The organism is Treponema putidum (assembly GCF_024401155.1).
GTDB classification, from domain to species: domain Bacteria; phylum Spirochaetota; class Spirochaetia; order Treponematales; family Treponemataceae; genus Treponema_B; species Treponema_B putidum.
Genome location: NZ_CP038804.1, coordinates 115,344 through 172,354 on the forward strand (window position 1 = coordinate 115,344; position 57,011 = coordinate 172,354).

Here is a 57,011-nt window from a genome sequence, read left to right on the forward strand (position 1 = left end):
ATGGAACAGGAAGCTACCGAAGACTTTCAGAGGATGGCCGGTATGCAGCCTAACGAAGAAACTTACCTTGAGACGGGAATCTTTAAACTTGCAAAACACCGAATAGGCTGGCTTCTTTTGCTGATGGTATCGGAAACCTTTACCGGAACTATAATCGAACGATACACCCATTTACTTGCCTCTATGACCATTTTAACGGCCTTTATTCCTATGCTGATGGATACGGGCGGTAATTCGGGAAGTCAATCTTCGACCTTGATTATCCGAGGTTTGGCTACAGGAGAAATAGAGTTAAAGGATTGGAAAAAAGTTTTTTTTAAGGAGCTGGGCATTTCCGTTTTGGTAGGCTTTACCTTAGGCCTTTTTAGTTTTTTAAAATCGGTCTTTCTTGGAGGAAGAAATCCTATGGTTGCCCTTACTGTAGGTGCCACCCTTGTTGCAACCGTAAGTGTAGCAAAGATTACAGGCGGTATTCTCCCCATTATTGCAAAAAAATTAAAACTTGACCCTGCAATTATGGCCGGCCCTTTGATTACGACAATTGTAGATACGGTAAGTTTGATTATTTACTTTAAGATAGCAACTGTTTTGTGTGCAGGAATGTTTTAGTGCCTATGAGTTTTTTAAGAAACTTGAGGTATAAGAAATTTTCTCAAAATGAAAAGATTGAAGTCCTAATAAAGGAAACCTTCCGAAAGACTATCCATCTTTGTGCAGCCTTTGTTCCCCTTTTTGCAAGGCACTTTTTTTACCCAACTATAATAGCCTTGTCCTTTATAACCTGCTTATATACGGTTTTTGAAGTTTTAAGATTAAGAGGTCATAATATTTTTATGATTTCAAGTATTACAGGCTTTGCAGCAAGGAAACGGGATAAGGGAAAATTTGTCTTAGGGCCTGTAACTCTTTCTTTGGGGGTTATAAGCAGTCTTCTTATTTTTCCATTTAAGGAAGCAAGTATAGGAATTATGGCACTGGCTTTAGGTGACGGGCTTGCAAGCCTTGTCGGGAAACTTTGGGGAAGACAGCACCTAAATATTTCCAAAGATAAAACCTTTGCAGGAAGCATCGCCTGTTTTACTGCCGTTTTTATTTCTAGTTTTGCAATAAGCAGGAGTTTTATAAAAAGTCTTTGTATTGCCGTCATCGCAACCGGAACGGAAGCTCTTCCATTAAAGGACTTTGACAATATACTGATACCTCTGGTGTGTGCAGGAGCAGCCTTTATATTGGGTGTCTGAAGTAGAGGCTAAATTAATCGCCCTTAGTTTAAGGCTATTTTTAGGATTTCTTCAGGTTTTGAGATTATTACATCAGCACCAGCTTTTTCCAGTTCGGGACGCTGCCTAAAACCCCATAAAACGCCGATCGTAAAAAGGCCTGCATTTTTTCCGGTTTGAACGTCCGTTGCAGTATCTCCTATGTAAAGGCAATCTTCTTTTTCGAGCTTGAGAATTTTTAAAATTTCGTAGACACCTGCAGGCTCAGGCTTTAAGGGAACGGAATCCCTGGCACCTAAGATACATGAAAAAGTATTTTCGCCGAAAATTGTCTTAACCACTTTTTCTGTTGTGGAGTGGGGCTTATTTGAAAGCACATTTACCGAAATCCCGTTTTTGATTAAATCCGCTAAAAGTTCTTTAATTCCCGGATAGGCCTCGCATAGATAAACGGGGTCGGCATCATAGGCTGCATTATATTCTGTAAGAATTTTTTCTTCTAAGGCCTTATCGTTTTTTCCGGATCGTTCAAGGACTCTTTGTACAAGTTTTCTTGCACCGTTTCCGGTTAATATTTTAAATTCTTCCGCATCTACAGGCGGTATGCCGTATTTAGCCGTTTCAGCGTTTAAAAAATGAGCTATCGAATAAAGAGAATTGGTTAAAGTTCCGTCTAAATCAAAAATACATGCTTTTTTCATAAGGCCTTTATTCTAACAAAAATCGAAAATCTATTCAAGCTAACCGCTGCATTTGTTATATATTTTTAAGTAAAGAACATAAGCTTTTTCATATCAGATAAATATAACCGCTATCTTGATTAAAATAGAAAAAACTGGTATATTTAAGCGTAGATATTTAGGAGGACTTTATGTCAGAAAAATATGATTTGGTTATAATTGGAGGCGGTCCCGGCGGTATGGCCGCAGGAATTTATGCAGCCCGTTCAAAGTTAAAGACGGTTATTCTTGAAGAAAAATCCAATCAAGGCGGGCAGTGCTATATTACTGAAGAAATCGAAAACTACCCCGGTTTTCCTGAATCTTCAGGTCCTGCTCTGACCGAAGCCTTTAAAAAACATGCCGAAAAATTCGGTGTAGAATTTAAAAGAGCAAAGGCCGAAAAAATCGAACTTGTTCCTAATTCGCCTACACGTATCGTTCACGGAAGTGACGGCGTAAAGTATGAATGTTTGGCTGTTGTTGTTGCAACTGGTGCCAGTGCCCGAGAGCTCGGCTGTAAGGGTGAAAAAGAACACTGGGGAAAGGGCGTTTCGTACTGCGCAACATGTGACGGAGCCTTCTTTGAAGAGTGCGAAATCGTAGTTATCGGCGGCGGAGACTCCGCTGTTGAAGAAGCCATGTATCTTACAAAATTTGCCGACAAAGTAACTATCGTTCACAGACGGGACGAGCTTAGAGCTGCAAAATCCATTCAAGAAAAGGCTTTTGCCAATCCTAAAATGGCCTTTAAATGGAATGCCGTTGTTGAAGAGGTTTGCGGAGACGGCCTTGTAGACAGTGTTATCTTAAAGGATACAAAGACAGGCGAAACTTCCAAATTCGATACCGAAGGCGTATTCGTATTTATCGGACACAATCCTCAAACCGCTTTTATTCAGGGCTTGGTTGATCTTGATGAAAACGGCTACATCCTTACAAACGGAAAAATGGAAACAAACGTACCCGGTATTTACGGCGTAGGCGATGTTATTCAAAAAGAATCAAGGCAGGTTGTTACGGCAGCAGCCGACGGTGCTCTTGCCGGTATCTGGGCAGGCCACTATATTGACGATATCAAAGCCAAAATGGCTATGAAAAAATAAGGAGATACGATAAACAGTTCGGCAGGAATTCAGCCTCACTGTTTATCTATCGAGTTTTGTACCAAAGGTACAAAACATCGCATTATTATATGCGGTTTGTAAACAAACCGCTTGAAAAAACTTTTTTTCGGAAACTGAGGTTTCCTGCAAAAAGTTTTTATAGGAGAAAAAAAATGGTTGAATTGACAAAAGAAAATTTTGAACAAGAAGTTCATCAGTCAAAGGGTGTAACATTTGTAGATTTTTGGTCGGAAGGATGCGTTCCTTGTAAACAATTAATGCCGGATGTTCATGCAATGGCAGAACGCCATGCCGGAAAGGCAAAGTTTTGCTCATTCAATATTGACGGTGCAAGGCGTGTTGCTATGAAAGAGCAGGTCTTAGGTCTTCCTACAATGCTCATCTATATTGATGGAGTGCGCAAAGACGGCGTTACGGGAAACGATTTGACCATTGCTAAAATTGAAGAAATGGTTAAAAAATACATCTAATTTTAAGTTTTAATCTTTTAAGCCGTAAAAAAGACGATAAGTTTTTTTAACGGCTTTTTAAAGATACGGTTTAATAGACCGTGGGGCAGGTTGGTCTGCCTTAAAAAATTTATCCTAGGAGGATGCTATGGTTGATTTAAAAACCAAAAAAGTCATCATCATTGGTGACAGAGACGGCGTTCCCGGGGAGGCTATTAAGCTCTGTGCAGAATCGGCAGGTGCTGAGGTTGTATATGCTGCAACCGAATGCTTTGTCTGAACAAGCGCAGGAGCAATGGACTTGGAAAACCAAAAGCGAGTCAAAGATTTAGCTGAAAAATACGGTCCTGAGAACGTAATCGTTCTTTTGGGCGGTGCAGAAGCGGAATCTTCAGGTTTAGCCTGCGAAACTGTTACAGTAGGCGACCCGACTTTTGCAGGTCCGTTGGCTGGAGTCTCGTTGGGACTCTTGTGCTATCACGTGGCAGAACCGGAAATTAAGAGCCAAATAGACCCTGCGGTCTATGAAGCGCAGGTAAGCATGATGGAAATGGTTATGGACGTCGATGCTATCATCGCGGAAGTTTCGGAATACCGAAATAAAGGCTGCAAATTTCTGTAATGCCTTTTGAGGCTTATGAAGCGTAAAGCGCATGAGCTTCTTTCGTGTTAGTCAGCGGTGCGGTAATACAAAAATGACCCCATTCTTTAAAATGGAGCATTTTTGCAGCCCACCGCTTTTTTTATTCGTGCGGATGTTTAAGGCCATTGATAGCGTGTAATAATTGGGAATATGTTTTACAATAAGTATAGCGATTATACTCTTGTCTTTCTTTTAGGCTGATAACAGTTTTATTTAATTCTTCCGCATATTTTACCAACTCCGAATTTTTACTGTTGATACCTGCAAAAGATGCACCGCAATCTATAATCATATCCGATTTTTCAATTAAAAGTTTTGCTTCTTTAAATATTGTATCGTTTATAGGTTCAAAAGATTTTTGGACAAGGTATTCGATACTTAAAGACTTAGCTATAGGTGTGTCTAAGTCATTTTCAAATAGAATACCTGAGTTAAAACTTATTTCATATTTATTGAGAAGACGGTATACTGGAATTCCCCTGCCTTCGCCTCCGACAACAAAAATTTTGCAGGAGGTGTCTCGGCGTGCCAGTTCTATATTTCCTAAGAGGGTATTATATGAACCGTTTTTTATATCAAAGGCCTTACAAATCGACTTGTCGCTTATAATCTCTTCCGGCACTCCGTATAAGTAATTATTCTTGTCTAAAATTAAAAGTATTTTATCTGCAATTTTAGGTATCAAATCCAGTTCATGTAAAGAAAGAATGATAATCTTATTTCTTTCTCTAGCTAGGGTGCGCAAGATTCCCAGAAGATCTATTTTATATCTGATATCCAAAAAAGAAGTCGGCTCATCAAGAATCATTAGATCAGCTTCTTGGCAAATTGCTCTTGCAATCATTATACGCTGTTTTTCACCGTCACTTAACGAAAGAAATTCTTTGTGTTTTAATGCCTCTCCGTCTACGATTTTTATTGCATCATCAACAGCTATGTAATCTGCTTCCGTCATTTTTCCGAATTTATTTGTGTGAGGGTATCTGCCTGTTGCAACGATTTCTTCGGCAGTCATAAGATGAGGGCTTATCCTGTCGGTCAGAACTACACTTATTTTTTTTGCTTGTTCTATATTGTTAAGTTTTTCAATATCTTTTTCGCCTATAAAAACTTTTCCACCTAATTTTTTTATGTGTTGTGTAATTGTTTTGATTATTGTTGATTTTCCTGATCCGTTAGGTCCCATAAGGCAAAGTATTTGCCCTTGCTCTAATTCTACCTCAACGTTACCTATGATAATGGTGCTGCCGTATCCGACATCAAGTTTTTTTAATTTAAATAGTTCCATATTTTTTATTTTTACAGGTCATCAGATAAATGACAATCGGAGCGCCTATAATCGATGTAATTGTGCTTAGACTTAGTTCCGTAGGAGCAAATAATGTTCGTGCAAAATAGTCGCTTAAAAGAGAAAAACTTGCACCCATCAATGTAACTGCCGGTATCAGTATTTTAGGCTGCGAGGTTGAAATAATAAGACGCGTTAAATGAGGAACGGCTATACCTACAAAGGATATAGGCCCTGCAAATCCTGTAACACAGGCAGAAAGAATACTTGATAGAAAAATAAGGGCTAGTCTGAAATTTTTAACATTAACTCCCATGCTCTTTGCATAGTTTTCTCCGAGGAGATAGGCTTGTAAGGGTTTTGATAAACAGAATACTCCGATTACAGCCGGAACAATAATTATTGCAGAAATTTGAATCATCTTCCATGTGATGCCTGAAAAACTGCCCATCGACCACATAGTAAGTCCCGCAATTTTATAATCGGAAGCAAAAGCTATCATAAAATTTGTTCCCGCAGAGGCTATGTAGCCTATCATGATACCTACAACAATCAGTATTGAAATGTCTCTTACCCGTTTTGCAAAGGCTAATACTAAAAGCATCGATAGAATACTTCCTATAGCAGATGCAGAAAAAATCAGAAATAAAGAATTAAAAGAAATATTAAATGTAAAATTGGTTAAAATTATAAATCCGACAAAGAGCCGTGCTCCTGATGAAATACCTAATACATAGGGCCCTGCAATCGGGTTTCTAAAAAAAGTTTGTAATAAAAATCCCGATATCGATAAGGCAATACCGAAAAGAACGGCGGCAAGAATTCTCGGAAACCGTATTTTAAATAAAACATTATATTCCAAGGTACTTGGAGTTCTTTCTCCTATACAGATATCCCAAATATCTTTTAAGCTAAAAGATACGGAACCTGAAACAATATTTATTAATACCGCAACTATAAATAAAATTATCAGGATTATAAAAACTATGGTAATCCGTCTTTTCTTTTCGGTATGCATGTGTTATTTTTTTTCTGCCGGAACCGGTGCACTAAATAAATAGAAGTATTCCGTTTCGGTTAATTCTCCGGGTTTTGAATGAATTATTTTATTTAATTCTTCAATCATATCTGCAACATGATCTGCACTCTGATAGTAGTTGGGTTTAACGCCCCAAACTCGGTTTTCTTTTACGGCTTTTAGATCTTTTAAATATTCGGCAAAGGCGGTTAAATCTGAAGTACTTTTAATGGCACTTCCGTTTACGCTGTCATAAAAGAAGAAGTCTGCCTTTTCTGCTCCCTTATAAAATTCTTCAGCATTCATCTTTGTGTTTCCGTTTTTATCGGGATTTAAGTCTTTGAAAATATAGTTGATTCCAAGTATTTCAAACATCTTTACATTGTAATCTCCTGCATTTCGAATATAGAAGATATCTTTAGACATAAAAGCCGAAGCAAAGGTAGTCTTATTTGCGGATTTTTTGTTCATTTCTTCTACCGCATTTATTCTTGCCAATTCTTTTTCATAGTACCTATTTGCTTCTTTTTCTTTTCCCGTTATTTCTCCGGCAAATTTTACCCATTCAAGACGGGCTCGGGGGTCAGCTTCCTGATGATTTGAAACCCCTATCCACTTAAGTCCCAGTTCATCAAATTTGGAAATTATACCCGGAGTTCTTGCCATATTTTCGTAAGTCAATAAAATGGCATCTGCGTTTAATGCATGAAGCATTTCATAGTCTAAAGCGTTTTTACTACCGATAAATTTTATTTTACCGTCATCCATTCCTTTTTTTATTTCAGGAATTTTCCATGTGGAGGATTGTACGGATGTTCCTGTAACTTTATCCAACTCTCCTATAGGACGAAGAAGGGTTGCATGCACGGTCGATAAAATAATTAAAGACTTGACGGGCGTTTCAATGATATTAAGATTTTCTCCACCCTTTATTGTTTTGCCTCTTGGAACGAACCAAACTTCTCTTCCTTCAACATCGGTATACTTTTTTATTCCCTGTTCATAGTAATCGACAGAAAAAGATTTAGCATACTTTAATTCCAGTTGACCTATTTTTTTAAGGTCGGTTTCACTTTTTGTCTCTTGACTTCCCTTTGCCCACACTGATGTAAAAGAAAGCGTCATCAGTATTGCAGCAAACCAAATGGTAATTCGTTTTTTCATAATAATCCCCTTATGAAATTTGATCTTACTCCGTTTTAAGCGGCGGAGTATTCCGCTTTGCGGCTTCATAAGCTATTTCAATCTGCATTGAAATAAATTAAATGGACTCTGTTTTTTGTCAAGATTTTTACATGATACTCAAAATCAAATGGTTTGTCTATATATCCGTTTTTTTTGTTTTTTTATTCTCCATAAGATTCCAACTCAGCTTCCATATTTAAAAATATGCTTTTTAATTTTTCAAGGCTTTCAGATTTTGCATTCCACATTTTACGCTGATTTGCCTCAAGTAAACGCTCTACTATTTGATAAGCTGCATTTTTATTAACCGATTTTATCCAGTTTAATGTGTTTTTATCAAAAAGAAAGGTCTTCGCAAAATCTTCATACATCCAATCTTCTACATTATCGGCGGCAGCATCCCAACCGAAGAGATTATCCATAACCTTGGATATTTCCTGTGCGCCTTTATAGCCATGCTCCTTTAAACCTTCAAGCCATTTTGGATTAAGAATTCTGGAGCGCATAACACGGGACGTCTCTTGATCTAAGGTCATGGTTTCAGGAATATTAATATCGGCAGTGTTTCCCACCGAAACATAGGGCTTTTTTCCCGACTTGGAAGTTACGGCAGCTATAAGCCCTCCGTGATAATTATAAAAATCATCGCAATCTAAAAGATCTATTTCACGGCTTACTTCGTTTTTGATAGCCATATCGGTTTTGCTTAAAAGGTTTTCAAATGCCCTTGTATCTTTTTCTCCATGAAATTTTTTTGAATATGCATGGCTGCTCCATGTTATATAGGCTTCGGCAAGGTCTTCAAAGTTTTGCCATTTTTTTGATTCGATTAAATTTGCAAGTCCCGCCCCATAAGTTCCTGAAGGAGCGCTAAAAACTCTTACCGAGGCTCTATCCCTTGCCTTGTCGGCCGGTATTCCTTCATCTACAAATTTTTTAATTGTTTCTTGAATGTTTTTTTTAATGGGGTTCATTTCATCATCTTCATCAAGAAATGCTACCGAATTAACTGCCTCATCCATTAAAAAAATTAAATTCGGAAAGGAGTCTCTAAAAAGTCCTGAAATGCGCATTGTAACATCAATACGAGGCCGCCCCAATTCTTCAAGAGAAATTGCTTCCACTCCGCATACCGTCTGTGTGTTCTTTATGTAAAGAGGGCGTACACCCATAAGAAAAAATATTTCACCTATGTCTTCTCCATAGGTTTTCATTGTATTTGTGGAATATACAATGATAGCTATATTTTTCGGATAAGTTTTATGTTCTTTATAATATGCCGCTATTTGCAGAGAACCTAATTTTTTTCCTGTTTCGTATGCAGTCTTACTCGGAATTTCTTCAGGGTTAATTGAATAAAAATTTCTTCCTGTGGGCAGCAGCTTGATATTGCCTCGGCTTGGATTTCCGCCAAGGCCTGGTAAAATAAACTCTCCGTTTAAGCCCTTGATAAGGGAGGTTTTTTCATTATCGGTTTTTATAAGACGGGGATATACTTCCCTGCAAATAAATTTAAGGCTTTGTTTTAATTCGTAATTATTGGATTTATTGTTTTGAAAAAACGGCAGCTTATCAATAGCGGCTTCATTAAATTTTACTTCGTTTAGCTCACTGATTAACTTATCTGCTGTTTTCTTTGATTGTTCTAAAATTTTATAGTCATTAAAATTATTTTTTTCGGTATCGCTTAAATTTTTCCTAATCTCTTTAGGACTATATCCCAAAGAAATTATAATTGCATCCTCTAAGCCCTCCGTATCGTCTTGGCTAATTACAGATAATCCCTTTACTAATTGTAGCAAGCGTTTTTTTTCAGGAGTCTTTCCATATATATGAAGCCCGTCCCTTACGATGGAATTTTTTATTTTGTGAATCCAATTATGAATTAAAATAAGGTTTTGTTCGGGATATTTAATTGCATCCTCATATTTTATTTTAAGATCCTTTAAAATAGAATGTTCATTTGCCAGTTTAAAAATACTTTCCGTTACGTTATTTTGTTGAGAGGGAGCCGACTGTTTAGCATGTTCATATTTTTCTAACATATCCTCTAATTCTTGAAGGTAGTCATAAGTATCCGATTCAGCAAAGCTTGGAATTAAATGACTTAAAATTGCAGCGTGGGATCGCCTTCTTGCCTGCATTCCTTCCCCCAATATACCTAAATTATAGATATAAAAATGAGGAATAGAATAGATATTTATGTCAGGATAACTTTCTTTTGAAAGAGCGATTTCTTTTCCCGGAAGCCATTCTAAAGTACCGTGTGTCCCCACATGGATAATAGCATCCGCCTTAAAAATATTGTCAACCCATTTGTAAAAGGCTAAGTATGAATGAGGGGGCGGATTGTGAGTGTCATGATAAGTTTCTATGATTGCATCTTCCGGGCTTCGTGCAGGCTGAAGTCCGATATAAATATTTCCGTCTATAATTCCCGGAATCACAATATGGTCATCCATAAGCATGGATAGGCCGGGAGAATTGCCCCATTTTTGTTTTAAATCAGTGCGGTTGAATTCGGGAAGATTTTTATACCAGTCTTCATATTTTTTTGAGCTTATGGAATCAGCTTTAAATTTCCAAATTGTTTCAGGTGATGTCCATTTCCATTCATTTGTTCCTCTGCGGATTAACTCATCGATAATTTCTTGTCCGTTTGAAAAATTGAAATCCAAACTATAATTTTCTTCCTTTAAAAATTGAAGTATGTTCCATAAAGAGTTCGGTGTATCCAATCCGTGGGCCGAACCTATTAGGTCATTTCTTGGAGGATAGTTGTGCAAAATAATTGCAATCCGCCTTTCTTGAGGCTTTTTATTTTTTAATTGGGCAAACCTGTGTACAAGTTCACATAGGGCTTTTACTCGTTCGGGCATTGGTACAAAAACCCGCCCTACAATTCCGTTTTTTTCTATTTCTTCGGAAGCAGCTATGGGTATAGTAATAATTTGACCGTCGATTTCAGGTTGATATATATTTAATGAAATCGAGGCTATGTCCAATCCTGAAGGTGATTTTTCAAATTCTTCTTTTGAAAGATAGCTTGTGATAGCTTGAAATACAGGAAGATTAAAATTTTCAAAACATGAATGAATAAAATTTTTAAATTCATTTTGGTAATAAGAAGATATGGTATATCCCGTTGTCAGAATTATTGCATCTATAATTAATTTTCCGTTAAAATAAAAATATTTTTCCATAGCTTGCAGTACCCCATCATTATCTTGCGGACCAAGTCTCCCGATAATGCAGATACATTCGGCTCCCTGTTTTTTTAGCTCCTCAATAACCGCGTCGACATGTCTCATATTTTGATTAAGTAAAAAAGGATAGTGTGCAACAATGCCTATAATGTTTTTTCCGGAAGCGGCAATATCGGATAATAATTTTTCTTCATCTTCATTAAGTAAATTTCCGTTCTTGTATATTCCTATTGTTTTTCTTTTTTTTAAAGGCTCTAAGATATAATTTGTCCCTGTTGTAATGTTTGAAAATAGTTTTATAAACTCTGCAATTTGATCCGATCCGCCTGCCTTAAAATAACTATGCAGTTTTATATATTCTTTCGGTTTAATAGAACTGTAAGACATAATTGAGCTGATTTCTTCAGGGATTGAACAATCAAAGAATATTTTTTTACCTTTTATAATTCGGATTACAGTTTCAAGGTTTTGTAAATGTGCGGATGAACCGTGAAAATGCATAATTATTGCATCAGATATTTTTAGTTTGCTGCACATTTGTTGGAATATACTTTTATCGGAATTTACTTTTATAACATCAAAGCAAAAAATATTTAAATTCATATTTTCAGAATCTTTCACCTGTTTTACAGCTGATTGAAATTCAAAGGCTCTGGTATCCCCATAAAAAATTCCCGTTAAATTCATCTCTTTTCCTCCATAATATCAATACGGGATAGAGAGTATTCCGTATTTTGATGTACAATCTCGGTTAGAATTTCAGGTTTTAAATCTTCTATTTGATAGTATCTTGCATTTAAATTTTTTGCAAGTTCTTCAGCAAGTGCTAATTTTACAAAACCCGATTCGGTATCTATAACAACAGAATAAATATTTTCATGCCTTATTTTTTTAGAAATAAAAAGAGCATCCTTAATGGGCTCATCAAAAAAAACGGAACCGTGATTAGATCTTCCGTCTGTAATTAAAAATAGCAAAGGAATCATATCTTTATTTTTTAGCTTATGTATTTTAAAATATTCCAAGGCTTTGTTTAAGCCTAGAGATAGGGGTGTTTTGCCTATTGTTGGGATTATCTGTAACTCTCTTTTTGCAAGCAAGACGCTTCTTGTAAAGGGTAATATTATCTCCGCCTTTGTTCCGGAAAAGGTAATCATAGAAACTTCGTCATGTTTTTGGTAAGAATCCATCAATAAAGATAGGATCGCATTTTTTGTTTCTTTCATCCGCTTCATTGCGCCCATTGAACCGCTTGCATCTACTAAAAAAATAATAGAGGCACCTATACGGGTTTTCCTTTTTTTGAATTTATAATCATCTTTGTTTATTTTAATAATGCCTTCTTTAGGCTTTATTTGATGCGAAGCGGCCGATTTTATTGTGGGTATAATAGCCAGATTATGAAGATTTTGATTTGACCTTGTGCAGCCGAATGTCTTTCCTTTTAGTTCATCGGTGCGGGTCTTATTTCTTTTGCCTAGCCCTTTTCTAAAAGAATTATCTTCATTAATGTTTAAAAGATTTTTTATTTTAAAAATTTTATCTGCAAGCTCCGTATCCGGATTCTTATAGTTTATTCCTTTTTGATTATTGGTATTATGATCTTTGTCTTCTGTGGAGTTGTTTTTATTATTTGAAATTCGGGATTTTGATTCTATTTTTTTATTAGTTTTTTCTTCTGTTTTATTTTTATCGGAATTCTTTTTATCATCATTGTCTTTGTCCGATTTTATTTTGTTATTGTTTTGTGTTTCGGATAAGTTGTTTTTTCTGTGTTTAAGAACCAGCTCGGCGGCTTCTTGTAAGTTTTTGTCTGTGATATATCTGAGGTTGTCAATGGCTGCAAGAGCTCTTGCCGTGTGTACAAGACAAATGCTCGCTCTGTAACCTAAGCAGTTTGCTTCTTTGCTAAGAGCTTCAGCTTTTGTAATTATCGAGTCCGATATTTTTATTCGGTTTAATATTTTTTTTGCAAGCTGAATTTTATCGGATAAAATTTTATCTTCTTTTTTTAATTTTTCAATCAGGTTTCTATCTCCATTATCAAGGTCTAAATTTATTTTTAATATTTTTAATCTTTCTTCTTTGTTTAAATTTGAATTTGTTTCTACATAGATTGAAAATTTATCAGTAATCGAATTGTTTAAAAATCCTTCTTCAGGATTCATTGTACCTATGAGCTTGGACTCTATTATTCTTTTATCGGAGTATCCGTCACGTTCTATTTGAATAAAACCTGTTTCTATTGCATCCAATATCGTATTGATATACTCATTCGGAAAGAGGTTTATCTCATCAATATATAAAATTTTATTTTCGGCTTTGGTTAAGATTCCTTGTTGAAAATGATTTTTACCAGATTCAAGTGTTTTTTTTATATCCAAACCGCCGAATAAATTTTCCTCTGTTATATTGAGCGGGACATTAACGATAGAAATATCGGAAATGTTTTTTAAGCTTCCTGCTGCAATGCTTTTTCCGGTTCCCTTTCCTCCGGCTATAAGGAGGCTGTTTATTTTATCGCTGACAGCAAGGATAAGGAGTGCCCTTACTAATTTTTTTTGACCTACAAGGATGCTAAAAGGATAATCAAAGCCTTTCATTCAGAATATTCTCAATGTCTGATCGGTTTAATGGGTTTATTTCTTCAAAAGGTTTTTTTCTAAGCCTGTGAGAATAGACCATTTGGGCTAAACGGATAATATCGTCTTTTGTAACTTCATCCCTTTCGCGAAAGGCTGCATAGGCCTTAGCGGCTCTAACTAAGGTTAGGTCTCCTCTGTGCCCGTCCACGTTTAGACCTATGGAAAGGCTTACAACCAAGTTTAAAATCTCATCTCTTACTTTAATATAAGGAAAATGTTTTTGAGCTTCTTTTATTTTTGATACTAATTTTTTTTCTTCTTGATAAGAAGAGTTTATAAATTCTACAGGATCAGTTTCAAAGGCCAGCCTTTTTTTTATAATTTCTTTTCTTAAAGCACCATCCTTTTCGCTTTTTACATCTACCAATAAGCCGAAGCGGTCTAAAAGCTGCGGCCTTAATTCTCCTTCTTCAGGATTCATTGTTCCTATTAAAATAAATTTGGATGAATGACTGTATGAAATTCCATCTCTTTCTATTGTATTTACACCCATGGCAGCCGCATCCAATAAGAGGTCGACTATATAATCCTCCAATAGATTTATCTCATCTGCATATAAAATATTTCCGTCAGCTTCTGCTAAGATTCCTTTTTGAAGAACTTTTTCTCCCGTTTTTAAAACTCTTTCTATATCTATTGAACCGGCGACTCTGTCTTCCGTAGCATTTATAGGAAGCTCCACAACTTTAAGGCTTTCTCCATGCCTTTGCATCAGATCTCCTATTCCCCGCACAATTGTAGATTTTCCGGTTCCCTTTTCTCCTCGTATAAGGACACCCGAAATTTCAGGACATATTAAATTTAAAATTATTGCAAGCTTTATATCTTCCTGTCCCTCAATTTGTACAAATGGAAAAATCTTTTTTTCAGTCATAAAATCTCCGTGATATTTACTCCAGCACCTAAAGGGATATTAACATTACGATAGCTGAAAGTCAAGGAGAGGGGAAATTTCTATCATTTTTTATATTATAAAATAATGTTATTAGATTTAAAAAAATATAACGAAAGAACTACAGTTCCAAGTTCAAGAACTGAAACACTTAATAAATTAAAATTTAATATTCCAAAGTTGGAATAACAAAAAAAGATTTTATCCGTATCAGAACCTATTGATAAAAAAATCAAAAGTCTTATTAAGATAAATGATAATTTAGCGGGTTAAATCACGAATAAAATCAAAACAATCGGATAAAAAAGATTGTTATTTTATTGCAATTGTAAAACCAACTTTTTACCTAATACATTTGCTGCTTTTGTTAGCGTAGCCAAGGTAACCGAATCATTTTTAGGATTAAGAAGTCTATTCAATGCGGCTCTTGATGTATTCATTTTTTTTGCCATCTCTGTTTTGTTAATATTTTGAGCATTCATTTCATTCACCAAATTATATGAAATTAATCTTTTTATAGCTTCATTTCTAACTTCAACCTCAATATTTTCTTCTTCAAGAAAATCTTCAAAAGAGCTTCCTACATATTTTTTATTCATAGTGCCTCCCTAGTACTAAATTCTTTCTTTTTTTACTCAAACCTATATCCTCTTGCGGAGTTTTTTGGCTTTTCTTTATAATTGCATGGAGCAATATCATATTTCTTTCTAATATCGTAAAAAACACTCTGCTGATTCTTTTATCCGAAATATTTGAACGCACCTCTCATAAATTTGAATCAAGCTTTCTTACAGCAGGATATCCGATAGGCCAAGACATTTCTATTGCCATTATATCGGCTCCTATTGTTTTTCGATCATCCGGAGCTAAGTCTTTTAGAAAATCACGAACAGGTTCATTTCCTGTTTCGGTCTTAAAGAATTTAGCTATAACTGCTTTATCCATTTTCATTGAATATATTGTACCAAATTTGATACTTTTTATCAAGTAATAACAATAAATTAGTATAAAAAATAGCTTTAACCTAAGATTGATTATCCTTGAATTCAGTGATTATTAGCTTTGCATTCTATATCTCGATGTTTGAAATATCTATCTCTCCAGAAATGAGCTTTGGTAATAGAGTGTCGCGGAGGGATGTAAGGCGATCAATTTCCATATTATTTTTAAAAGTAATTTCAAACATAGGTTTTACAATTTGGTTAAATTTTATATTTGTAGACCTAGAAGGTATTATTATCGAAGACTCTTTTATCGCTGCAGATGATAAGTTAACCTGAACTCCGCTATTAGCACGACTCCTTAAATCTTGTAAAAAATCCTTACTATTTGTAAGTAAGTATATGTATGGATATGATATTTCATATTTTCCATTGCATCTGAGTAATCCTACTCTTTGATTGAGTAAATATTGATTATCTACAGCCATAACAGCTGTATTACCAAGAATTGCAACATTATCCTTCATGTCTGTCATAGCCATAAGTATATCACCTTTGCAAAGAATATATTTTTGTAAATTTTCAGACTTTTTTTTAGGAAACCAGCTTTTTGTTCCTGTAGGTATAAAACCGCCTCCAGATTTTATGTGTCCTTGTTTAAATACTGCATAACAACTTTTTTTTGTTTATTTAATAATTCTTTGCTTTTAAAAGCATATCCATTATAAAATTTTATAACATCTTCCAAATTCCCAATCTTCCAATCATCAGGCATTACACCGCCAAATGGCTCAAAATCGACGAACCAGGCTTTAAAAATAGCCTGAGCTTGCTGCTCTAAATTATCATTTAGCTTAATACTGCTTTATCTGACTTGGCAATTTATCGATAAAAGGTTATAATCTTAAATCTAAGGTTAATAACTATATGCAGAATTATGATTACGCTTATGAAGCTAAAGAGAAAAATCCTATTTTGGCAATTTGCTATGATTTTGATAAAACTTTGTCACCAGATGATATGCAAGCTCAAGGTTATATCCAATCTATCAATTATCAAGTCCAAGATTTTTGGGAAGAATCCAACAAGCTTGCCGCAGACAATGAAATGGATCAAAATTTAGCCTATATGTATTTAATGTCTAAGAAGTCAAGAGGAAAAGTTTTATTTACAAAGGATAAATTAAAGGACTATGGTTCTAAAGTAACGCTCTTTCCTGGCGTAGATACATGGTTTGATAGAATAAATGACTATGGAAATAAGAAAAATGTTAAAGTTGAGCATTATATAATTTCATCAGGGCTTAAAGAAATGATAGAAGGAACGGTAGTTGCAAATAAATTTAAAAAGATATATGCAAGTTCTTTTTATTATGATTCTGATAATGTTGCTGTTTGGCCGGCTCAAGCTGTAAATTATACCAACAAGACACAATTTTTATTTCGAATCGAAAAAGGTGTTTTAGATGTAAATGATCAAAGAATTAATTCTCATTTTGAACCAAAGGAATATAGAGTACCTTTTAGAAATATTGTTTATATAGGTGATAGCGATACTGATATACCATGTATGAAGCTTGTAAATATAAATGGGGGACATTCAATTGGTGTTTACAATGCCGAAACTAAGGATAAATCAAAAGTATTCCGAATGCTTGATGAAAATAGAATAAAGTACTTTGTTCCTGCCGATTATAGTGAAGATTCAAAATTAGAAATGTTGATTAAAATGATTATTGACCGTACCCAATCTAATGAGCTCCTTCAAGATTTACATTTCGAATGTGTGGATGAAAAAGCTGTAGAAACAAGAAATATTACTCAAGAGGATAAGAATAAGGATGTTTTAATTAATAGCCTTGAAGAAAGTAGAAGTTTTGCTAATACGCATTCAATAATCTCTCAATTGCGTGAAATAAACTCATGGTCACCGGAACAAACAAATAAGCTGTTAGATATAGCTTTGACAAATAGACAGGTAGCATATATTTTGACAGATACTGATGTAAAACAATTTTATGAAAGTGTTGTAAAGGATATAGATAAAGATTATTTTGATGAGATTTTTGATAATGATAATATCAATAAAATAAAACAAATGTTAAATCTATAGAGGAACCGATATGTCGACATCATTTACCGAAAACGATTATGAAAATTCAATTATTGAGCTGTTTAGAAATAATTTAGGATATAATTATGTTTACGGCCCCGATGTCGAGCGTAATTTTTCCAGTCCCCTATATGATTCGGTTTTAGAAGATTGCCTTTACCGCTTAAATAAAAAGCTTCCAAAGGAGGCAATACAGAATGCTCTTTTTAAATTAAAACATTTTGAAAACGGTGAGTTAGCTCATAAAAATGAAATTTTTACCGACTATCTTCAAAACGGCATACCTGTACATTATCTTGATAAAAATGAAACAAGATCGGGAATTGTATATCTAGCTGATTATAAAAACCCTCAAAACAATTCCTTTATAATTGCCAATCAATGGACCTTTACCGAAAACAGCAATAAACGTCCCGATATAATTTTATTTTTAAACGGTCTTCCTATAGTATTGATGGAACTAAAGTCTCCTTCACGGGAAGAAACTGATGCTTCGGATGCGTACCGCCAAATCCGCAATTATATGACCGAAATACCTTCAATGTTTATCTACAACGCAATCTGTGTTATGAGCGATCAGTTGACTTCAAAGGCCGGAACCATAACTTCAGGCGAAGACCGCTTTATGGAATGGAAAACAAAAGACGGCAGTTACGAAAACACTCAATATGCCCAATTTGATACCTTTTTTGAAGGCCTTTTTCAAAAAGAAAGACTGCTTGATATTATAAAAAACTTTATCTGCTTTTCAAACGAAGGTTTACAAACTTTTAAAATTCTTGCAGGCTACCACCAATATTTTGCAGTGCGAAAGGCTGTTTTTTCTACCAAAAAGGCTGCACACAGTAACGGAAAAGGCGGAGTTTTTTGGCATACCCAAGGCAGCGGGAAATCTCTGTCCATGGTGTTTTATGCACACCTATTACAGGAAGCCTTGGAAAGTCCGACAATTGTAGTTATTACGGATAGAAATGATCTTGATGATCAGCTTTATGGTCAATTTCTTAAGTGCAAAGAATTTTTACGTCAAGAACCTATACAGGCTGAAAGCAGGAAGGATTTAAAAAAACTTCTTGCCGGAAGAAAGGCAAACGGAATAATCTTTACAACGATGCAAAAGTTTGAAGAATCTGCCGAGGCTCTTTCAGAAAGGCGGAATATAGTTGTTATGGCTGATGAAGCCCATCGAGGACAATACGGACTTACCGAGCAAATTAAAATAACAAAAAATAAGGCCGGAGAGGAAGTCGCAAAAAGAGTTATAGGCACTGCCCGTATTATTAGGAACAGTCTTCCAAATGCGAGTTATATAGGTTTTACCGGCACTCCTATTTCCGCTGCTGACAGAAGTACCCGAGAAGTATTCGGCGACTACATCGATATTTATGATATGACTCAAGCAGTAGAAGATGGAGCAACCCGCCCTGTGTACTATGAAAGCCGGGTTATCAAACTTAAACTTGATAAAAAAACTTTGCAGCTGATAGATGAAGAATATGACCTCATGGCTAAAAATGCCGATGAAGAAGTTATCGAGAAAAGTAAGCATGAGCTTGGCAAGATGGAGGTGCTCTTGGGCAATGATGAAACTATAGACTCCCTTGTAAACGATATACTCTTTCATTATGAAAATAACAGAGCTCATCTTCTTACGGGTAAGGCCATGATTGTCGCTTATACCCGTTCAATAGCTATGAAAATTTACAAAAAGATCTTGGAGTTTCGTCCCGGATGGAAAGAAAAAGTTGCCGTTGTTATGACCTCTGCAAATACCGATGCCGAAGAGTGGAGAGAGATTATCGGGAACAAAAATCACAGGGATAAATTAGCAAAAGAATTTAAAGATAATAAAAGTCCTTTAAAAATTGCAATCGTAGTAGATATGTGGCTGACAGGGTTCGATGTTCCTTCCCTTGCCACTATGTACATATATAAACTTATGGCCGGACATAATCTTATGCAGGCTATCGCCAGAGTCAACCGCGTATTTCAAGATAAAGAAGGCGGTCTCATTGTCGATTATGTGGGAATAGCAGGTGCCTTAAAGCAGGCTATGAACGATTATACAAACCGAGACAAAAATAATTACGGTAATACCGACATTTTAACCGCTGCCTATCCGACCTTCCTTGAAAAACTTTCTATATGTAAGGATATGTTTCATGGTTATGATTATTCAAGTTTTATGAAAGGAAGCGATCTTGAAAGGGCAAGGTCAATAAGCGGTGCCGTCAACTTTATACTTGCCCAAGAAAAAGAAGAAGAAAAAAATATCTTTATAAAAGAAGCTCTTATGATGAGGCAGGCCTTATCTCTTTGTTCATCCGTAGTTGAAGAAAATTTGCGCTTTGAGGCTGCCTTTTTTGAATCGGTTAGAGTCTTCCTTTCAAGGCTTACAAATGAAGGAAGCGGTAAAAAGATTTCGTTACCTGAAATGAATGAACGCATAAACTCGCTTTTAAAACAGAGCATAAAAAGCGAGGGCGTTATAAACCTCTTTTCGGACATTAAAGAAAAATTCTCTCTTTTTTCTCCCAAGTTTCTTGAAGAAATTTCCAAGATGAAGGAAAGAAATTTAGCCGTTGAATTATTAAAAAGGCTCATTGCAGAACAAGTAAGAATTTATCGAAGAAGCAATGTAGTTAAGTCCGAAAAATTCAGCGAGATAATGCAGAGAACCGTTAACTCATACTTAAACGGGCTTATCACAAATGAAGAAGTTATAGCCGAAATGCTGAAACTTGCCAAGCAAATTATAAGTGCCGAAAAAGAAGGCCAAGACCTGGGCTTAAGTGCCGAAGAGGCAGCCTTCTACGATGCTCTTACAAAACCTCAGGCTATAAAAGATTTCTATCAAAACGAAGAACTGATTGCAATAACAAAGGAGCTTACCGAAACCCTGCGCAAAAATAAAGCCGTAGATTGGCAAATAAGAGAGAGTGCACGGGCTCGTATGCGTATGCTCATTAAAAGACTTCTAAAAAAACATAAATATCCGCCCGAAGGTATGGAAGACGCAGTTCAAACCGTTATGATCCAATGCGAGCTTTGGGCCGACAATCTAATGGATTCTGATGGACCGGAATTTAACAAAACGGATTATGATGAAACAAGTTATTTAGACTCCGGAAATAATAACTATGTAGAAATTGCTGCAGAAAGAGAAGCGGTTTATCTGTAGCCTGACTTAATTCTTCCTGCGGTTTTTAAAGAAAGGTTGATTATCATTATGGATTCAAATTCTTTAGAAAGTATCGGTGCCGGCATATGTGCAAGAATGACAAGCTCTCCGTCAATTTTAAATGAAGCCGAATCATCATCACTTTTTACCGGATTTTTCAAACTGCACTGTGTTTTACCCTCAGTGCAGCTTTTTTGTTTTATCTTACCTTTTCTTCAACCTTACTTTCGGTTCGCTTGCGATGCCGAATTTGGGGAAGATTCTGTCGATACCGAAGAGGGTAAATAACAGAATGGTTATAACCGAAATATGGGCCATAAAGTTATACTTTATTATCTGTGTCTGACTGAATTGATAAAGAGGATATACCGTACCGGCGATGCCTATAAAAAAGCTTAAATAAACATGCCAAGGAATTAGCTGGGAACCGAAGATGCCGAGGGCTGAGGAGAAGGTTGCATTTCTCAATTTTAAAGAATAAAGATCCTTTTCATCGCCTTCTACGTTTTCTTCAGTAATGTCCCTTATAATCGGGCCGACGGTAACTATTTGAGCCATCTCGTCGGCAAGGGCTGCGTTTCCTAATAAAGAAATAATACCGTTCCAGAACATCAGCTGTCTTACGTTTCGGGAAAGTTTTACGGCAAGGTTTGACAGAGGTCTAAAGGCATCCATCTTCGACATAATTCCGCCGAAGGCCGCTACCCACATCATCATTATGATAACCCATGAACCTGCCCCTACAAAGCCGTTATACACTATGTCAAAAAAGGCAAGAAGACCCGAAACCGTTCCTGCAAAGCGGCCTAAGATAAAGCATGAAACGATACCTGCGCCAAGGCAAAGAAGGGTAGAGTAGCCCATTAAAGCAATTCCTATAACCAAAATGAGCGGAATTACCATGTAAATGGGGACTCCGTTTTGTACTTGATAGAGGAGGTCTACTGCAACAGGCTTTTCTTCGGCTAATTTTGCCCAAACATCCTGCGGAATAGCCTCTATGGCCTTTTGAGGGCTTACAGCATCACCGGGAAGGCTTAAGCCGGCAATTAAAAATAAAACTCCTGACAGAATCAAACACATAAGCGACCAAAGCCCTTGATTTTTCATACGGTGGGTAACTTCAACCCTATGAATGCCTGAGCTTACGACTGTTGTGTCTGAAATAAGCCCTAGATTATCGCCGAAACATGAGCCGCCTGCAATTGCTGCAATGCTTAAAACCATGTTTCCGTTTAAAATGTGGGTCATCCACAAGAAAATGGGAGCACATGCTGCAAAGGTTCCCCATGAGGTTCCGGTTGCAACCGACAATACTGAGGAAACCAAAAAAGCAACAAGGGCTACAGTTCTGGCGGAAATTCCTATATGTAGGCTTAAGGTAATAATGGAAGCTCCGACTCCTGTGGACATAAAGGCATCAGCCATAGCATAGGCAAACATAAGGATAAAAAACACCAACTGCATTTCCTTAACATTGTCTATGGCAGAGTTTAAAATATCATTGAATTTGAATTTTTCGGTTATCATAGCGACTATGGAAGCGTAGATTACGGCTATGGGGGCTATGATTAAAATGTCCAGCTTAAATCCTAAAGCAGTTGAAAAAGATTCTATGTTTGAAATCATCATCAAACCTGCAAGCAATAAGACCGGAGAGAGCTTAAAAAAAGCGCGCATAAAGTCTCCTTTTATGTGAAATAGGGATGCTAGTATATCATATTTATAAAAAAAAGTGTATAGGATAATTGCACAGGCAGTTGCTACATACAATACGGAAATTACCTATTGACAAAAAGAGATTAAAGCTACATCATATAGGGTATGAAGCTGTCTAATATTTTTACATCATCGAGGCTGGTGCTGGCTCCCATAATCTATGTTTTATATTTTCTGCCGGATTGGATTCCTTTTATAAGCCCTAAAATTACTATCCTCATTATAATCCCGATTTTTATCTTTATGGAATTTACCGATTTTTTGGACGGCTATTATGCAAGGCTGCATAATCAGGTGGATGAGTTCGGAAAAATATTTGATCCCTTTGCGGATGTGGTTGCAAATGTAACCGTTTTATTTTGTTTTTTAATGGACGGCTTTTTGTTTGCTCCCTTCTTTTTAATTATAGTTTACCGCGAATTCGGTATCATGTTTTTGAGGATGAAGGCCCGCGGAGAAGGCATAACGATAGGAGCCAAGATGGGCGGAAAAACAAAGACCGTTCTTTACATTATAGCAGCAAGTGTTTCAATGTTTTTAAAACTTGAACGGATCTACACATTTTTACCTCCGGCTTTTACCCGATATATTCTTTATTTTAATTGGCTTCTTTATTTTGCAGCGGTTATCTTATCGCTCGCTTCATTTACCGATTATATTACTTCATATTTAAAGACAAGGAGGATTGCCGATGAATAATCAGGACGAATTTAAATTTGAGATTATAAAAAGCTATGGAACTATCTCCGAGGGGAAGGGCGGTTGGAAGACCGAACTCAACGAGGTATCATGGAACGGCCGGGACCCTAAATTCGATATAAGGCCTTGGTCACCCGATCACCAAAAAATGGGGAAGGGTATTACCCTTACAAGGGATGAGCTTACGGCCTTAAAAAAACTTTTGGACGAAGCCGGGATTTAGCTGCCGGCCGGGCACTACTTTACTTTTTGGCAGGCCTCGACCGCAAGCCGGTCGCAGGCTTCGTTTAAGGGATTTCCTGCGTGGCCTCTTACCCAAATCCAGCTCGGCTTAATCAGGGATGAAAGGGCATCCAGCTCTTGCCAAAGGTCTTGGTTTTTTACGGGCTGTTTTGAGGCCGTCTTCCAATTATTTTTTTTCCAGTTAAATATCCACGAGCTTATACCCTGCTGTACGTATTGGGAATCGGTATGTACTGAAATGCTTTCATAGTTCAAGGTTTCGCAGGATTTGCCTGCTAAGAATGCTTTCTCTTTTATCTTTTTTAATGCCCTTATAACAGCCATGAGTTCCATGCGGTTATTGGTGGTAGAGCTTTCGCCTCCATTTTCTCTGCATATTTCTTCTTTTGAATCCTTGTTTACTATTATGTAAGCCCAGCCTCCGGGGCCGGGGTTGTTGGAGCAGGCTCCATCGGTGTATATTTCGATATTCATTTTGTCCTTATTAGAGGTAAAGATGTTTGTGTCTGTAAAACAATTTCGGTATTCTTGATAAATACGGAGTATTTCGGTTTTAGTTTCTTCCCAGCCCAAACAGGGATCGGTTATGGATTTACCGTATTCGGTGCTTTCCCTTGCTTTTTCGATCGATGTTTTTCCTTCTTGGATAAAGCTTTCAATCATGCAGCCCCTGATATAGTCAAGAGGCTCATTTTTATCGAAGCGGAGTTTTAAACTTTCTTCAAAGATGCCTATCTGTTTTTTCGGGTCTTTTCCCGAATTTCCGTGGGAACAGTCTATTATTATGCTCGGTTCAAGCATTTTTTCTTTCATAAGAGATGCGGCTTTTACAACTTCTTCTCTATTGTAATTGGGTTTTGAAATTCCTCCCCTTAAAACCAAGTGAGTGTCGGGATTTCCCGTTGTGTGGATTATTGCCGAAAGTCCGTTCCGGGCAATGCCTACAAAGGCATGGGGCAGGCGGGAAACGATTACTCCGTTGACTGCTGCCGTTATGTCTCCGTAGGTGGTATTTTTAAAGCCGACCGGCATTGAAAGCCCTGAAGCTATTTCTCTGTGGATTTGACTTTCGGCCGAGCGGGCACCTATCGAAGCCCAGCTTACGAGGTCGGCAATGTATTGGGGAATCATAGGGTCTACCGTTTCGGAGGCGGCAGGAATACCCATTTCGGCAAGTTTAATCAAAAATTTTCTGGCCTTTTGAATTCCCCCTTCAATATTGATAAAACCGTCAAGTTCAGGCTCCACGATAAGACCCCTCCAGCCTAAAACGGTTCTGGGTTTTTCAAAGTAGGTGCGCATTATAATATAGAAAGAATCGGAGCATTTCTTTTTTAGCTCTAATAGGCGCATAGCATAATCCTCGGCTGCCTCCGTGTCGTGAATCGAGCAGGGGCCGGCTATGAGTAAAAAACGCTTATCCCTTCCGTTTATTATATCGCTGATTGTTTTGCGGGCTTCGGCTATAAAAGAATAAAGATAATCGGATGCAGGTATTTTTTTTAGCATTTCGGCCGGAGAACTTATACAATGAATTCTCTCGATTCGGAGGTCAACAAGGTTACTTATCATCTTTAAAAACTCATCTTTTTTACTTCTCGTTGAGCATAGGCCTCTTCTAAAAGACTGTCTATTTCCATCCTATCGAAAATCTCGGCTGCATCTTTAAGGTTTGAGTATAAAATCGGATGTTTGGGTGAAAACATAACACAGCAATCTTCGTACGGCAAGATTGAGGTTTCGTAGGTGCCTATTTCCTTGGCTTTTATTGTAATTTCTTCCTTATCGAGTCCGATTAAAGGCCTAAAAACAGGAAATTCGGCATAAGAATTGGTTACGGTCAAGTTTTCTACCGTTTGGCTTGCAACCTGGGCAAGGCTTTCGCCGGTGATAAGGCATTTGGAATTTATACCCCTTGCCGTCATATTTGCTATTTTCATCATGCAGATTCTCATCATCAAAGTTAAATAGGCTTCGGGGCTTTTTTCTCTGATTTGCTGCTGAACCTTTGTAAAGGGAATGATGTTGAGGTATCCGCCGAGGCCGTAATCGGCTAAAATGCCGGCCAGTTTTTCAACCTTAGCTTGGGCTTCGGGCGAAGTATAAGGGTAAGAGTGAAAATAAATATAGTCCAACTTCATTCCGCGGGTAAGCATTTTAAAGCCTGCAACGGGGGAGTCTATTCCTCCCGATAGTAGTAAAAGTCCCCTTCCCGAACAGCCGCAGGGAAGCCCCCTCCGTCCCTTGTGCTCAAGGCCGTAGATAAAGGCCTTTTCTCTTACTTCGATGGAAATTACAATATCGGGATTATGAACGTCTACTTTTAAAATCCCTTCAGTGTGGATTACTCCTCCTACTTCCCGTGAAATTTCGTAGGAGGTTAGGGGAAAGGTCTTTTCGCCGCGGCGGGATTCTATTTTAAAGGTCTTAGCCCCCGCATTGCGGGCTTTTACGGCTTCGGCTTTAGCTGTTTCAGTAATGGATTCAATAGTTTTTTCGGCAGGAATGGCTTCGGCCCAGCCTGTAATGCCTATCAGCTTATTTAGGGCTTCTTCGGTTTTTTCTTTAAATTCGGGCTTGACGCTTACATACATTCTTCCGGCTCGCACGCGTATATTGGGCCTAGCTTCGGGCAAATAGCTGCGTAAATTCTGCGAAAGCCGAATTTCAAAGTCTTTTAAATTCCCTTTTTTTAAGTTAATTTCGCCTATTTTTGCAAGATAGAAAAGTTCCATATTTTTATATTTTATCTTAAAAATGCAAAAAAGTCCATCGGGGAAAATTTTATGCTTAATTTTATATTGACCATTCAGTAAAAAAACTGTATCATTCAAGAGTTGAGGTGTTTATGAAACCGATTAAAATTATTTTTTTGGTTATGTTTGTGTTTGTAAGTTTTTCGGCCTTTGCTTTTGAAGAAGGCTTTACTCTGGGTCTTAGAGCTAATTTTTCCGGTTCTTACACTGATCCACATATAAATGAGGCTGATAAAGAATATCTTGGTGCCGATTTTATGCGAGGTATGGCCGGTTTTATTGTGAACGGAGATGCCGAACTTACCTATATTTTTGATTCGAAAAGATACTTTAATTATACAAATAACAATATTTTCGGAGGTCTTGGGCTCGCCTTTAACCTAGGTGTAGGGCAGGGCTTTTCAGGCCAGATTTCGGGATCAAGTCAGCAGCCATTTACTGGAGCGGATGGAAAATCTTATAAAAAAGATATTGAAGTATATTGCCGTGTCTATATGTCACCCGTTATAACTTTTGGGACGAGCCTTAAAACAATGCTTTTAAAGAACAGACTTGTTTTAGGTTTCGGCATAGGAGGAAAAATTCTGGCAGATCCGCAGCCCACTTATGAGCTTTATACTAATCTAAATGATGAAGAACTTGCCGCTTTAAAGGCGGAAAATATTGATTTTTCCTCTGAGACAGGAACTCTTTATATTTCGGAATCTATGATGAAAAAAATGAATCCTTTAAGCCTTCTTTTAAAGTTATCTATCGAATATAATCAGCCGATAATTTCTACAATGGGTTTGACAATAGGCGGATACTTGTCTTATTCCGTTTATAAGCCTGGATATGTAGCTCTTCCTAAAAAGGTAGAAAAAGCTGCAATTATTAATGGTAACAAAAACGGTGTCGGTGTAAATTTTGAACGGGATCCTATAAAGTCATTTTTTATGAATAACCTTGACTTCGGTATAAGTCTGGGGCTTTTATTTAAGGTGTGAGGTGAAATATGAAAAACATAAGTGTTGTAAAAACTAAATTAACAAAAAGGTTTGCAGGTCTTATATTTGCAGGCTTTGTTTTGACATTGTTCAGCGCGTGTAAACCTGCTTTGGGATCTTCTTGGTATCCTCGTGTAAATGATGATATAGGAATGACAATGTATATAACCGAAATATCTGTTGCAGATAATCCTGTTGTCCCCGTCCTTTCCGAAACACCCATTGATGAAGCCGATAGATTAAATAAATTTTCAAAAGCTAAGACCTATATTGTTACAGTTCCTTCTTCGGTTGAAGAGGTTTCTATCGATAATATAAAGGTTAAGGCTGTAAATTCCTTATCAAAGATGGAACCTGTTTTAGTAGATGTAAAAATAAACGGAGAGGGGGCTCCTCTTGTTTCAGGTCAAACGGTACCTATTACAATAAAGGTTGCGGATAATGAGGGGAAATATGCTTCTATTGAGAAAATTATAAAGATTACACAAAGCGAACCCTATGATTTGGAATTGAAGAGCCTTAAAATTTGCGGTATAGATGCTATGCAGGGGGATATTAGTATCCCATATAAATATAGTACCATTGATCCTTCTAATATTGAGGCAAAATTTAAATATGGGGAAAATGAAACGGTTATACCTGTAGATGTGGAAAACTCGCCTGTCGAATTAAAAGAAAATGATACCGTAAATATAAAAATAATGGTTAAAGGGCAAAAGGGGCAGTATAAGGACTTTGAAAAAGTTATTGCTGTAACAAGAGAAGCAAAATCCGAAGACGAAGATGAGGCCTTGCAGCTTTTAGAAATGTATGTTCTAGGTATAAAGGCTGAGATAGGAAAAACCGCTCTTGTTCCGGAAAATACTCAAAGTCTTAATCCCGAAGATGTGGTCTTATCCTTTAAGAAATTCGGTTATATCCCTGCAGAAATAAGTCCTAAACCCGCAGTGTTTGGAAGTGAAGACATAATATCCTTAAAGCTTTCGGTAGCGGCAAAGGAAGGTAAATATCAAGCATGGGAAATGAACATTACCGTAAAGAAAAGTGCAGGAGTTTTATACAATCCTATAGATAAAAATGGGAATAAAAAATATGTAGTAAAAATAAATAACATAATAGAAAATGTTGACCCCTTCGATTATTATAATGAGAATTATGAATTTCCTGCTTCAAAATTTGATGAGTGGGTATTACATATGCCCAGTATGTCGGGTATTATTGCCTCGTACAAGTTCCAAGACGGAAGCTGGAGCGGGAATCCCGAAATGGTTGAAAACATTCCTTCATCAATCGGTTCCGGGTTTAAAGCAATTTCCAATGTAAAAATTTACCGGTATAAAACTAGAAAAGACCGAGGAAGTGCACACGGTACCGATGCCGAACTTGCACCAAATCCTCATGATAACCGATTCTATTTTTACCGTTTTACCGCAGATGCTTCAATGGGGATAAAAGCCGACAATTCCATGTTCTGTGTGGATCGCTATTCCAAGTTCCTTTTTTATTATAGTGATCCGGCTAAGATAAAAAGTATTGCCGGCAGCAAGCTCCCTACGGAATGGACTGACTATGCTGCTGCTTCTATAGGTGATCACATCCAATTTAAAAAACCGTTTTATATGACCGACCCCGTCGGCTATGTAAAAGAAGATGGTAGTGTTGTAATGTACCAGTGGATTAAAGACAATATAAATGCAAGTAATTATCACGCCCAAGAAAATCCGGCTTTTACAAAGCCTGCCGAAAAAAAAGCAAATGGTGCGGGGTTTTCACCTTATAGAAATCCTATTGAGATAAAAAAGACTGAAGTTTCTACTGAAATAAATCCTAAATACACCGTTGCAGAACCTATGATAATGGGGCAGCCTGCCTCCGTATATGCTCATGTAGGGGATAATGTTTCCTTTGAGGTTAGAGTTCTTCCGTCACCCGAAGGAGAGAATCTTTCATATCAGTGGTATAAGAGACTGAATGCAGACGGTTCTTCTGATGAAAAGATTGATGGAGCTGTAGGAGCTATATATGTACCGGATACTTCTGCCGAGATAGATGCTTATTGTTACTGCATAATAAAGAATGAAAATACGGCTAATGGAAAAGTTACCGAGGTTAAATCGGAAGAGGCTAAATTCCGTTTAGTTCCCGGCAGCGGAGAAATTATAATTGATGCCGAATCTCCTAAGATATTGAAGCAGCCCGAAAGTATTAGTATAGCTATCGGTTCTTCTGAAGAAATAAGTCTATCCGTTCTTGCAGAATCCGTTGATGGAGGAAACCTAACATATCAGTGGTTTAAGGCTGATAATGAAGTTGATGCCGGTTCACCGATAAGTGATGCCGTCACTGAAACTTATACATTTACCCCTGAAACATCTGCCGAGCATAACGACTTTTATTATTGTGAGGTTACAAATACAAATACAGGAGTAAACGGAAATAAGACAGCAATTAAAAAGAGCTCCATAGTAAAGGTTTCCGTTGAAGCTTTATACCGTGTAAGTTTTTCGGTCTCAGGCGATGAAGGCGGTTTCCTTACAGCCCTGCATAACGGAAAATCTATCGAATCGGATACATACATAAAAAAAGGCGAAAAGATTAGATTTATTGCAACACCCAAACCTAGGTATATCATAAATGGTTGGGAATGTGCGGGTGCTGCTTTCGAAGTTCCCTACGCTGATAAAACCCTTGCCGTATTAACGGTTGGAGCGGCAAATGCTGCCGTTTCGGTTTCTTTTGAGCCGAAGATGCGCCTTACCATAAGACCCAAAATTGAAAATGAAAGTTTACAGTCGTGGTCAACGGCAGGTTGGGCAGATCATAAGAATCATAAATATATTGACGGTGCTCATTTTGCTCATGATCTTGCCGTTACGGTAAATGCAAATGGCGATACGGGCAACATACAATGGAAATACGACTTTCCCTTTGAAGGAAGCGGTTCAGGCGGTTGGTTTGACGGCGGATACGGTGAATATGTGAAAGAGAACGATTACATAGAACTAGGGGGGGATAAAGCAGATAATAATTTTGTTCTAGCTAAGGATTTCTCTGATTTTTCAGAAATGGATATTGTATTTAAAACCTATCTGATAAAATCAAACCGGCTTGATTATTGGCGATCGGAATGGACAACGGCTGGCGGTGGACCGGTATACCCCAAGCAGCCCTTAGATAATAACAGCATCATTAAACTTGTCTACAACGAAACTACCGGAACATGGCGTTTAGATGCAGCTGCACTACAACTTAATCAGCCGGAGCGTGTAACGATCTCCTATGATGAAAACTTTACCCTTGCCGATGGCGAAGAAAAAGACTTTGTTATTACGTATACGGTTAATAACAACGGCTATAAACATGACGAAGACAAAAAATATAAAAATATGGACGATGGTGGAGAGAATGAAGCCAGTACACGCTCAAAAGGTACGGTAAAGGTAATTTATACAATCAGTTGGAAATAAATTTTAAAAGCCGAAGCCTCCTCGTGAGCCTTCGGCTTTTTTCAAGTTTAGGAATCTTATGAAAAAATTAAGTTTAAAGTTTTTCGTTTTGTTTCTCTTTTGTTTTGTGAATTTTCTAATGGCCGGGGACTTAGAGGATAATAGTATAAAAGCTGATCCTGAAAATCCCGACTGCATTTACGAAAAAGTAAGGCTGGGTGATTGCCTCATCCACATGGCAAAAATTACCTCGCCCTCAAAGGGGTCGGCACCGGTAGTTGAAATTCTTTTTAGCTCAAAGTTTAAATGGGAACCCTGCCTTCCTCATGAAGGCTGGGGAAAAAAAGGAAAAACTTATAAATACCGTGAAACTGAGGTGCCGGGTTCTTCGGTTTTTTTAGGCATAACAAATAAAATAAACGATGTAGTTTATTACAAGGTAGAAGGCGTCCATCCCTTTGATTTGCCTATTTATGATGAGCTTTCAGAAGCTAAAATCCTTGAACGTTTTATCTTTTTTAAATTTACTGCTTATGCGGCTAAAGGCGGTCTTTTTGAAAACGCTCTTAATAACTTAATGTGCGCACTTGATACCCACACTAAACTTCTTTACACCTACGGAATGCCTAGCGAGTACAAAAAAATAATAGGAAACAATTATATTCCGCAAAAATGGCTGCCTTATGAAATTCATCCTAATACGGCGGAAGCAAAATTAAAATTTTATGAATATGACCCAATCGGCTTCGTTTCACTTGAAAAAACTCACGATTTTTTTGGAGTAAAGACCAATGTTCATTTATACGACTGGTGGAACGAATCTGTAGGCGCCGGATCTTCAATGAAGACCGTAAAAGAAAAACGCTTTATGCCGCGTCTTTCCGGCGAAGCTCTTGAGGACTGGACTATCCGCGATGCCTCTAAGCCCGTGCGTTCCCCGTATAGAAAATTTTAAATAAAGTTGTATTTAAACTATTCAAATTATTTTTATCGGACTGTATTATTACTACCGGCCGTCTCATTCCCGGCCCGCTCCCGGACGGAATGCCGAAATCAAGCATATAAATATCACCACGAGTCATTTTTTATACTCTCCCAAACGGTTTCCAGACTTGATTCTCTAATTTTCTTTAAGGCTTCTCCTTCTGCCAACATAAAAGTTTGTTTATTTACATTATTTGCAATAAAGGTAAGAAGACGAATCTGTTCTGCTAAGGAAAAAGAAAGCACTTGATTTTCAACTTGTGTAAGTGCATCAGACATAATTCACCTCCATAATTAACATTATATACTAAATTACCTTTTTCCGCAACTTCTTGTTTGCTTGTGGTTTATTTTCTACCTTTGTTATGTAGACATCTTATTCCGTTTAGTATGCTTTAAAAAAAAATTTATTCCTATTGTCAATATTAAAACGATGACCGACACTAGGGCTGTAAAGCCGCCGGGAGCGACATTTAGGTGATAGGACAAGACCAGACCGAGCATTATGTCTGCAACGCTTATCAAAATAGAAAAAATCAATGTCTTTTTAAAGCTCATTTTTAATTGAAGGGCTGTTGCGACGGGGAGGGCTATCATCGAGCTTAAAACCAACATTCCCACTATTTTTAATGAAACGGCTATCGTTGCCGCAGTTAGACCTGAAAATAAGTAATTGATAAGTCTTGTCTTAACTCCTATTATTTTTGCAATATCTTCATCGAGGGCTATGTACACCATCTTGTGATACATTAGCCCCAAAGTAAGCAATGACAGAATACTTAAAGCAATCACTGTAATCAAATCCGAATAAGAAACGGTTAAGACGCTTCCGAATAAATAGGTTTCGGCATTTGCTCTAACGGTTCCTGAGCTTATGAGGGTAATGGCTATTCCGACGCTCAATGATAAAACTATCGAAAGGATTAAATCTTGGTATTCTTTAAAAGCATTCCTCAGGGCTTCTATCAGAGCTCCTGCCGCAGTCGTAAAAATAAAGGCCCCAAGTATCGGGTTTATTCCTGAAGCGAGGGCGAGGGTAACGCCTGCAAGAGAACTGTGGGAAAGTGTGTCCCCTATGAGGGAGTATCTTCTGAGTACTAAAAATAAGCCGATTGAAGGGCAAAGGATTCCTATAAAAAAAGAAACGATAAAGGCGTTTTGCATAAAACCGTATTGAAGCATCTTATTTTTCCCCTCTTGGTTTAAATTGAACAAAGCTCGGATTAAAAAATTCCGAAGTATATTGTTTAGGATTACACAAATGGCCTTCTCCGTTTTTTATATGAAATATTTTGGTAGAATTAAAAATAGCCGCATCCAGATTATGGTCAACCGAAATGACGGTCAGCCCCTTTTTAGTGTTTAAAACTTTTACAAAAGAATAAATTTCTTTTTGTCCCTGAACATCTATTCCGGTAGAAGGTTCATCTAAAATTAAAAGGTCGGGATCCCCGATAATGGCACGGGCTATGTAGAGTTTTTGAAGCTGACCTCCCGAAAGCTCTCCGGCAAGGCTGTTTTTGTATTCGATTAAATTCACCCTTTCCAAGGCTTTTAGGGCACAATCGCTTTCGCGTATCTTTAATATTTTTCTATAGGAATTTAAAAGTTCAAAAAGCGTAATCGGAAAATCGTTTAGATTTTCTTTTTTTTGCGGAAGATAGCCGATCCTTTTTGCATTGATAATAATTTCACCTTTTTGTATTTTTAACAGTTTTAAAATCAGCTTTAAAAGGGTGCTTTTTCCGCAGCCGTTTTCTCCCACAATCGAAATATAGTCTCCTTGTTTTACTTCCAAATTTATATTTTTTAAAACTTCTTTTTTTGAATTCGGATATTTAAACTTGAGAGAATTTATTTTTACCATAGAGATGATATTTTACTTCTTTTTTTTAAAGATTGCAAGATGGACTTGTATTAAAGATTGTTTAGTTCATCTTGTTTTAAGCCTGTTGCTTGAATAATGACTTCGCGTGCCACACCTAGATCAAGTAAGTTCTTTGCCATTTCGAGTTTTGTTTGGTATGCGCCTTCTGTATATCCTTCGTGTTTTTCTGATGCCATATCGTGTTCATATTTCATGCGGGATTCGTAGAGCCATTTGTCCCGAGGACTCATTTTCATTATTTCAATAGCCGCATTTGCTTTTCTCATCATTTCGGAATTTTGTGCCAACATCTTTCTTACCTCCCTATCGTCTGTTTCAATAAATTTCAGCCAGCTTAATAGACGTTTTGTTTTACTGTCCGTATAATTTGATTCTTCTAAAAGCTTTGCTGTTTCAAGGTTTATAATATGAATCTCAAGTTTTGAAAATAAAGGCTCTTTTGTATCTTTTTCCATAACAAAATATTTATTGTGAAAACGCTTATTTTTATTAAAGCCTTTTCCTATCAAATTTATTGTAATACATTTCGAAAGATTTGTATAGTCTTGACCTTGTTTTATGCTTTCGTTATACATTTTTGACCAATAATATACACTTCTTTCCGGAAAATCTCCTCTCCACCTATTCTGTATTTCAATATTGATAATTGTTCCGTCTTTTAGCCTTAACTTTATATCCAAGATACCTAGTTTTTCGGTCAAAATTTCTTTATGAAATTCCTTATCCAAAAGTTCTAATCCTGCGATATTTTCAGGTAGAATGTCGAGTATACAGTCAAGCAAATCTTGTAGGATGTCTGTGTTTTCCTCAGTTCCAAAAATACGCTTAAAAGCATAGTCATTTCGTAGGGTTATTTTGAAATTTGCATCATTTTTCATGTGTTTATTTAATGCCTCCTATTCTATTTATATGAAAAAATAAAATTTATGAGTAAAATTTAAAAAAATATTTTGTAATTTCTGATTACAACAGCTTAAAAGTTAGCCCATTGCTATTTTTATTTGTTTACTGTAGAATACAACTTAGAGGTTAGTTATGATTCATAAACGCCTGACAAGGTCGGTGCCGAAAAGTAAAAAATGGATATTACTTTCGGCCCTTTCTTCATGGATTTCTTTATTGTGCAATACGGCTATTACTTTTGTAACCGTACGCTTTATTTTCGGCCTATATAATTCTTCGCTTACTAAGGAAACTCTTTTTGTATTATTAGCCGCAGCTTCGGCGGCTCTGATAATAAGGGTCATTGCCGTACGTAAACGCTCTTACTTTTCGTATAGGGCAGGAACCGAGGTTAAAAGAACATTGCGCTCAATGCTCTACGATAAATTTATTTCGTTAAAGCTTAATTATTCTCAATATATAAGCATGGCCGAGGTTACTCAAATAGGTACTGACGGAATCGAACAGCTCGATTCTTATTTCGGAGCCTATCTGCCTCAGTTTTTTTTCAGTATGGCAGCTCCGGTAACCCTTTTTATAATTCTTGCACCGATAAACTTTTTTGCCGCCCTTGTGCTTTTTATCTGTGTGCCTCTAATTCCCCTGTCTATTGCAGCTATTCAAAAAATCGCAAAGCGTATTTTAAAAAAATATCTTGACGTTTATACGGGACTTGGAGATTCATTTTTGGATAAGCTCCGCGGCCTTATTACATTGAAGGCTTATTCCGATGATGAAGCTCAGCACAGGGAACTAAATGCCGAGGCGGAAAATTTTAGACGGGTAACTATGAGGGTTTTGACCATGCAGCTTAATTCCATCTTTGTGATGGATACCGTTGCCTACGGCGGGACTGCCCTCGGTACCATTGTAAGCCTTTATCAGTTAAGGGCAGGAAATCTTTCGATAGAAGGAGCCCTGCTTTTTATTTTGCTCTGTGCGGAATTCTTTTTACCCCTGCGGGCTCTCGGTTCTTTTTTCCATATAGCGATGAACGGCATAACCGCCGCAAACCGCCTATTTGAATTGATTGACGTAAAAAGCGATACCTCTCCAATTTTAAGCGAAGCAGAACTTGAAGAAACAGCAAAAAAAATTAAAAGGGCTCAGCCCGTGCTCGAAGTAAAAAATTTAAACTTTAATTATAACGAGTCAAAATATGCCCTAAAAAATATCTCTCTTGAATTTTTAAAGCCTGGTTTTTACGGCATCGCAGGAGAAAGCGGGTCGGGTAAATCCACTGCGGCTGCCTTACTGACGGGCTTACAAAAAAACTATTCGGGCGAAATTCTCCTATCGGGAATAGAAGCAAGAAAACTTCCCGACGAATTTAGAGCTAAGTATATGAACCTTGTTTCTACCGAAAGCTTTTTGTTCGGAGCGTCGGTTAGAGAAAACCTTTTAATAGCAAAGCCTTCTGCAAGCGATGAAGAATTGATGAGCGTATTAAAAAAGGTACTCTTAGACGAGTTTATCTTAAACAAAAAATCTTTAAAAGACGGTAATTCAGGTTTGGATTTTTATATTGAATCCGGAGGAAAGAATTTATCGGGCGGACAGGTTCAGCGTTTTGCCCTTGCACGGGCACTCCTCCATGATGCTGACATTTATATCTTTGATGAGGCTGTAAGCAATATCGATGTCGAAAGCGAAGATCTTATTTTAAGCACTCTTTATAAATTAAGTAAAACCAAAATAATTATCTTTATTTCGCACAGGCTTGCAAACATTGAAAATGCGGATCACATCTACGTATTTGAAAAGGGTGAGATAAAAGAGGAAGGTCATCATTCAAGCCTCCTTGAAAAAAACGGAATCTATGCAAGAATGTATTTGCAGCAGCAAGAACTTGAAAAAATACGGATGGGTGTAAAATGAAAAAAAGCGTACTTATAAAAAAATTGATAGTATTTGTAAGACCCCTTACCGGCGTTATGGCTATAACGGTCATCTTAAGAGTTGCAGGGTTTATCATTGCAGCGGCTATCCCTGTTTTGGGCGGAGCAGGCATAGTCTCTCTTTTAGGCCTAAAGGTTTTTAATGCTTCGGTTTCCTTAAATTTTGTAATAATAGGACTCATCGTCTGTGCCCTAAGCAGGGGCATCTTTAGATATGGGGAACAGCTTTCTGGGCATTACATAGCCTTCACCCTTTTGGCCTTGATACGGGATAAAATTTTTACGGCTATGAGAAGGCTCGCCTTTGTTAAATTACAAAAAAAGGATTCAGGCAGCCTTTTGTCTATTATCACCGCCGACATAGAATTGCTCGAAGTTTTTTATGCGCACACAATAGCCCCTGCAACTTCTGCCGTTCTCTACTTTGTTTTTGCATTAATTATCTTTGCTAAAATACACATTGTTTTGAGCCTGACGGTTGCCCTTATCTATATAGTCATCGGTCTCTTCCTTCCTCTCCTTTTTGCTAAAATGGATGACGGGGCAGGTGTAGAATACCGTAAAAAAATGAGCTCCCTTAATTCCTTCTTTTTGGATTCCCTTCTCGGTATAAAAGAAATTATCTTTTTTGACAAGATAAAAGAAAGAAAAGAAAATATAGAAAAAAGAGGCGAGGCCATAAGTGGAACCTTTAAGCTCTTAAAAAACTTTGAGGGTAAAACCTTTGCTCTTACTGAAGCAGCCCTTACTCTTTGCAATTTTTTAATGCTGGGCATTTCCGCTTTCCTCTTGCTAAACGGAAAAATTGACTTTGCCGCTTTTTTAATTTCCAACTTGATGCTTATTTCAGGCTACGGCCCGATAATTGCGGTTTCGGGTCTTGCAGTAAACTTGCAGCAAACCTTTGCTTCCGCAGAGAGGGTTTTTTCCCTGCTTGAAGAAAACTCGGAATTAGGTGAAGTTACAGACGGTAAAAACATAAATTTTGAAAAAGCCGAAGCCTGTAATATCAACTTTAGATATGACGATATGGAAGTCTTAAAAGATGTAAGCGTCTCCATTAGAAAAGATGAGATAGTCGGCCTTTGCGGCAAGAGCGGAAGCGGTAAAAGCACCTTGCTCCGCCTAATCATGCGCTTTTTCGATCCCCTGTCGGGAGAGGTAAAGATGAACGGCATCGATATTAAAAAGATAAACACGGCAAGTTTACGGGAGGCCGTTTCTTACATTACCCAAGAGACCTATATTTTTAAAAAATCCGTTTATGAAAACATCCTCCTTGCAAACAGAAATGCGTCAAAGGAGGAGGTTATCGAAGCTGCAAAAAAAGCCTCAATCCACGATTTTATTATGAGCCTTCCTGAAGGTTATGATACAAAGATGGCAGAGCTCGGAGGCAACCTTTCAAGCGGCGAAAAGCAGCGGCTCGGCCTTGCCCGTGCCTTTTTGCACAATGCCCCGCTTCTTTTACTTGATGAGCCTACCGGAAACTTGGACAGCTTAAACGAAGCCGTCATTTTAAATTCGATATACCAAGAAAAAAAAGACAAGGGCGTTTTAATAGTAAGCCACCGCAAATCCACTGTGAACGCCGCCGATAAAATTGTTTATATCGAAAAGGGAAGGGTAAAGTAAAACAATAAAATCCCCATCGGGAAGGAGAACTCTTCCGATGGGGCTAAGTTTTTAATGGATGCGAGGAGTATACCAATTCTATTTTTTTTAATATAATGTATATATGAAAACTTCTAAACTATTTTCTTTGTTTTTAATTTTATCAGGCCTGCTCACTTTATTGACAGGCTGCGCTAGTATGTATATTCATGGTTCAACTCCCGTTCAAAGGGCTGTATCCGCTGCCGATCTCCTTATTGAGGGAAATGTATCGGATGACTACATAAGGGTCTATAAAACCGAGGCCTCACAGGCTGAGAGGTCGATTATGGATATGATTAGTAAGGCTGAAAGGAACAATGTATACTATGCCGATATTGCAGATAATATTTCCGATTGGATGCTGCTTTATAGCCGCGTTTCTACACTTCAAAGAATGTACCCGGAAGGTCTACAGGGAAAAAGAGAATTTGCAGTCTTTGAAGCTAAAGATTACAGCAATCTAAAGGATACGGCCTATACGAAGGCTACGGAAGCTCTTTATGATGAAGCACTACATCTTGTGAATATGCCGGGGAACAATCCTAAAAATATTTCCAAGGCATTGGAGAATTTAAAACGTGCAAAAAAATATTCCCGCCATCTGGATAATGAGATAAATTCGCTGGGTGCGGAGACGGCTTATAATGCGGCCGAAGCTCTTGCTTATACAAATAAACCCGATAATCTTCTTCAAGCCTCAGAATACTATATGCTTGCAAATTCATGGATTCCGGGATATAGGGGCTCTTTGGAAAAAAGCCGGCTTACAAAAGAAAAAGCCGCTTATCTTTATATTGAAGAGGGCAGCTACAATCTACGCTTAAAAGATTATACCGCTTTCCGCCATGCAAAATCTTCTTTTCAAAAAGCTGAAAAAATAATTCCGGGTATAGCTTCAAAAGAACTTGCAGAAGTAAACCGTCTCCTTTCAATTAAATTGGTGATTGCCGGTTTGAATAATACTTATACTGAAGAAGATAGAATACGAAGGTCAATCGCTAATGAATTATCTTCTGCAAATTCAGGGCCTCAAATTGTTGAAATAAATTTTATCAGAGGCGGAATGAATTCCATTTTTAATCTTATAGATATTCGAGATGCCGATTTAGCCCTTATTCCGGCCGATAACTATGGAAAAGTTAAAGAAATATATGGACCTGTAAATACCATAAAGAAGAATGTATCAAAGACAATAAACGGAGTTGTATATAACGGTATAATAACGGAACAAAGTCAGCTTGTTACCGTCTATGCTCAAAATGATTTTGTGTTATATGATATTAGAACATGGAGAAAAACGGAGCTGCGCTATTTTAGCAATGAAACAAATAATTTTTTTAGAAATTTTACGGTAAGATATTATAGCGGAGCTCCTGAAGCAAAGCCTGCGGATTTTGATCCCGGTTTTTTATATGAAGCCGGTCAATATAAAAAATTCTTTCCGGAATTATTGGATGAAAGTAATTCTATGAATTTGATTAGCAACTACGGAAGCCTTAGTTCAAACGGTAAAGAATTGTGTAATATTATTAAAAACTTGCAGTACATTGAGAAGCGGTAAACTTCTTATATCATCACCTAAAAGCTGTTGTTTTACACGATGTTCGATAGTTGATTTTTAAAACTTAAGCCCTTTAATCCAATCTGATATAATCGGCTCCAAGGTTTTTATGTCGAAGCCTAGTTTTAATACTTGAACTCTCTGTTCTGAAGTACCCCAATTTTGGTAGGGGTTGTCATAATTTTGATCAAAAAAATTATAAATAAAATCCTCGGCCTTATTTTCTTTATTATCGAACATCGAAATTTTGTGAATGGCGGATTTTTCGAGTACCTTTCGTATTGAAGCTCTTATCTCCTCAAAAAAGAGCCCCTTATGAATTTGATATTTGTCTCCCCTCATAGTCTTAATAATTTCTGCAATTGAGCCTGAAGGATTCATCTCAAGCAATGGCCTTTCAAAATGAGGTGCCGGCTTAGATTCTTCTTTTGGGATTTCTGCAAAGCCTTCTTTTAGATTCTCATTTTCGCTGATAACTTGTTCAGCCTCAGCCTTTTTAAGTTCTTTTATTTTTTTCTCAGGTAAGGATTTTTTATTTTGTAAATTGTTTTCTAAATTTAATTCCTCGTTTTTAGCTTTCTTTGTTTGAAGAACCGTTTCTTTTTTGGAATCTGCTGATTTTTTAATTCTTGCATTTCCGGTTTTTTTATCCTGAGTCTTTTTTTCTTTTTTCGGTTTTACTTTTTTTTCTAAGACAGCTTCTTCACCTGAAGCTTTATCAATAGACTCTTTTTTCTTTTTTACAGGCTCTATCGAAACTTTTAACCTTGCCCATTCTCTTTGAAGATAAAGATCCCCGCTTATGCTGTAGTAATAGCCGTTTACCAAATTCAACAGGACTGCTTGTAAAATTTCTTCATCTTTCCAGTTTCTAAACCTTCCGATTTTTACAGCCTGAAAAATATTAAAGTTATTGGTCCTGTATTTTCGGCTATACAATAAAACTATATTTTCAAATCCGCCGTCTGTATAAACAGGCCAATACTTTAAGGTGTAAGCAATAACTTGATCTTCAACCCTTTTAATATCGGGAGAAATAATTATTGCATCTACTTGTTCTTTTGTAAAAACAATCTTAGAAAAGTCAAAGGTTTTAGGAGGTTTGTAGGCAGAGCGTTCTCTTCTTTGACGAGACAACATTTCATCCTGCTCATCTTTATAAGCCTTTACCGATGAAAGAGTATCTGTAACATATAGCCGTATAAGCTCTGCCGATTTTTTCATGGGCAGCTCTTTAAAACCTATGATATCGGCATAGCGTGCATATTTTTCGGTAAATGAAATAGAAGCAAATCTATCGGAAGAAATAGCCGACACTACTTTTTCGCATTCTTGAATAACCTTGTAAACATCATTTGTATCAAGATTGGCTGTTTTTTCGGTAATAAAAACTATAACCCGTTTAATCTGCATTATAGTCTTTTGAGCTAGGTTGATTAAATTTTCAGTAAGCAATTCTTGAAATCTATGAGACCTCTGCCTATATGACGACATCAGTTCATACCTCATAGAGTCATCCGGGTATTTACGCTTTAATTTTCCATCATATAATAAAAGGGCTTCATTCAGATGCCCGGTTTTTCTAAGTTCAAAATATCTTTCAATGTCAAGGTCTTCCGAAAGACTTACTTGCGGATATTCTTGTTTTAAGACTTGTTTTTCAAGTTCCGTTATTTCCATAAAAACCGCCGATTTTAGGCAAAATAATACCGTAATAATATAGCAAAAAAAGAAAAAAAACAAGTGCGGAGGCAGAGTATCAAAAAAATTATTCAAAGGGAATAATTTTATATTGACTTTTAATACGTAATAATCTATACTTAATACGTATGGAGGTAAATATGCCAAAAAAACTTACTTTAAGTATCGATAATGAGCTGATAGATTTTGCCCATCTTTACTCCCGAAAAAGCGGAATATCTATTTCAAGGTTATTTGAACAATATCTTATGAATTTACGGAACACCGATAACCAACACAAGCTTAACCCCAAAACAGCCGCCTTGTATGGAATCTTTGAAAAACGCCCTATACCGGATAAAAAAAAATTGCGGAAAGAATTTTATGAAAAAGGTTCTAATTGATTTAAATATAATTTTGGATTTTCTTAACAAACGTAATTTTCACGAGGAAGCGGCAAACATTATAAATATGTGTGTCGAAAAAAAGCTATCCGGTTTCATTGCTGCTCACGAAATAACAACCCTATCTTATTTTTTATTAAAAGAAAAAAAGAATAAAAACAAGGCGGCTGAAACCATCACAGCTTTTCTTGATATTTTTAATATAATCCCTACTGATGAAAAAATTTTACGAGAAGCTTTATTTTCTCCGGTTAAGGATTATGAAGATGCCGTAATTGAAGTAAGTGCCGTAAAAAACGGTATTGATTATATAATTTCAAGAAATTTAGCCGATTTTAAATCGGCAAGAGTTCAGGTCTGTACGCCGGAACAATTCTTTATAAAACTATCAAACTCTTAAATCGACTGAAAGAGGCAGTTCGTATTTTGACGGCTCTCCATAGCGGACAAAAACTGAAGAAGTATCCGAATCGAAAAATCCTGCTTCCGTTAAGCAGGAAGTAAAAAGCTTTTCCAAATCCGTTTTTTCTTTTTGCGAAAGCTCGGTATCTTCACGCATAAATGTAAATTCTTTATCCTGCAAAGAAAAAATCCAGGGCTCGCTTTTTTCAGACGGAGCCTTTTTAAAATTACAGCGGAGTACCAGAGACTTAAGTTCTTTTAAGCTTATATCCAATAGGAGGGCCAAAGAGCCTGATGCCTTAGAAGAGTCAAAGTCTCTGTCAAAGGGGAGAATTATCCAATGAAGGCCCTCGCCTTTTAGGTGGTTTAGCATCTCCAAAACTTCATCATCATTTTTTTCTCTGCCGCCGCCGAAAACGGCTGCATAGATTTGCGAAAAAAGCTCATCAGAAAGCTCAATGCCCTTGTTTTCGATAAGAGAAGCGGCAAAGACGTTTTTTTCTTTTTCTTTTAAAGATGCTTTGCCTGCCGGCTTGCCTGTTTTTTTGTATAAAAAGTTAAAAATCCGGTTTATTGATTTTTGGTCAAGGCGGCTTTCCATCGCTGTAAAAAAGGCAAGAATACTTGAAGTCAATTCGTTTTGCGGAATTCCAAGTTTAGAAAAGACGTCTTTTGCGGAAGATGTTTCGTTTCCTTTTTCGGGAATGAGAAGGACTCTGTCAGAGTCGATGATGACCCTCATTTTCAGACTGTCGCCTTCCTTTAGGCTTCCTGAAACATTCCCCTCAAAAATATTTCCGTTAAAAAAAATACGGGCTGCCCCGTCCGTCTTTAAGCTTAAAATCTTGGCGTTTACAATATCGCCGTTTTTTAAGCTCATTGAACCTGAGTCAGCCCGTCTTGAAGCGGTAAAAAAAACTTTTGTACCGTCCGTATAAATCACAAATCTATTTGCCGATTTAAAAGTTTAAACTCAAAACCTTATGAGTTCTTTTTGGTGATAAGGGTCTTAATCTTAGCGGCCTTACCTACCTTATCTCTGATATAGTAAAGTTTAGCTCGGCGAACTTTTCCGGGGCGTACAACCTCGACCTTAGCAATTCGAGGTGAATGAAGGGGGAAAACACGCTCAACTCCTACACCGTAAGAATTTTTGCGTACGGTAAATGTTCTTCCGATTCCTGAATTTTTAAAACAGATTACCAAGCCTTCATAAACCTGAATTCGCTCGGTTTTTCCTTCAACGATTTTAAAGTGAACTTTAACCGTATCTCCTACACGGAAAACGGGAGGGTTTTCAGCCTTTTGCTGAGCTTCAATTTTCATAATCAGATCACTCATTTTCAAACTCCTTAAGTATTTTTTCTGCTTCCTTTGTCCACATCCCGCAATTTCTTGCCTTTTCGATAAGATCGGGCCTCGTTTTAAGCGTTTTTTCGATACGCTTTTTCAGCCTCCACTTATGGATATTTAGATGGTGTCCTGAAAGGAGCACTTCGGGAACCTCTTTTCCCTTAAAATTTCTTGGTCTTGTATATTGAGGGTACTCAAGCAAAAATCCTGAAAAACTTTCTTCTTCAAGCGATTCGCCGGAAATAACTCCGTCTATCAGGCGGTAAACCGCATCGATTATTACTAGGGCTGCAAGCTCGCCTGAGGACATAACATAGTCACCGACCGAGATTTCATCATCAACATATTCATCGATTATTCTCTGATCGATTCCTTCATATCTTCCGCAGACAAATACTAGCTCTTCTTCTGAAGAAAGCTCTTTTGCAAGCTCTTGGTTAAAGGGCTTCCCTGAGGGGGTAACGTAGATTACCCGCTTTGAAGAAGTATTAACCGAGTCCAATGCGAGGCTCAAAGGTTCCGGTAAGAGTAACATTCCGGCCCCTCCGCCATAAACGATGTCATCGCATGAGCGGTGCTTGTCGAAAGCAAAGTCCCTGATGTTTACCAAGTTGCAGCTAATAATTCCCTTTTCTACGGCCTTGGCCATAATCGAAGTTTTAAAAAAAGCTTCGGGTATTTCGGGGAATAAGGTCAGCACATCGAATCTCATTCAAGAATCCAGCGGTGCATGAGCTCCACGGTTTTGGCTTTTAAGTCGATTTTTCCGATAAATTCCTTGTTAAAGGGAACATAAAAGCTCGATTCCGCAGCAGCCTCGGAGGTTTTGCCGGCTATTTCTAAGAGGTAACCGCCTCCGCCTTCTGCTACACTTGTTATTTTTCCAACAAGAGTTCCTTCGCATACAAGATTACAATTACAAAGATCATGGACATAAACTTCGCCCTCGTCGAGGGGGGCGGCCTTGTCCCTAGGAATAAACAATTCCGAACCCGTCAAGCTCTTGGCGGCTTCGGGGTTGTCTATCCCCTTAAATTTTACAAGAGCATCGGCTTTTCTCAAATTGACTTCTTCAATTTCAAACCAGCCGTCTTTATATTTTTGCTCTTTTAATTTTTCCTGAGGGATACTTAAAAAAACTCTGTCAAACAATAAAAAATGCCCGTATTCCCCGGAAAAACTTTCAACTTTCACAAACCCTTCGACCCCGAAGGTTCCTCGGATTCGTCCTGTTGCAAGCAAATCCATTATTAGTCTACAATTTCAAGCGAATAACGCTTTCCGGACTTTCCTGCGCTTGCACTCAGCAAGGTTCTGATCGACTTTGCGATTCTTCCCTGCTTTCCGATTACTTTGCCGATGTCGCCTGAAGCTACTTTAAGCTCGATGACTGTGCCCTTTTCGTTTTCACTTTCCGATACCGTTACAGCGGAAGGATCGTCAACAAGGGATTTGGCAATGTATTCTATTAAATCTTTTTGCATTTTGTTTTCCTTTTCACTTATTAAGTAATTTTACACTTATAGAGTGAATTCTTTTTTGTTAAGTAAACGTCTAACCGTGTCGGTCGGCTGTGCGCCTTTTCCCAACCAGTTTCTAACCTTATCGGCATCAAAAGAAATCTGCTTTTCTGCCGTTTCGATCGGATGATAAATGCCGACTTCATCGATGGTTTTGCCGTTTCGAGGTTCTCTTACATCCTGAACAACAATTCGATAATAAGGGCGTTTTTTAGTTCCGAGTCTTTTTAGTCTGATTTTTACCACATAAACCTCCCGGGATTAACCCAAAATTTCAATATAAAACCCGTGTTTTAATGAAAATACGAGTAAGAAAGCATAATACTATAAAGAAGAGAATTAGTCAATAGGGAATTTTAAGGATTTGCATCCTTCCTGATATCCACTAAATCGGCTCCGTCTATCATGGTTTCGGTAAATTTTCCCATATTTTGCATGGTAAAAACGGCCCCTTCAAGCATCTTAAATAGGAGAGGACAGCCGCTTCCTTCTCCCAAACGCATTTTCATATTTAAGACGGGCTCGATTTCAAGCTCAGCAGTGCATATCTTAGCTCCTCTTTCTTCCGACTTATGAGAAGCAAAAAGATAATCCCTTACACGAGGATTTAAGTTTACGGCACAGAGGGCTGCAAGGCTCGAAATATAGCCGTCGATTACGGCGGGGATTCCGCGGGCGGCAAGGCCTATGTAACAGCCGCACATTGCCGCAATATCAAAGCCCCCGACTTTCGAAATACAATCGATTGAATCGCCTTTTTTGGGGGCGTTTATTTCGATCGCTTTTTTTACGGTCTTAATCTTGAGCTCATACATAGCCTCTGTCGTAGAAGCCCCGCGCCCTACGGTCAGCTCAGGCTCTACCCCGCAAAGCCCAGAAAGCACAGCCGCCGTTGTGGTAGTATTACAAATCCCCAGCTCCCCTATTCCTGCAATATCGAAGTCCTCATCGGCGATTTCAAAGGCTGCCTCTATTCCGGTTTCAATCATGCGGATACAGTCTTCCCTGCTCATCGCAGGGCATTGGGCTATGTTTTCCGTACCGAATTTTATTTTTTTATTGATGACATCTTTCCGTGCACTTGTTTTTATCATTCCGACATCGTAAACTCTGATACCGCTTCCTGCCCATTTTGAAATTGTTCCTAAACCTGTTTTTCCCGTGTGCATAATCTCGGCAAGCAAGAAGGTGGTTATCTGGGGCTGGGAGGTAATTTTTTCTGCATAAACTCCGTTATCCGCACAAAAGACAGCCGTTATTTTTTTATCGATTTTTAAATTGTCAAAGCCCTTGATTTTTGCAAGCCTTACCGTCATCTCTTCAAGAGCCCCCAAAGAACCCGGCGGATGAGCAAGGCTGTCCCAAAAAAGCTTGGCTTTTTTTCCTTCTTCTTCCGAAACGGGTTTAATCGAATTCAATGTGTTTTCTAAAATATTCATAAAGGTCTATCTCGTATATCCATAATAAATTTATCTGTTTTTTCTTGAAGATTTTACACATATTATTGTGTAAAATCAAGTATCTGAAAAACTCAATTTTCCGCAGCCTAATGGCCCCAAATAAAACTTATTTTTCCCGAAGCAAAATTATAAAAAAGGTCTTCCAAAACAATCTGCTTTTCGTTTCCTACAGAATAGCTTTTAGTGATTGATTTTAACTTTATATCGTGCATACTTACATTTTAAATGCAATAATTTGAGGTGTCAAGTTGATTTTATGTTTTTTGCAAGTTTTAACTACAAAACACGATAAAGCTAGAGTATCTATTATTCAATTATAGAATCGGTAATTGAAACAGAATCTATACCGCTTTTAATCGAAGCATTTTTTGAATTAAAACCGGTAATTATTACTTTCCCCACACTACTTGTAACTGAAGGGTTTAAAAGTTTTTCCGACACCGAAGTTTTAATTTTTATCCATCCCAAATCGGAGGCGATTGTACATGTATTTTTTAAGATACCATCAAACAAAATATTTCCATCGGTAATAATAACCGGACTATCAAAAATACAGTTTCTCATGGTAATGTTTCCGTACTCACCCTGAATGCCCAAATCTTTACATTCAATATTATTACAGATAACAGATTTACCATTATTTATATTAATGCTTTGATTCTTTTTTGCAAAAGATAAATAAATCTTATTAGCATTTCCTTTTATAACTAGATTATGTTTTACTTGGCTGCGATTTTCTTTTATTTCTTGTGTTTTATTCATATTTTGGAAAAAATGTAGAGCGTACAAATAAGCTTCTGCATTAAGATTCATAGATATGTTTCCTGACTTACTTTGAATAATATTGTTTCCATATATTTCACCTTGAAAATAAAGATTTCCAGTATCGGTTTTTAAATCAATGTTTTCAAAATGAGAATTATGCACTGTAACAGAACCGCTTTCCATTTGAATTTTAACCTTTTCTGTTATAGTACTGTCTTCAATTTGAAATTTTCCATTCTTTACATGAAAGAAACATATTGCAGCCGTCATATTTTTGATCATGCTTGTATTTTCCGTCTCAATAGTAAGCATTTGCAGTATATGATTCTTAGGTATGCGAATACTGATAAGCGGAGGATTCCATCTTGTACGAGGTAAAAAAGTCAAAAAGGGTTCTTCCTTAAAAATAAGGGTACCATCTTCAACAGTAACACTCACATATCTTTCTTTTACATTGCTGATTGTATATTCAAGAGAAATATTGTTATTATTTTCAGAAGGGGTATTATCGGCTATAAGTTCAATATCACAAAATTGCGTAAATATCGAAATATTTTTTATCTTTTGAAAATCTATACTATGAGGAACAGAAGTTTGTCTTCCATTCATATTTGTAGCACATCCCATAGTAATCGGGAGAAAAACAATAACAAAAAATATTATTTTTTTCATATTCATCATATTCACCTGCCTTTTTTAAAGGTTACATCAACTCGTTTATCATTGTAACCTCCACATCAATTGTAAACTATTTTTTAGTAAAAAGCAAGAGACCACACTGAAGTATCGACCAATACAAATTTCATCTCAACCTCATTTTTTTATAATTATAATGAGGATCATATTCTACTTGCCCGAATAGTTTTATAAGATCTTCGGATTTTCGCCTTTTAATAAATTCTTCAAGAGCCGTATTTACCGTTTCTTTTTTTGTGCTATATCCGCCTATCTTATAGGCTGTATCAAGCAGCTCTTCATTTATTGCAAGATTAGTTGCCATAGCATTTACCTCTATAGTATATTTTACACATATTATTGTGTAAAATCAAGGAGGCTGCTTAATAATTCGGCATTAAATATTTACTTAGCCCAATATGATTCTTTTTAAATCGGCTTAATTTTTATTGACAAACTCCGTAATGGCTAAAACTAAATCCTTTGAAATCGGATAAGACGGATCTATATAAGTTTTCATTTGTTCCTGAGGAGAATTAATTTCTTTTAAAGTGTGAGTCATCTTTTCGATAATTTTTAATTCTATACCCTCTTTTGCAGAGTTTAAAAGCTTTGAATCTTCAACCCCTACCTGAATGTCATTTCCGCCTTGAATAACCAAAACAGGTATTTTCAATTCAGCAATTTCTTTTTTGGGTTCATACTTAAACCAAGAAATCAAATATGGCTGAACCGATTTTCTAAATAAGCTGTTTAAAACAAGCGGAACATTTTCTTCCATTTTACCGTCTTTTAGTTTTTCTATAATCTTTTTAGAAGAAACTTTTAACGTTTCAGGATTAGCGGGATTTTTTTCGATTTGTTCCAAAATAAGGTCTGCAGAATTTTTTCCTACCCCTGCAATCGAAATAAAACCGTCAACTTTTTCCGTCTTTGCACAAAGAATGGAAACCAGAGAACCTTCACTATGGCCTATTAAAAATATCTTTTTACATTTTTTAAGACTTTTTAGATGAGAAATTATAGCCTTTAAATCTTGGACATTGGTTTCAAATCTAATGTCTTCTTCTTTAAATTGAGCCGGAAGACTTTTACCGACTCCGCGCTTGTCGTATCGAAAAGAAGCTATTCCGTTTTCGGCAAGACCTTCCGCCAAGAGTTTATAAGTATCGGCTCTTAGATTAAAGCCGCTGTTTCCGTCTCGGTCTATAGGCCCTGAACCGGGAACTATGATACAAACGGAAGCTGCTTTTTCTGTCTTAGGAAAAAGCAAAGTCCCCGCAAGAACAGTTCCCTCGGCTTTTATTTCCAAATCTCCTCCATATAGACTAAGAGTTGAAAATAAAAATAACACAGCTGTTATGAATCTAAAATTTTTAAACTTAAACATATTGAAAATCCTCCCGGTATTTAAAGAATCTTAAACTGTTCCCGCATAAGAATACATTCTTATCGTTTCAAATTTCTTAATCTAACACAAAAACAAGTATCTGAAAAACTCGGAATGAAAAATGTATACAGCTATCAGCGTTTGGAAAAAAATCAAATCCGTCTTTGCAAATGATAAAAAAAATAATCTCAATTTTCCCTGCAATAAAACTTGAAATGCTTTTTTAATTTTTATCTATGCCTGCAATTATATTTAAAAGACTTGATTTTCCGCAACCTGATGGCCCCAAAATAAAACTTATTTTTCCTGAAGCAAAATTATAAGAAAGATCATCCAAAACAACCTGCTTTTCATTTCCTACGGAATAGATTTTAGTGATTGATTTTAATTTTATATCGTGCATACTTATATTTTAAATGCAATAATTTGAGGTGTCAAGTTGTTTTTATGGAATAAAAGCAGCCCTACCCCAATAGTCCTTTAATCTCTTCATGCGTTAATGGACGGTGTTTGCCTACAGGGAGGTCTGCTAGGTACACGCAGCCTATTCTGACGCGTGTAAGTTTTTTTATTTTGATGTTAAAGAATTTTAATACCCGTCGGATTTCGCGGTTTTTGCCTTCAATCAAAACCAGTCGCATTTTGTTTTTGGATATGCGTTCTGCCGAAAGAGCTTTATAAAAAACTCCTTCGATACGCACTCCTCTTAAAAATTTTTGGAGGATTTCATCGGGATATTCAAAGACGGTTATTACCTCATACTCTTTTTCAATTTCGGAAGAAGGATGCTCAACCTTTGCGGAAAAGTCTCCATCATTTGTAAAAAGAATGGCTCCGCCTGAAAGCATATCCAAACGGCCTATATTGTAAAGCCTTTCGGTATAGGTATCTTTTAAAAGAGAGGCGGCGATGGGTCTATCTTTTTCGTCGGCGAGGGAGCAAACATAGCCTTCAGGCTTATTCAATAGAACATACCGTTTTTCAGCTTCGGGGAAAATTTGTTTTCCGTCAAGACAAATTTTTTCTTTACCCGAAACTTTTGTACCGAGTTCGGTTATTATTTTGCCGTCAACGCTTACCCTTCCGTTTAAGATGAGATTTTCAGAGGCTCTCCTTGAAGCAACTCCGCAACGGGCTAAATAAACTTGAAGTCTTATTTCGTCTATCATAAAAATAAAAGATTCTCTTAATCGAAGGCTCTCTTATCGGGCAAGCTCAAACCGTTCTCTTTCGGTTTCATCGAGTTTGGGCAGGTCTGCAATGCTGTCGAGTCTGAAGATTTTTAAAAATTCCTTTGTGGTACCGAACATTGACGGTTTACCCGGAACATCTTTTTTGCCGGTCTCTTTTATAAGGTTCTTTTCAATAAGAAGACGAATCATATTATCGGCGGAAACTCCTCGGATAGCTTCGATTTCTGCTCTTGTTACCGGCTGGGAATATGCAATTATCGAAAGAGTTTCCATCGCCGCACGGGAAAGGCGTCCTTCGTTTTTTTTGCCGTAGCGGTCTTTTAAATGTTCCCACAATTCCTTTTTCGGCATTATCACCCAGCCGCCCATCATTTTAGCAAGTTCGATTCCGCTTTGAGGGGCAGCATAAGATTCCTGTAATGCCTTAATAGTATCGCTTATTATTTCCGGCGAAAGGCCTGATATTTTACAAAGAGCTTCATCGGTTAAAGGATCACCTTCCAAATAAAGGATGGCTTCAACCAAGGCGATTTCTTTTTCTAAATTATAATTCTGAACCATTATCCTGCTCCCATGGGCGTATTTTTATATCGCCGAACATTCTGTTTTGCCAGATGCTTGCCATCTTAAATTTAACGGCTTCCAAAATTGCCATAAAAGCACAAACCACATCCATTAAATTTCCCTTCCGCACAATTAAATCCGTAAACATACATTCACCCTTTTTTTCCAAAAACTCGTTCATAAGGGTTATCTTCTCATTTACCGAAACTTCTTCGTAAAGGTCTAAGATATGTTCGGCCTTATAATTGGACATGAGCTGAGAAAAGGTTTTTAAAAGATCCCAAGTATCGACCCTCTCCCAAAGTTCTTCTTCTCCGAAAGGCAGGGCATGCTGAATTTTTTTTCTTTCAAAGAACCATTCCGCTTCGCTTTCTTTTTCTTCCATCAGCTCGGAAAGTTTTTTATACTTTTGATACTCGATGAGTTTATCGACCAGCTCGGAACGCGGGTCTTCAATGTCTTCATCATCAACCGAAACTTCAACCGGCAAAAGCATTCTGCTTTTTATATAAATTAAATTTGCTGCCATCGAATAAAAATCAACGAGGTTATCCAAATCGGGTTCGATTGCATAATCTAGATATTCCAGATATTGCTCGGTTATTTCCGCAATCGGAATGTCGTAGATATTTACCTCGTTTTTATTTATTAAAAACAAAAGAAGATCCAATGGGCCTTCAAAGTTATGCACTTTAAATTCCGTGTTGGGATAGCTTGCTCCCTGTGTATCAATTTGATTTAAAGCTTCTGTACTCATAATGCCGCTCCTCTTTTATTGTTCGGCATTTTTAAAAAAAATTCAAGTTTCTTATCCACCTTTAAGACTTAAAAAAGGCTGTCGTCCGCCGGCAGACCTACGGTCTCGGTTTTTTTCGCCTTTGAAGCGGCTGCTTTTTCTTGAACGGAATCATCCGTTTCGTCTTTTTTAGCTTTCAGCGCATCTTCCTTTGAAGCTTCTTCTTTTTTAAGAGCTTCTACGGCCTTTTCTTGGGCTTCTTTTTGTTCCTTTGTTTTTTCGACAAAACTTGAAACAAATGGTCTGCCCGGGAAGAGTTTTTCTCTCAATTCTTTTTCAATCTTTTGGGCTATTTCAATGTTCTCTTCTAGGAATTTTACGGCATTGGGTCTTCCTTGACCGATTTTATCGTCCCCGTAAGAATACCATGATCCGCTCTTTCCTATTATTTCTTGTTTTACGGCAGAATCCAAGAGGCTTCCATAGGGACAAACTCCTTTGCCGAAAAGAATTTCCATTTCGACTTTTCTAAATGGAGGAGCAACTTTGTTTTTTACAACTTTTACGCGTATTTTATTTCCCCATGCTTCATCTTCATCCTTTCCGAGGGTTTCAATTTTTCGTACATCCAATCGGACGGAAGCGTAAAATTTAAGGGCATTTCCTCCCGTAGTTGTTTCGGGACTGCCGAACATAACGCCTATCTTCATTCGGATTTGGTTTATAAAGATTATCATACAGTTGGACTTGCCTATGATGGCAGTGAGTTTCCTCAAGGCTTGGCTCATCAAGCGGGCCTGTAAACCCATGTGAGAGTCTCCCATTTCTCCGGCAATTTCTGCCTGAGGCGTTAGGGCTGCGACCGAGTCAATTACTATTATGTCCACTGCTCCGGAACGTACAAGGCTTTCTGCTATTTCAAGGGCCTGTTCTCCTGTATCGGGTTGTGAAACCCAAAGCTCGTCAATGTTTACTCCCAAGGCTTTTGCGTATTGGGGATCCAAGGCATGTTCGGCATCGATAAAGGCGGCTATGCCTCCCTGCTTTTGTGCCTCTGCGACGGCATGAAGAGCTATCGTAGTCTTACCCGAAGATTCGGGGCCGAATATTTCGATAATTCTGCCGCGGGGATAACCGCCGATTCCCAGAGCTTCATCCAAAAGAATGCTTCCAGAAGGAATAACTTCTATGTTTCCGATAGCGGAATTATTCCCTAACTTCATCAAAGAGCCTTGCCCGAATTGTTTTTCGATTTGAAGGCGGGCAGCCTCCAGCGCCTTTAACTTATCATCCGGATTTGCAACTGCCGGTACTTCATTTTTTGCTTTTGCCAAAATATTCTCCTATAAAAAGTTTTTGTAGGAAGCCTCACTGTTTATCGAAGCTCCTATAAAAAAGTTTTCTTGTTCTACTAATATTGTATAAATAAAAAAGATTTTTTCTCCTTTTTTTAAAAAAAAATTATTTTTTTTATGTGGGCGGAGGGTTTAATACCCCGACGCAAGCGTCGGGGTATTAAACCCATTCCAGCTTTTTAAATCTAATCTCTGTTTTATAAGCCGAAACAAACATTATAATGGTACAAAGTATTAAAATGCCGCCGTTAATTCCTAAATCTTTTAATAAACTTGCTTTTAAATCGGGTTCTTCAAAAATTAAAGAGCCGAGCTCTTTAAAAGCTTCAGAAAAAGTTACATCAAATTTGACCCGCACCATATCATAAAGACGCCAAGCATATTCCAAATATGTTCCGGCAATCAAACCTGCAGCTAAAATTATAAACATAAAGACAAGGGCCTTTATTGTTAATTTTCCGGCTAACTTTTTGTATAAATTTGATGCACCAATGGATAATAAAGCCGGAACCAGCCAAACATAATAACCGGCTCGCCCTACCAAAGCATATAAAATTATGCCTACAATGGCAACTCCAATAATACCTAAAATTCCTAATAAGAAATTTTCGCTTTTTTCCTTGTCGGCTTCTTTTTTAAATTTTAAATCCATACCGAGGTCTTGGAATTCGCTTTCGGTTAAAAATAAATATTCGCTTCCGAACTTTGCAAGTTTTACGGAACCGTCATCTTTGCCGTTGACAAAACCTCCGCTTTGATAATTATTTTCTTTTAAGATAGGAATAAGAATACTTGTAATCCGGTCAAAGAACTCTTTATTCTTTTCATTCTCTCTTGATGCAGTCAGAGCACTAAGCATCTTGTAATTGATAATAATCCTAGCTTTTTCAACATTGAATTTTACATTCTTTAAAGCGTTAAGAGGTTCCAATAGCCGAGTCAAGGCAGCTTCATCACCGTCTTTATAAGCCCCAAAAGAAAGTTTACATTCTCTTGCAGATAAATCTACATCAAAGACGCAATAAAATCCTTGGTACCGTCCGGAATATCCATTTTTATGTCTTTTAAATCCATACACTTCTTCTAAAAAGGAAAAAAATTTCATCTCTATATCTCCAAATCTTTTTGTTGATTTTTAGCCTTCCAATTTTTGTTTTGCTTTTTTAGGCCAATCCGAATCATTTAGAAGAGCCCGTCCTACACCGATTAGATCGGCTTTTCCTTCCTGTAAAATCTTTTCGGCAGCTTCGGGATTTACAATGCCTCCCGTAAGAATTACAGGCACCCCTACTTTTTCTTTTACGGCCTGAGTTATACGGCTGAACCATCCTTCTTCTTCAAGTTCGGGATTGGTATATCCGCAAAAACCTCCCGAAATATCAAGTAAGTCAACTCCGGCTTTTTTAAAAAGAAGACAGGCCTTAACTGAGTCCTCAAGAGAGCTGCCTCCGGAAACATAATCACAGGCACCCAAACGGACGGCAAGTAAAAAATCAGGGCCGGTTATCTTACGAATAGCTCCTATAATTTCTAAATGGAGTCTTGTTCTGCCTTCAATGGAAGAGCCGGTATACTTATCCGCACGCTTATTCATAATCGGCGAAAAAAACTGGTTCAATAGATAGCCGTGTGCTGAATGTATTTCCACGCCGTCAAAGCCCGCTTCTTTTGCACGCCTTGCAGCCTGAGCAAAATCGTTTATAACCTTATCGATATCCCTCTGACTCATTTCTTTAGGCAATTCGTAATTCGAGCTTTTACGCGGAATCTTAACGGAACTTGAACTTAAAACATCATATCCGGTTATCTCGTGATGAGCTGCCGCTCCGGCGTGGGAAATCTGAGCTATTACCTTTGTTCCGTTTTTATGCAAAACGGATGCAAGTTTTTTAAAACCTTCGATTGCAGAATCATCCGAAATAGATAGCTGTCCTAAGCTAGCCTTTCCCTCAGGACTGACATAAGAGTGTTCCGTTATTACAAGACCTATATAGGCTCCCTTTGTTTTTTCATCGTAATAATCACAAAGGGCTTGGCTTACAAGACCTCCTTTATCTGCCTTTTCAGAGGCCATGGGAGGCATTACTAATTTAGTGTTAAGCTCTATATTTCTAATTTTAAAATTCGAAAACAACAAAGACATTTTAAGGCCTCCATAAAAATATTTTCGATATTCTATCATATTTTGCAAAGTATTGTAAGACCTCCCATTAAATCATCATGGAAATCCAATTCAAGTATAATATGTCTAACAAAACTGCCCTCTTGCATTCCATGCCGGTATGCCGTATACTCATCGATTGATATGAATATATTGGATTTTATTTATAATATAGTTGCAGACCTTGATTTACCCACTACAATCCTCATCTCGTTTGCATTGATACTGATAAGCGGTTTTTTTGTAACACGTTTTACAAAAAAGATACAGCTGCCTAAGGTTAGCGGTTATATTTTGGCCGGAATTATTATAGGCCCAAGCGGGCTGCATCTTATTCACAGGCGGTTTATTATAAATTTGGACGTTATTTCCATTATTGCGCTCAGTTTTATCGCTTTTGATATGGGTCGGTATTTTAAACGCAGCAACGATAAAAAAGAGATACGGAATATCGTATTTATTACTCTGTGCGAATCGCTGCTTGCGGGTTTGCTGGTTACACTCTCCATGCTTTTCGTATTTAAAATGGAACTTTCTTTTTCTTTTTTGCTCGGTGCAATCGCAACGGCTACTGCTCCGGCAAGTACCATTATGACGATAAAAGAATATAACGGCAAAGGACCATTTGTAGATTTGCTGTTACGGATTACCGCCTTTGATGACGTCGTATGTCTTTTTGTATTCAGTATAATGGTTGCAGTGGTTAATGCACAGGAAAGCAATGTTTTTAATATTATGAGTATTCTAAAACCGATCGGACTAAATGCTGCGGTGCTGATTTTAGGTTATTTTACCGCGCTCTGTATGGAATTTATGATAACGGAAAAAAGAAGTTTTGATAATAGATTGATATTGGCAGTAGCATTTTTGTTTTTTATTTCGGGGATATGCTCGTATTATAAGGTGAGTCCGCTTCTTGCCTGTATGGTGTGCGGTGCCGTCTATTATAACCGTACTAACGATAATAAATTATTTGAACAAATGAACAGTTTTTCACCGCCGGTTATGAGTAGTTTTTTTATTATTTCCGGTATGAATATGGATTTAAGTATCATTGTGACTGCCGGTATTATAGGCGCTGCTTATTTTATAATCCGCATTATCGGAAAATATACCGGCGCCTTTGCGTCATGTAAAATGTTATCAATCGATAAAAAAATCACAAATAATATGGGCTTTGCCTTAATGCCGCAAGCCGGTGTTGCGATAGGACTTGCTTTTATGGGAAAAATGCTGCTGCCGGAAAAAGAGGGCTTGATTTTATTTAATATCATACTGGCGTCATCGGTATTATACGAACTTTTGGGCCCTGTAACTGCAAAAATCGCCTTAATACGTGCCGGAGCAATCGATCCTAACAAGCTTAAAAAAAAGGTATAACTTCAACTTCCGTCATGCTGAGCTTTATAAAAGCTGCCATTAGCAGTAAATCAACAACCTCGACGCAGAGCGTACGTTGCGCAGCAACAGGGTATTAAACCGCACGAATAAAAATGCCATTGGTAGACACTGAAATCAATTTTTACGCAGCGTTACAAAAGTGCGGAATAAAGATGATAAACAGTTGAGAGACGGAGAAAAGAAAGATATTAGTCGGTAACGGGTTACCCATTACCGATTGATTATAAACTTTCCACTTCTTCTTTGGTAAGTCCGGTAGCTTGCATTATTTTTTTTACGGAATCGCCGAGTTGTTTTAATATTTTTGCCGTTTCAAGAGCTTTTTTATAGGAGCCGTCAGAAAAACCTTGCGCAATACCTCTTTCAAAGCCTTCACTTCTTCCTTCTTCCCGTGCGTCCATTTCAAACCCCGACATAAAGCGGTATTCCTTGCGTGCCTGTTCGTTGTGTTTTACTGCCTGTATCATTTTTTCTATCCTCCCTGTAAAGTCTGTGTTTACCGTGCCTGTTTTCAGGTATTCCAAAAAGCCTTTTAGCTCTGTGTCTTC

At 37.3% G+C, this 57,011-nt stretch carries 59 protein-coding genes and 2 pseudogenes (2 of these 61 cut by a window edge); 19 read left to right on the top strand and 42 right to left on the bottom strand.

The window, feature by feature from the left end; all coding sequences use genetic code 11:
- Together mgtE and E4N74_RS00545 are read left to right on the top strand one after the other, a co-directional pair.
- Positions 1–609: the final stretch of a magnesium transporter gene (mgtE, locus tag E4N74_RS00540; protein WP_044978593.1), read on the top strand. It extends 750 nt beyond the left edge of the window; the window shows 609 of its 1,359 coding nt (coding positions 751–1,359); the start codon falls outside the window, past its left edge; the stop codon is at positions 607–609.
- Positions 610–614: 5 nt separating this feature from the next.
- Positions 615–1,241: a diacylglycerol/polyprenol kinase family protein gene (locus E4N74_RS00545; protein ID WP_255818278.1), complete on the top strand. Its 627-nt coding sequence runs from the start codon at positions 615–617 to the stop codon at positions 1,239–1,241.
- A gap of 23 nt (positions 1,242–1,264) precedes the next feature.
- On the opposite strand, the gene E4N74_RS00550 is transcribed toward E4N74_RS00545, so the two are convergent.
- On the bottom strand, positions 1,265–1,921 hold the full coding sequence (locus E4N74_RS00550) for an HAD family hydrolase (protein ID WP_044978594.1): 657 nt from the start codon (positions 1,919–1,921) through the stop codon (positions 1,265–1,267).
- A 170-nt stretch (positions 1,922–2,091) separates the two neighbouring features.
- Here E4N74_RS00550 and trxB point away from each other — a divergent pair, with 170 nt between their 5' ends.
- The 3 genes from trxB (at position 2,092) to grdA (ending at position 4,137) form a co-directional block, all read left to right on the top strand.
- A complete protein-coding gene (trxB, locus tag E4N74_RS00555) occupies positions 2,092–3,045 on the top strand; it encodes a thioredoxin-disulfide reductase (protein WP_044978595.1) in 954 nt (317 codons plus the stop codon).
- Between the two features lie 173 nt (positions 3,046–3,218).
- The gene (gene trxA / locus E4N74_RS00560) at positions 3,219–3,536 is read left to right on the top strand and encodes a thioredoxin TrxA (RefSeq protein ID WP_044978596.1); all 318 of its coding nucleotides are present in this window, start codon (positions 3,219–3,221) and stop codon (positions 3,534–3,536) included.
- 127 nt (positions 3,537–3,663) lie between these two features.
- Positions 3,664–4,137, top strand: coding sequence for a glycine/sarcosine/betaine reductase complex selenoprotein A (gene grdA, locus E4N74_RS00565; protein WP_084224521.1), 474 nt, complete (start codon positions 3,664–3,666; stop codon positions 4,135–4,137).
- 121 nt (positions 4,138–4,258) lie between these two features.
- Here the strand turns inward: grdA and E4N74_RS00570 are convergent, their stop codons facing one another.
- The 6 genes from E4N74_RS00570 to E4N74_RS00595 form a co-directional block, all read right to left on the bottom strand.
- Complete coding sequence (locus E4N74_RS00570) at positions 4,259–5,446, bottom strand: ABC transporter ATP-binding protein (protein WP_255805795.1); 1,188 nt, start codon at positions 5,444–5,446, stop codon at positions 4,259–4,261.
- Positions 5,433–6,464, bottom strand: coding sequence for a FecCD family ABC transporter permease (locus E4N74_RS00575; protein WP_044978599.1), 1,032 nt, complete (start codon positions 6,462–6,464; stop codon positions 5,433–5,435). The genes E4N74_RS00570 and E4N74_RS00575 overlap by 14 nt, the downstream gene beginning before the upstream one ends.
- A 3-nt stretch (positions 6,465–6,467) precedes the next feature.
- Positions 6,468–7,628 carry an ABC transporter substrate-binding protein gene (locus E4N74_RS00580; RefSeq protein ID WP_044979729.1) on the bottom strand — a complete coding sequence of 387 codons (1,161 nt, stop codon included), beginning with the start codon at positions 7,626–7,628 and terminating at the stop codon, positions 6,468–6,470.
- 182 nt (positions 7,629–7,810) lie between these two features.
- Entirely contained in the window at positions 7,811–11,542 is a 3,732-nt protein-coding gene (cobN, locus tag E4N74_RS00585) for a cobaltochelatase subunit CobN (RefSeq protein WP_255818280.1), read from the bottom strand.
- The gene (locus tag E4N74_RS00590; RefSeq protein ID WP_044978600.1) at positions 11,539–13,458 is read right to left on the bottom strand and encodes a magnesium chelatase subunit D family protein; all 1,920 of its coding nucleotides are present in this window, start codon (positions 13,456–13,458) and stop codon (positions 11,539–11,541) included. The genes cobN and E4N74_RS00590 overlap by 4 nt, the downstream gene beginning before the upstream one ends.
- Positions 13,445–14,374, bottom strand: coding sequence for a magnesium chelatase ATPase subunit I (locus tag E4N74_RS00595; protein ID WP_044978601.1), 930 nt, complete (start codon positions 14,372–14,374; stop codon positions 13,445–13,447). The genes E4N74_RS00590 and E4N74_RS00595 overlap by 14 nt, the downstream gene beginning before the upstream one ends.
- A gap of 54 nt (positions 14,375–14,428) precedes the next feature.
- Here E4N74_RS00595 and E4N74_RS12875 point away from each other — a divergent pair, with 54 nt between their 5' ends.
- Positions 14,429–14,581: a restriction endonuclease subunit S gene (locus E4N74_RS12875; protein ID WP_420832872.1), complete on the top strand. Its 153-nt coding sequence runs from the start codon at positions 14,429–14,431 to the stop codon at positions 14,579–14,581.
- A gap of 128 nt (positions 14,582–14,709) precedes the next feature.
- On the opposite strand, the gene E4N74_RS00600 is transcribed toward E4N74_RS12875, so the two are convergent.
- The 5 genes from E4N74_RS00600 to E4N74_RS00620 form a co-directional block, all read right to left on the bottom strand.
- Positions 14,710–14,991, bottom strand: coding sequence for a helix-turn-helix domain-containing protein (locus tag E4N74_RS00600; RefSeq protein WP_044978602.1), 282 nt, complete (start codon positions 14,989–14,991; stop codon positions 14,710–14,712).
- A complete protein-coding gene (locus E4N74_RS00605; RefSeq protein ID WP_245609066.1) occupies positions 14,984–15,091 on the bottom strand; it encodes a type II toxin-antitoxin system RelE/ParE family toxin in 108 nt (35 codons plus the stop codon). Before E4N74_RS00605 ends, E4N74_RS00600 begins: the two co-directional genes overlap by 8 nt.
- Positions 15,092–15,157: 66 nt before the next feature.
- Positions 15,158–15,343 (bottom strand): hypothetical protein, encoded by a 186-nt coding sequence (locus E4N74_RS00610; protein ID WP_245608768.1) that lies wholly within the window; start codon positions 15,341–15,343, stop codon positions 15,158–15,160.
- Positions 15,344–15,461: 118 nt separating this feature from the next.
- On the bottom strand, positions 15,462–15,980 hold the full coding sequence (locus E4N74_RS00615) for a restriction endonuclease subunit S (RefSeq protein ID WP_476718558.1): 519 nt from the start codon (positions 15,978–15,980) through the stop codon (positions 15,462–15,464).
- Positions 15,977–16,108 carry a hypothetical protein gene (locus tag E4N74_RS00620; protein ID WP_255818295.1) on the bottom strand — a complete coding sequence of 44 codons (132 nt, stop codon included), beginning with the start codon at positions 16,106–16,108 and terminating at the stop codon, positions 15,977–15,979. Before E4N74_RS00620 ends, E4N74_RS00615 begins: the two co-directional genes overlap by 4 nt.
- 152 nt (positions 16,109–16,260) lie before the next feature.
- Between E4N74_RS00620 and E4N74_RS00625 the strand changes: the two genes are divergently transcribed.
- Complete coding sequence (locus E4N74_RS00625) at positions 16,261–17,445, top strand: HAD family hydrolase (protein WP_044978603.1); 1,185 nt, start codon at positions 16,261–16,263, stop codon at positions 17,443–17,445.
- A gap of 10 nt (positions 17,446–17,455) precedes the next feature.
- Positions 17,456–20,626, top strand: a complete 3,171-nt coding sequence (locus tag E4N74_RS00630; RefSeq protein ID WP_044978604.1) for a type I restriction endonuclease subunit R — start codon at positions 17,456–17,458, stop codon at positions 20,624–20,626.
- Here E4N74_RS00630 and E4N74_RS00635 read toward each other — a convergent pair.
- Complete coding sequence (locus tag E4N74_RS00635; protein WP_158506575.1) at positions 20,617–20,787, bottom strand: hypothetical protein; 171 nt, start codon at positions 20,785–20,787, stop codon at positions 20,617–20,619. The two genes, E4N74_RS00630 and E4N74_RS00635, sit on opposite strands and share 10 nt — an antisense overlap.
- Positions 20,788–20,830: 43 nt before the next feature.
- Complete coding sequence (locus E4N74_RS00640) at positions 20,831–22,306, bottom strand: Na+/H+ antiporter NhaC family protein (RefSeq protein ID WP_044978605.1); 1,476 nt, start codon at positions 22,304–22,306, stop codon at positions 20,831–20,833.
- Positions 22,307–22,450: 144 nt separating this feature from the next.
- Here E4N74_RS00640 and pgsA point away from each other — a divergent pair, with 144 nt between their 5' ends.
- Positions 22,451–23,044, top strand: coding sequence for a CDP-diacylglycerol--glycerol-3-phosphate 3-phosphatidyltransferase (gene pgsA, locus E4N74_RS00645; RefSeq protein ID WP_044978606.1), 594 nt, complete (start codon positions 22,451–22,453; stop codon positions 23,042–23,044).
- Positions 23,037–23,267, top strand: a complete 231-nt coding sequence (locus tag E4N74_RS00650) for a YdbC family protein (protein ID WP_255818297.1) — start codon at positions 23,037–23,039, stop codon at positions 23,265–23,267. The genes pgsA and E4N74_RS00650 overlap by 8 nt, the downstream gene beginning before the upstream one ends.
- Before the next feature lie 14 nt (positions 23,268–23,281).
- Here the strand turns inward: E4N74_RS00650 and rnhA are convergent, their stop codons facing one another.
- From rnhA to thiI, 3 genes and pseudogenes are all read right to left on the bottom strand, one after another.
- Positions 23,282–23,761 carry a ribonuclease HI gene (rnhA, locus tag E4N74_RS00655; protein ID WP_044979732.1) on the bottom strand — a complete coding sequence of 160 codons (480 nt, stop codon included), beginning with the start codon at positions 23,759–23,761 and terminating at the stop codon, positions 23,282–23,284.
- A 45-nt stretch (positions 23,762–23,806) separates the two neighbouring features.
- Positions 23,807–24,859: pseudogene (locus tag E4N74_RS00660) on the bottom strand (3-deoxy-7-phosphoheptulonate synthase); the annotation flags it as partial.
- 2 nt (positions 24,860–24,861) lie between these two features.
- Entirely contained in the window at positions 24,862–26,022 is a 1,161-nt protein-coding gene (thiI, locus tag E4N74_RS00665; protein WP_044978608.1) for a tRNA uracil 4-sulfurtransferase ThiI, read from the bottom strand.
- A 113-nt stretch (positions 26,023–26,135) separates the two neighbouring features.
- Between thiI and E4N74_RS00670 the strand changes: the two genes are divergently transcribed.
- The 3 genes from E4N74_RS00670 to E4N74_RS00680 are packed head-to-tail and all read left to right on the top strand — an operon-like array spanning position 26,136 to position 31,430.
- On the top strand, positions 26,136–27,029 hold the full coding sequence (locus tag E4N74_RS00670) for a hypothetical protein (RefSeq protein WP_044978609.1): 894 nt from the start codon (positions 26,136–26,138) through the stop codon (positions 27,027–27,029).
- 8 nt (positions 27,030–27,037) lie between these two features.
- Positions 27,038–30,496, top strand: coding sequence for an immunoglobulin domain-containing protein (locus tag E4N74_RS00675; protein ID WP_255818340.1), 3,459 nt, complete (start codon positions 27,038–27,040; stop codon positions 30,494–30,496).
- 58 nt (positions 30,497–30,554) lie between these two features.
- Complete coding sequence (locus E4N74_RS00680) at positions 30,555–31,430, top strand: hypothetical protein (protein ID WP_255818342.1); 876 nt, start codon at positions 30,555–30,557, stop codon at positions 31,428–31,430.
- Here E4N74_RS00680 and E4N74_RS00685 read toward each other — a convergent pair.
- The 5 genes from E4N74_RS00685 to E4N74_RS00705 all read right to left on the bottom strand — a co-directional run bounded on the left by E4N74_RS00685 (position 31,396) and on the right by E4N74_RS00705 (position 34,225).
- The gene (locus E4N74_RS00685; RefSeq protein ID WP_338113373.1) at positions 31,396–31,557 is read right to left on the bottom strand and encodes a type II toxin-antitoxin system PemK/MazF family toxin; all 162 of its coding nucleotides are present in this window, start codon (positions 31,555–31,557) and stop codon (positions 31,396–31,398) included. The two genes, E4N74_RS00680 and E4N74_RS00685, sit on opposite strands and share 35 nt — an antisense overlap.
- Complete coding sequence (locus E4N74_RS00690) at positions 31,544–31,738, bottom strand: hypothetical protein (protein WP_044978612.1); 195 nt, start codon at positions 31,736–31,738, stop codon at positions 31,544–31,546. The genes E4N74_RS00685 and E4N74_RS00690 overlap by 14 nt, the downstream gene beginning before the upstream one ends.
- Before the next feature lie 84 nt (positions 31,739–31,822).
- Positions 31,823–32,641 carry a metal ABC transporter permease gene (locus E4N74_RS00695; protein ID WP_044978613.1) on the bottom strand — a complete coding sequence of 273 codons (819 nt, stop codon included), beginning with the start codon at positions 32,639–32,641 and terminating at the stop codon, positions 31,823–31,825.
- 1 nt (position 32,642) lies between these two features.
- Positions 32,643–33,326 (bottom strand): metal ABC transporter ATP-binding protein, encoded by a 684-nt coding sequence (locus E4N74_RS00700; RefSeq protein WP_255818344.1) that lies wholly within the window; start codon positions 33,324–33,326, stop codon positions 32,643–32,645.
- A 50-nt stretch (positions 33,327–33,376) separates the two neighbouring features.
- Positions 33,377–34,225 (bottom strand): Rpn family recombination-promoting nuclease/putative transposase, encoded by an 849-nt coding sequence (locus E4N74_RS00705; protein WP_044978615.1) that lies wholly within the window; start codon positions 34,223–34,225, stop codon positions 33,377–33,379.
- A 157-nt stretch (positions 34,226–34,382) separates the two neighbouring features.
- On the opposite strand from E4N74_RS00705, the gene E4N74_RS00710 reads away from it, so the two are divergent.
- The 3 genes from E4N74_RS00710 to E4N74_RS00720 all read left to right on the top strand — a co-directional run bounded on the left by E4N74_RS00710 (position 34,383) and on the right by E4N74_RS00720 (position 39,404).
- The gene (locus E4N74_RS00710) at positions 34,383–36,167 is read left to right on the top strand and encodes an ABC transporter ATP-binding protein/permease (RefSeq protein WP_255818347.1); all 1,785 of its coding nucleotides are present in this window, start codon (positions 34,383–34,385) and stop codon (positions 36,165–36,167) included.
- The gene (locus tag E4N74_RS00715; protein ID WP_255818349.1) at positions 36,164–37,822 is read left to right on the top strand and encodes an ABC transporter ATP-binding protein; all 1,659 of its coding nucleotides are present in this window, start codon (positions 36,164–36,166) and stop codon (positions 37,820–37,822) included. Before E4N74_RS00710 ends, E4N74_RS00715 begins: the two co-directional genes overlap by 4 nt.
- Before the next feature lie 103 nt (positions 37,823–37,925).
- On the top strand, positions 37,926–39,404 hold the full coding sequence (locus E4N74_RS00720; protein ID WP_255823002.1) for a hypothetical protein: 1,479 nt from the start codon (positions 37,926–37,928) through the stop codon (positions 39,402–39,404).
- A gap of 57 nt (positions 39,405–39,461) precedes the next feature.
- Here E4N74_RS00720 and E4N74_RS00725 read toward each other — a convergent pair whose 3' ends face one another.
- A complete protein-coding gene (locus E4N74_RS00725; RefSeq protein ID WP_255818353.1) occupies positions 39,462–41,084 on the bottom strand; it encodes a hypothetical protein in 1,623 nt (540 codons plus the stop codon).
- A 161-nt stretch (positions 41,085–41,245) separates the two neighbouring features.
- Between E4N74_RS00725 and E4N74_RS00730 the strand changes: the two genes are divergently transcribed.
- Positions 41,246–41,488 (top strand): DUF6364 family protein, encoded by a 243-nt coding sequence (locus tag E4N74_RS00730; protein ID WP_255805812.1) that lies wholly within the window; start codon positions 41,246–41,248, stop codon positions 41,486–41,488.
- The gene (locus E4N74_RS00735) at positions 41,469–41,888 is read left to right on the top strand and encodes a PIN domain-containing protein (protein ID WP_255818355.1); all 420 of its coding nucleotides are present in this window, start codon (positions 41,469–41,471) and stop codon (positions 41,886–41,888) included. The genes E4N74_RS00730 and E4N74_RS00735 overlap by 20 nt, the downstream gene beginning before the upstream one ends.
- Here E4N74_RS00735 and E4N74_RS00740 read toward each other — a convergent pair.
- The 18 genes from E4N74_RS00740 to E4N74_RS00825 form a co-directional block, all read right to left on the bottom strand.
- Complete coding sequence (locus E4N74_RS00740; RefSeq protein WP_255818357.1) at positions 41,877–42,833, bottom strand: hypothetical protein; 957 nt, start codon at positions 42,831–42,833, stop codon at positions 41,877–41,879. The two genes, E4N74_RS00735 and E4N74_RS00740, sit on opposite strands and share 12 nt — an antisense overlap.
- 38 nt (positions 42,834–42,871) lie before the next feature.
- Positions 42,872–43,231, bottom strand: a complete 360-nt coding sequence (gene rplS, locus E4N74_RS00745; protein WP_002670222.1) for a 50S ribosomal protein L19 — start codon at positions 43,229–43,231, stop codon at positions 42,872–42,874.
- A complete protein-coding gene (gene trmD, locus E4N74_RS00750; RefSeq protein ID WP_255805815.1) occupies positions 43,224–43,955 on the bottom strand; it encodes a tRNA (guanosine(37)-N1)-methyltransferase TrmD in 732 nt (243 codons plus the stop codon). Before trmD ends, rplS begins: the two co-directional genes overlap by 8 nt.
- Positions 43,952–44,491 (bottom strand): ribosome maturation factor RimM, encoded by a 540-nt coding sequence (gene rimM, locus E4N74_RS00755; RefSeq protein WP_255805816.1) that lies wholly within the window; start codon positions 44,489–44,491, stop codon positions 43,952–43,954. The genes trmD and rimM overlap by 4 nt, the downstream gene beginning before the upstream one ends.
- 2 nt (positions 44,492–44,493) lie before the next feature.
- Positions 44,494–44,727: a KH domain-containing protein gene (locus tag E4N74_RS00760; RefSeq protein WP_002670215.1), complete on the bottom strand. Its 234-nt coding sequence runs from the start codon at positions 44,725–44,727 to the stop codon at positions 44,494–44,496.
- A gap of 36 nt (positions 44,728–44,763) precedes the next feature.
- Positions 44,764–45,009 (bottom strand): 30S ribosomal protein S16, encoded by a 246-nt coding sequence (gene rpsP, locus E4N74_RS00765; protein WP_002670213.1) that lies wholly within the window; start codon positions 45,007–45,009, stop codon positions 44,764–44,766.
- A gap of 110 nt (positions 45,010–45,119) precedes the next feature.
- Positions 45,120–46,202 (bottom strand): nicotinate-nucleotide--dimethylbenzimidazole phosphoribosyltransferase, encoded by a 1,083-nt coding sequence (cobT, locus tag E4N74_RS00770; protein ID WP_255818359.1) that lies wholly within the window; start codon positions 46,200–46,202, stop codon positions 45,120–45,122.
- A gap of 107 nt (positions 46,203–46,309) precedes the next feature.
- Positions 46,310–46,435, bottom strand: coding sequence for a hypothetical protein (locus tag E4N74_RS00775; protein WP_255818361.1), 126 nt, complete (start codon positions 46,433–46,435; stop codon positions 46,310–46,312).
- A gap of 94 nt (positions 46,436–46,529) precedes the next feature.
- The gene (locus tag E4N74_RS00780) at positions 46,530–47,669 is read right to left on the bottom strand and encodes a DUF4097 family beta strand repeat-containing protein (RefSeq protein WP_255818363.1); all 1,140 of its coding nucleotides are present in this window, start codon (positions 47,667–47,669) and stop codon (positions 46,530–46,532) included.
- A 121-nt stretch (positions 47,670–47,790) separates the two neighbouring features.
- The gene (locus E4N74_RS00785) at positions 47,791–47,988 is read right to left on the bottom strand and encodes a type II toxin-antitoxin system VapB family antitoxin (protein WP_002670205.1); all 198 of its coding nucleotides are present in this window, start codon (positions 47,986–47,988) and stop codon (positions 47,791–47,793) included.
- 114 nt (positions 47,989–48,102) lie between these two features.
- A complete protein-coding gene (locus E4N74_RS00790) occupies positions 48,103–49,053 on the bottom strand; it encodes an alpha/beta hydrolase (protein ID WP_255818365.1) in 951 nt (316 codons plus the stop codon).
- A gap of 223 nt (positions 49,054–49,276) precedes the next feature.
- Entirely contained in the window at positions 49,277–49,456 is a 180-nt protein-coding gene (locus E4N74_RS00795) for an ATP-binding cassette domain-containing protein (RefSeq protein WP_255818367.1), read from the bottom strand.
- Positions 49,457–49,517: 61 nt separating this feature from the next.
- Complete coding sequence (locus E4N74_RS00800) at positions 49,518–50,222, bottom strand: pseudouridine synthase (RefSeq protein ID WP_255818369.1); 705 nt, start codon at positions 50,220–50,222, stop codon at positions 49,518–49,520.
- Between the two features lie 33 nt (positions 50,223–50,255).
- Positions 50,256–50,807, bottom strand: coding sequence for an SMC-Scp complex subunit ScpB (scpB, locus tag E4N74_RS00805; RefSeq protein WP_170225367.1), 552 nt, complete (start codon positions 50,805–50,807; stop codon positions 50,256–50,258).
- On the bottom strand, positions 50,791–51,567 hold the full coding sequence (locus tag E4N74_RS00810; RefSeq protein ID WP_044978630.1) for a segregation and condensation protein A: 777 nt from the start codon (positions 51,565–51,567) through the stop codon (positions 50,791–50,793). Before E4N74_RS00810 ends, scpB begins: the two co-directional genes overlap by 17 nt.
- 68 nt (positions 51,568–51,635) lie before the next feature.
- The gene (gene recA, locus E4N74_RS00815; protein WP_255818380.1) at positions 51,636–52,880 is read right to left on the bottom strand and encodes a recombinase RecA; all 1,245 of its coding nucleotides are present in this window, start codon (positions 52,878–52,880) and stop codon (positions 51,636–51,638) included.
- Positions 52,881–53,061: 181 nt separating this feature from the next.
- On the bottom strand, positions 53,062–54,006 hold the full coding sequence (locus E4N74_RS00820; RefSeq protein WP_255818382.1) for a hypothetical protein: 945 nt from the start codon (positions 54,004–54,006) through the stop codon (positions 53,062–53,064).
- A 30-nt stretch (positions 54,007–54,036) separates the two neighbouring features.
- Positions 54,037–55,044 (bottom strand): NADH:flavin oxidoreductase, encoded by a 1,008-nt coding sequence (locus E4N74_RS00825; RefSeq protein ID WP_255818384.1) that lies wholly within the window; start codon positions 55,042–55,044, stop codon positions 54,037–54,039.
- 162 nt (positions 55,045–55,206) lie between these two features.
- Between E4N74_RS00825 and E4N74_RS00830 the strand changes: the two genes are divergently transcribed.
- Positions 55,207–56,442 (top strand): cation:proton antiporter, encoded by a 1,236-nt coding sequence (locus E4N74_RS00830; protein ID WP_255818386.1) that lies wholly within the window; start codon positions 55,207–55,209, stop codon positions 56,440–56,442.
- Positions 56,443–56,684: 242 nt separating this feature from the next.
- Here E4N74_RS00830 and E4N74_RS00835 read toward each other — a convergent pair.
- Positions 56,685–57,011, bottom strand: a pseudogene (locus tag E4N74_RS00835) (Rpn family recombination-promoting nuclease/putative transposase) (it continues 486 nt past the right edge of the window).

Bases quoted from the DNA above. Each gene is read 5' to 3' on its own strand.
- E4N74_RS00715 (WP_255818349.1), top strand. From the start codon at position 36,164: ATGAAAAAAAGCGTACTTATAAAAAAATTGATAGTATTTGTAAGACCC.
- E4N74_RS00710 (WP_255818347.1), top strand. From the start codon at position 34,383: ATGATTCATAAACGCCTGACAAGGTCGGTGCCGAAAAGTAAAAAATGG.
- E4N74_RS00725 (WP_255818353.1), bottom strand. From the start codon at position 41,084: ATGGAAATAACGGAACTTGAAAAACAAGTCTTAAAACAAGAATATCCG.
- E4N74_RS00820 (WP_255818382.1), bottom strand. From the start codon at position 54,006: ATGAAATTTTTTTCCTTTTTAGAAGAAGTGTATGGATTTAAAAGACAT.
- E4N74_RS00545 (WP_255818278.1), top strand. From the start codon at position 615: ATGAGTTTTTTAAGAAACTTGAGGTATAAGAAATTTTCTCAAAATGAA.
- thiI (WP_044978608.1), bottom strand. From the start codon at position 26,022: ATGGAACTTTTCTATCTTGCAAAAATAGGCGAAATTAACTTAAAAAAA.
- E4N74_RS00825 (WP_255818384.1), bottom strand. From the start codon at position 55,044: ATGTCTTTGTTGTTTTCGAATTTTAAAATTAGAAATATAGAGCTTAAC.
- E4N74_RS00705 (WP_044978615.1), bottom strand. From the start codon at position 34,225: ATGAAAAATGATGCAAATTTCAAAATAACCCTACGAAATGACTATGCT.
- E4N74_RS00670 (WP_044978609.1), top strand. From the start codon at position 26,136: ATGAAACCGATTAAAATTATTTTTTTGGTTATGTTTGTGTTTGTAAGT.
- trxA (WP_044978596.1), top strand. From the start codon at position 3,219: ATGGTTGAATTGACAAAAGAAAATTTTGAACAAGAAGTTCATCAGTCA.
- E4N74_RS00690 (WP_044978612.1), bottom strand. From the start codon at position 31,738: ATGTCTGATGCACTTACACAAGTTGAAAATCAAGTGCTTTCTTTTTCC.
- E4N74_RS00720 (WP_255823002.1), top strand. From the start codon at position 37,926: ATGAAAACTTCTAAACTATTTTCTTTGTTTTTAATTTTATCAGGCCTG.
- E4N74_RS00600 (WP_044978602.1), bottom strand. From the start codon at position 14,991: ATGAATAAAAAATATGTAGGAAGCTCTTTTGAAGATTTTCTTGAAGAA.
- pgsA (WP_044978606.1), top strand. From the start codon at position 22,451: ATGAAGCTGTCTAATATTTTTACATCATCGAGGCTGGTGCTGGCTCCC.
- E4N74_RS00550 (WP_044978594.1), bottom strand. From the start codon at position 1,921: ATGAAAAAAGCATGTATTTTTGATTTAGACGGAACTTTAACCAATTCT.
- E4N74_RS00640 (WP_044978605.1), bottom strand. From the start codon at position 22,306: ATGCGCGCTTTTTTTAAGCTCTCTCCGGTCTTATTGCTTGCAGGTTTG.
- E4N74_RS00730 (WP_255805812.1), top strand. From the start codon at position 41,246: ATGCCAAAAAAACTTACTTTAAGTATCGATAATGAGCTGATAGATTTT.
- E4N74_RS00590 (WP_044978600.1), bottom strand. From the start codon at position 13,458: ATGAAAGGCTTTGATTATCCTTTTAGCATCCTTGTAGGTCAAAAAAAA.
- E4N74_RS00650 (WP_255818297.1), top strand. From the start codon at position 23,037: ATGAATAATCAGGACGAATTTAAATTTGAGATTATAAAAAGCTATGGA.
- E4N74_RS00675 (WP_255818340.1), top strand. From the start codon at position 27,038: ATGAAAAACATAAGTGTTGTAAAAACTAAATTAACAAAAAGGTTTGCA.
- rimM (WP_255805816.1), bottom strand. From the start codon at position 44,491: ATGGATTTGCTTGCAACAGGACGAATCCGAGGAACCTTCGGGGTCGAA.
- E4N74_RS00580 (WP_044979729.1), bottom strand. From the start codon at position 7,628: ATGAAAAAACGAATTACCATTTGGTTTGCTGCAATACTGATGACGCTT.
- cobT (WP_255818359.1), bottom strand. From the start codon at position 46,202: ATGAATATTTTAGAAAACACATTGAATTCGATTAAACCCGTTTCGGAA.
- E4N74_RS00775 (WP_255818361.1), bottom strand. From the start codon at position 46,435: ATGCACGATATAAAGTTAAAATCAATCACTAAAAGCTATTCTGTAGGA.
- rplS (WP_002670222.1), bottom strand. From the start codon at position 43,231: ATGAGTGATCTGATTATGAAAATTGAAGCTCAGCAAAAGGCTGAAAAC.
- E4N74_RS00610 (WP_245608768.1), bottom strand. From the start codon at position 15,343: ATGAAAATGGATAAAGCAGTTATAGCTAAATTCTTTAAGACCGAAACA.
- rnhA (WP_044979732.1), bottom strand. From the start codon at position 23,761: ATGAATATCGAAATATACACCGATGGAGCCTGCTCCAACAACCCCGGC.
- E4N74_RS00620 (WP_255818295.1), bottom strand. From the start codon at position 16,108: ATGCCTGATGATTGGAAGATTGGGAATTTGGAAGATGTTATAAAATTT.
- E4N74_RS00605 (WP_245609066.1), bottom strand. From the start codon at position 15,091: ATGATATTGCTCCATGCAATTATAAAGAAAAGCCAAAAAACTCCGCAA.
- trxB (WP_044978595.1), top strand. From the start codon at position 2,092: ATGTCAGAAAAATATGATTTGGTTATAATTGGAGGCGGTCCCGGCGGT.
- E4N74_RS00575 (WP_044978599.1), bottom strand. From the start codon at position 6,464: ATGCATACCGAAAAGAAAAGACGGATTACCATAGTTTTTATAATCCTG.
- E4N74_RS00760 (WP_002670215.1), bottom strand. From the start codon at position 44,727: ATGCAAAAAGATTTAATAGAATACATTGCCAAATCCCTTGTTGACGAT.
- E4N74_RS00795 (WP_255818367.1), bottom strand. From the start codon at position 49,456: ATGCACGATATAAAATTAAAATCAATCACTAAAATCTATTCCGTAGGA.
- E4N74_RS00735 (WP_255818355.1), top strand. From the start codon at position 41,469: ATGAAAAAGGTTCTAATTGATTTAAATATAATTTTGGATTTTCTTAAC.
- E4N74_RS00595 (WP_044978601.1), bottom strand. From the start codon at position 14,374: ATGACTGAAAAAAAGATTTTTCCATTTGTACAAATTGAGGGACAGGAA.
- trmD (WP_255805815.1), bottom strand. From the start codon at position 43,955: ATGAGATTCGATGTGCTGACCTTATTCCCCGAAATACCCGAAGCTTTT.
- E4N74_RS00625 (WP_044978603.1), top strand. From the start codon at position 16,261: ATGCAGAATTATGATTACGCTTATGAAGCTAAAGAGAAAAATCCTATT.
- E4N74_RS00570 (WP_255805795.1), bottom strand. From the start codon at position 5,446: ATGGAACTATTTAAATTAAAAAAACTTGATGTCGGATACGGCAGCACC.
- scpB (WP_170225367.1), bottom strand. From the start codon at position 50,807: ATGGTTCAGAATTATAATTTAGAAAAAGAAATCGCCTTGGTTGAAGCC.
- E4N74_RS00680 (WP_255818342.1), top strand. From the start codon at position 30,555: ATGAAAAAATTAAGTTTAAAGTTTTTCGTTTTGTTTCTCTTTTGTTTT.
- cobN (WP_255818280.1), bottom strand. From the start codon at position 11,542: ATGAATTTAACGGGAATTTTTTATGGGGATACCAGAGCCTTTGAATTT.
- E4N74_RS00800 (WP_255818369.1), bottom strand. From the start codon at position 50,222: ATGATAGACGAAATAAGACTTCAAGTTTATTTAGCCCGTTGCGGAGTT.
- E4N74_RS00700 (WP_255818344.1), bottom strand. From the start codon at position 33,326: ATGGTAAAAATAAATTCTCTCAAGTTTAAATATCCGAATTCAAAAAAA.
- E4N74_RS00790 (WP_255818365.1), bottom strand. From the start codon at position 49,053: ATGTTTAAGTTTAAAAATTTTAGATTCATAACAGCTGTGTTATTTTTA.
- E4N74_RS00685 (WP_338113373.1), bottom strand. From the start codon at position 31,557: ATGACTCGTGGTGATATTTATATGCTTGATTTCGGCATTCCGTCCGGG.
- E4N74_RS00630 (WP_044978604.1), top strand. From the start codon at position 17,456: ATGTCGACATCATTTACCGAAAACGATTATGAAAATTCAATTATTGAG.
- E4N74_RS00810 (WP_044978630.1), bottom strand. From the start codon at position 51,567: ATGAGTACAGAAGCTTTAAATCAAATTGATACACAGGGAGCAAGCTAT.
- E4N74_RS00780 (WP_255818363.1), bottom strand. From the start codon at position 47,669: ATGATGAATATGAAAAAAATAATATTTTTTGTTATTGTTTTTCTCCCG.
- E4N74_RS00785 (WP_002670205.1), bottom strand. From the start codon at position 47,988: ATGGCAACTAATCTTGCAATAAATGAAGAGCTGCTTGATACAGCCTAT.
- E4N74_RS00695 (WP_044978613.1), bottom strand. From the start codon at position 32,641: ATGCTTCAATACGGTTTTATGCAAAACGCCTTTATCGTTTCTTTTTTT.
- E4N74_RS00830 (WP_255818386.1), top strand. From the start codon at position 55,207: ATGAATATATTGGATTTTATTTATAATATAGTTGCAGACCTTGATTTA.